This window comes from Alloacidobacterium dinghuense (assembly GCF_014274465.1).
Classification (GTDB): domain Bacteria; phylum Acidobacteriota; class Terriglobia; order Terriglobales; family Acidobacteriaceae; genus Alloacidobacterium; species Alloacidobacterium dinghuense.
Genome location: NZ_CP060394.1, coordinates 3572963 through 3628297, shown reverse-complemented (window position 1 = coordinate 3628297; position 55335 = coordinate 3572963). Strand labels below are relative to the sequence as shown.

General features: G+C 55.6%; 63 protein-coding genes, 3 tRNA genes and 5 pseudogenes (2 of these 71 only partly in view). 40 read left to right on the top strand and 31 right to left on the bottom strand.

Going from position 1 to position 55335, the window contains the following annotated elements; all coding sequences use genetic code 11:
• The 4 genes from H7849_RS15000 to H7849_RS14985 all read left to right on the top strand — a co-directional run.
• Positions 1-225, top strand: the 3' portion of a protein-coding gene (locus H7849_RS15000; protein WP_186740366.1) for an anti-sigma factor family protein. Its footprint begins 1107 nt before the window's first position; only the last 225 of its 1332 coding nucleotides appear in the window; its start codon lies beyond the left edge, outside the window; it ends in the stop codon at positions 223-225.
• A 17-nt stretch (positions 226-242) separates the two neighbouring features.
• Positions 243-1160 (top strand): ABC transporter ATP-binding protein, encoded by a 918-nt coding sequence (locus tag H7849_RS14995; RefSeq protein ID WP_186740364.1) that lies wholly within the window; start codon positions 243-245, stop codon positions 1158-1160.
• The gene (locus tag H7849_RS14990) at positions 1157-2116 is read left to right on the top strand and encodes an ABC transporter permease (protein ID WP_186740362.1); all 960 of its coding nucleotides are present in this window, start codon (positions 1157-1159) and stop codon (positions 2114-2116) included. The genes H7849_RS14995 and H7849_RS14990 overlap by 4 nt, the downstream gene beginning before the upstream one ends.
• Positions 2117-2351: 235 nt before the next feature.
• On the top strand, positions 2352-2816 hold the full coding sequence (locus H7849_RS14985; protein ID WP_186740360.1) for a hypothetical protein: 465 nt from the start codon (positions 2352-2354) through the stop codon (positions 2814-2816).
• A 996-nt stretch (positions 2817-3812) separates the two neighbouring features.
• Here H7849_RS14985 and H7849_RS14980 read toward each other — a convergent pair.
• On the bottom strand, positions 3813-4142 hold the full coding sequence (locus H7849_RS14980) for a hypothetical protein (protein ID WP_186740358.1): 330 nt from the start codon (positions 4140-4142) through the stop codon (positions 3813-3815).
• Positions 4143-4298: 156 nt separating this feature from the next.
• Positions 4299-4931 carry a hypothetical protein gene (locus H7849_RS14975; RefSeq protein ID WP_186740356.1) on the bottom strand — a complete coding sequence of 211 codons (633 nt, stop codon included), beginning with the start codon at positions 4929-4931 and terminating at the stop codon, positions 4299-4301.
• Positions 4932-5990: 1059 nt separating this feature from the next.
• On the opposite strand from H7849_RS14975, the gene H7849_RS14970 reads away from it, so the two are divergent.
• The 8 genes from H7849_RS14970 to H7849_RS14935 all read left to right on the top strand — a co-directional run bounded on the left by H7849_RS14970 (position 5991) and on the right by H7849_RS14935 (position 10855).
• Positions 5991-6701, top strand: a complete 711-nt coding sequence (locus H7849_RS14970) for a chitobiase/beta-hexosaminidase C-terminal domain-containing protein (RefSeq protein WP_186740354.1) — start codon at positions 5991-5993, stop codon at positions 6699-6701.
• Between the two features lie 168 nt (positions 6702-6869).
• Positions 6870-7439, top strand: a complete 570-nt coding sequence (locus H7849_RS14965; protein WP_186740353.1) for a hypothetical protein — start codon at positions 6870-6872, stop codon at positions 7437-7439.
• Positions 7440-8670: 1231 nt separating this feature from the next.
• A complete protein-coding gene (locus H7849_RS14960) occupies positions 8671-8961 on the top strand; it encodes an STAS domain-containing protein (RefSeq protein WP_186740351.1) in 291 nt (96 codons plus the stop codon).
• Complete coding sequence (locus tag H7849_RS14955) at positions 8958-9203, top strand: ABC transporter permease family protein (protein ID WP_186740349.1); 246 nt, start codon at positions 8958-8960, stop codon at positions 9201-9203. The genes H7849_RS14960 and H7849_RS14955 overlap by 4 nt, the downstream gene beginning before the upstream one ends.
• Positions 9200-9526 carry an MlaE family ABC transporter permease gene (locus H7849_RS14950; protein ID WP_186740347.1) on the top strand — a complete coding sequence of 109 codons (327 nt, stop codon included), beginning with the start codon at positions 9200-9202 and terminating at the stop codon, positions 9524-9526. Before H7849_RS14955 ends, H7849_RS14950 begins: the two co-directional genes overlap by 4 nt.
• 38 nt (positions 9527-9564) lie before the next feature.
• Positions 9565-9756, top strand: coding sequence for an ABC transporter permease (locus H7849_RS14945; protein ID WP_251106287.1), 192 nt, complete (start codon positions 9565-9567; stop codon positions 9754-9756).
• A gap of 2 nt (positions 9757-9758) precedes the next feature.
• Positions 9759-10568 carry an ABC transporter ATP-binding protein gene (locus H7849_RS14940; protein WP_186740343.1) on the top strand — a complete coding sequence of 270 codons (810 nt, stop codon included), beginning with the start codon at positions 9759-9761 and terminating at the stop codon, positions 10566-10568.
• A complete protein-coding gene (locus H7849_RS14935; RefSeq protein ID WP_186740341.1) occupies positions 10565-10855 on the top strand; it encodes an MlaD family protein in 291 nt (96 codons plus the stop codon). Before H7849_RS14940 ends, H7849_RS14935 begins: the two co-directional genes overlap by 4 nt.
• Positions 10856-11157: 302 nt before the next feature.
• On the opposite strand, the gene H7849_RS14930 is transcribed toward H7849_RS14935, so the two are convergent.
• Together H7849_RS14930 and H7849_RS14925 are read right to left on the bottom strand one after the other, a co-directional pair.
• The gene (locus tag H7849_RS14930; protein WP_186740340.1) at positions 11158-11625 is read right to left on the bottom strand and encodes a DUF1772 domain-containing protein; all 468 of its coding nucleotides are present in this window, start codon (positions 11623-11625) and stop codon (positions 11158-11160) included.
• 90 nt (positions 11626-11715) lie between these two features.
• Entirely contained in the window at positions 11716-12096 is a 381-nt protein-coding gene (locus H7849_RS14925) for a DUF4267 domain-containing protein (RefSeq protein ID WP_186740339.1), read from the bottom strand.
• A gap of 108 nt (positions 12097-12204) precedes the next feature.
• On the opposite strand from H7849_RS14925, the gene H7849_RS14920 reads away from it, so the two are divergent.
• The gene (locus H7849_RS14920) at positions 12205-12813 is read left to right on the top strand and encodes a TetR/AcrR family transcriptional regulator (RefSeq protein ID WP_186740338.1); all 609 of its coding nucleotides are present in this window, start codon (positions 12205-12207) and stop codon (positions 12811-12813) included.
• Between the two features lie 164 nt (positions 12814-12977).
• Here H7849_RS14920 and H7849_RS14915 read toward each other — a convergent pair whose 3' ends face one another.
• Positions 12978-13508 carry a TetR/AcrR family transcriptional regulator gene (locus tag H7849_RS14915; protein ID WP_186740337.1) on the bottom strand — a complete coding sequence of 177 codons (531 nt, stop codon included), beginning with the start codon at positions 13506-13508 and terminating at the stop codon, positions 12978-12980.
• Positions 13509-13595: 87 nt separating this feature from the next.
• Here H7849_RS14915 and H7849_RS14910 point away from each other — a divergent pair, with 87 nt between their 5' ends.
• The 3 genes from H7849_RS14910 to H7849_RS14900 all read left to right on the top strand — a co-directional run bounded on the left by H7849_RS14910 (position 13596) and on the right by H7849_RS14900 (position 15255).
• Entirely contained in the window at positions 13596-14378 is a 783-nt protein-coding gene (locus H7849_RS14910; protein WP_186740336.1) for an SDR family oxidoreductase, read from the top strand.
• Positions 14379-14439: 61 nt separating this feature from the next.
• Positions 14440-14907 carry a hypothetical protein gene (locus H7849_RS14905; protein ID WP_186740335.1) on the top strand — a complete coding sequence of 156 codons (468 nt, stop codon included), beginning with the start codon at positions 14440-14442 and terminating at the stop codon, positions 14905-14907.
• Positions 14908-14961: 54 nt separating this feature from the next.
• A complete protein-coding gene (locus tag H7849_RS14900; RefSeq protein ID WP_186740334.1) occupies positions 14962-15255 on the top strand; it encodes a DUF1330 domain-containing protein in 294 nt (97 codons plus the stop codon).
• Positions 15256-15623: 368 nt separating this feature from the next.
• On the opposite strand, the gene H7849_RS27480 is transcribed toward H7849_RS14900, so the two are convergent.
• The 9 genes and pseudogenes from H7849_RS27480 to H7849_RS14860 all read right to left on the bottom strand — a co-directional run bounded on the left by H7849_RS27480 (position 15624) and on the right by H7849_RS14860 (position 23149).
• The gene (locus H7849_RS27480) at positions 15624-15911 is read right to left on the bottom strand and encodes a helix-turn-helix domain-containing protein (protein WP_432756495.1); all 288 of its coding nucleotides are present in this window, start codon (positions 15909-15911) and stop codon (positions 15624-15626) included.
• A gap of 157 nt (positions 15912-16068) precedes the next feature.
• Positions 16069-16416: pseudogene (locus H7849_RS27475) on the bottom strand (AraC family ligand binding domain-containing protein); the annotation flags it as partial.
• Positions 16413-16862 carry an alpha/beta fold hydrolase gene (locus H7849_RS14885; protein ID WP_432756494.1) on the bottom strand — a complete coding sequence of 150 codons (450 nt, stop codon included), beginning with the start codon at positions 16860-16862 and terminating at the stop codon, positions 16413-16415. The pseudogene H7849_RS27475 and the gene H7849_RS14885, both read right to left, overlap by 4 nt.
• Positions 16862-16999, bottom strand: a complete 138-nt coding sequence (locus tag H7849_RS27470; protein ID WP_432756493.1) for an alpha/beta fold hydrolase — start codon at positions 16997-16999, stop codon at positions 16862-16864. Before H7849_RS27470 ends, H7849_RS14885 begins: the two co-directional genes overlap by 1 nt.
• A 277-nt stretch (positions 17000-17276) precedes the next feature.
• The gene (locus tag H7849_RS27465) at positions 17277-17618 is read right to left on the bottom strand and encodes a transposase (protein WP_432756550.1); all 342 of its coding nucleotides are present in this window, start codon (positions 17616-17618) and stop codon (positions 17277-17279) included.
• A gap of 175 nt (positions 17619-17793) precedes the next feature.
• Positions 17794-18591, bottom strand: coding sequence for a trehalose-phosphatase (gene otsB, locus H7849_RS14875; RefSeq protein ID WP_186740331.1), 798 nt, complete (start codon positions 18589-18591; stop codon positions 17794-17796).
• Complete coding sequence (locus tag H7849_RS14870; protein WP_251106286.1) at positions 18581-20869, bottom strand: alpha,alpha-trehalose-phosphate synthase (UDP-forming); 2289 nt, start codon at positions 20867-20869, stop codon at positions 18581-18583. The genes otsB and H7849_RS14870 overlap by 11 nt, the downstream gene beginning before the upstream one ends.
• Before the next feature lie 765 nt (positions 20870-21634).
• Positions 21635-21850, bottom strand: a complete 216-nt coding sequence (locus H7849_RS14865; RefSeq protein ID WP_186740329.1) for a hypothetical protein — start codon at positions 21848-21850, stop codon at positions 21635-21637.
• 684 nt (positions 21851-22534) lie between these two features.
• Positions 22535-23149: a hypothetical protein gene (locus tag H7849_RS14860; RefSeq protein ID WP_186740327.1), complete on the bottom strand. Its 615-nt coding sequence runs from the start codon at positions 23147-23149 to the stop codon at positions 22535-22537.
• Positions 23150-23285: 136 nt separating this feature from the next.
• On the opposite strand from H7849_RS14860, the gene H7849_RS14855 reads away from it, so the two are divergent.
• The gene (locus tag H7849_RS14855; RefSeq protein ID WP_186740326.1) at positions 23286-24443 is read left to right on the top strand and encodes a DUF362 domain-containing protein; all 1158 of its coding nucleotides are present in this window, start codon (positions 23286-23288) and stop codon (positions 24441-24443) included.
• Positions 24444-24853: 410 nt separating this feature from the next.
• Here H7849_RS14855 and H7849_RS14850 read toward each other — a convergent pair whose 3' ends face one another.
• Positions 24854-25132 (bottom strand): hypothetical protein, encoded by a 279-nt coding sequence (locus H7849_RS14850; RefSeq protein WP_186740324.1) that lies wholly within the window; start codon positions 25130-25132, stop codon positions 24854-24856.
• Positions 25133-25204: 72 nt separating this feature from the next.
• Here H7849_RS14850 and H7849_RS27460 point away from each other — a divergent pair.
• Positions 25205-25438 (top strand): annotated as a pseudogene (locus H7849_RS27460) (TMEM175 family protein); the annotation flags it as partial.
• A gap of 330 nt (positions 25439-25768) precedes the next feature.
• Here H7849_RS27460 and H7849_RS26885 read toward each other — a convergent pair.
• The 7 genes and pseudogenes from H7849_RS26885 to H7849_RS14825 form a co-directional block, all read right to left on the bottom strand.
• Complete coding sequence (locus tag H7849_RS26885; protein WP_251106840.1) at positions 25769-26176, bottom strand: 2Fe-2S iron-sulfur cluster-binding protein; 408 nt, start codon at positions 26174-26176, stop codon at positions 25769-25771.
• A 51-nt stretch (positions 26177-26227) separates the two neighbouring features.
• Positions 26228-26449, bottom strand: a pseudogene (locus H7849_RS26880) (sulfurase); the annotation flags it as partial.
• Positions 26450-26577: 128 nt separating this feature from the next.
• Positions 26578-27531, bottom strand: a pseudogene (locus tag H7849_RS26875) (MOSC domain-containing protein); the annotation flags it as partial.
• A 38-nt stretch (positions 27532-27569) separates the two neighbouring features.
• Positions 27570-28052 (bottom strand): DUF427 domain-containing protein, encoded by a 483-nt coding sequence (locus H7849_RS26485; protein ID WP_251106285.1) that lies wholly within the window; start codon positions 28050-28052, stop codon positions 27570-27572.
• A gap of 127 nt (positions 28053-28179) precedes the next feature.
• A pseudogene (locus H7849_RS27455) lies at positions 28180-28332 on the bottom strand (DUF427 domain-containing protein); the annotation flags it as partial.
• Positions 28333-28588: 256 nt separating this feature from the next.
• Positions 28589-29029, bottom strand: coding sequence for a VOC family protein (locus H7849_RS14830; protein WP_186740322.1), 441 nt, complete (start codon positions 29027-29029; stop codon positions 28589-28591).
• A 325-nt stretch (positions 29030-29354) separates the two neighbouring features.
• On the bottom strand, positions 29355-30269 hold the full coding sequence (locus H7849_RS14825) for a haloalkane dehalogenase (RefSeq protein WP_186740320.1): 915 nt from the start codon (positions 30267-30269) through the stop codon (positions 29355-29357).
• Between the two features lie 257 nt (positions 30270-30526).
• Between H7849_RS14825 and H7849_RS27450 the strand changes: the two genes are divergently transcribed.
• Positions 30527-30832 carry an ABATE domain-containing protein gene (locus H7849_RS27450; protein ID WP_432756492.1) on the top strand — a complete coding sequence of 102 codons (306 nt, stop codon included), beginning with the start codon at positions 30527-30529 and terminating at the stop codon, positions 30830-30832.
• A 195-nt stretch (positions 30833-31027) separates the two neighbouring features.
• Positions 31028-31333, top strand: a complete 306-nt coding sequence (locus H7849_RS14815) for a lyase family protein (RefSeq protein ID WP_222439655.1) — start codon at positions 31028-31030, stop codon at positions 31331-31333.
• 722 nt (positions 31334-32055) lie between these two features.
• Here H7849_RS14815 and H7849_RS14810 read toward each other — a convergent pair.
• Together H7849_RS14810 and H7849_RS14805 are read right to left on the bottom strand one after the other, a co-directional pair.
• Positions 32056-32132 (bottom strand) — tRNA-Pro (locus tag H7849_RS14810).
• A gap of 74 nt (positions 32133-32206) precedes the next feature.
• Positions 32207-32722 (bottom strand): DUF4112 domain-containing protein, encoded by a 516-nt coding sequence (locus H7849_RS14805; RefSeq protein ID WP_186740316.1) that lies wholly within the window; start codon positions 32720-32722, stop codon positions 32207-32209.
• 90 nt (positions 32723-32812) lie between these two features.
• Between H7849_RS14805 and H7849_RS14800 the strand changes: the two genes are divergently transcribed.
• The 8 genes from H7849_RS14800 to H7849_RS14765 all read left to right on the top strand — a co-directional run bounded on the left by H7849_RS14800 (position 32813) and on the right by H7849_RS14765 (position 37662).
• Positions 32813-32887, top strand: a tRNA-His gene (locus H7849_RS14800).
• Positions 32888-32894: 7 nt separating this feature from the next.
• On the top strand, positions 32895-33647 hold the full coding sequence (locus tag H7849_RS14795) for a DUF72 domain-containing protein (RefSeq protein ID WP_251106283.1): 753 nt from the start codon (positions 32895-32897) through the stop codon (positions 33645-33647).
• Positions 33644-34729, top strand: a complete 1086-nt coding sequence (locus H7849_RS14790) for a YheT family hydrolase (protein ID WP_186740314.1) — start codon at positions 33644-33646, stop codon at positions 34727-34729. Before H7849_RS14795 ends, H7849_RS14790 begins: the two co-directional genes overlap by 4 nt.
• Positions 34719-35279 (top strand): hypothetical protein, encoded by a 561-nt coding sequence (locus H7849_RS14785; protein ID WP_186740312.1) that lies wholly within the window; start codon positions 34719-34721, stop codon positions 35277-35279. The genes H7849_RS14790 and H7849_RS14785 overlap by 11 nt, the downstream gene beginning before the upstream one ends.
• Positions 35270-35346 (top strand) — tRNA-Arg (locus H7849_RS14780). Before H7849_RS14785 ends, H7849_RS14780 begins: the two co-directional genes overlap by 10 nt.
• An 819-nt stretch (positions 35347-36165) precedes the next feature.
• Entirely contained in the window at positions 36166-36747 is a 582-nt protein-coding gene (locus tag H7849_RS14775; RefSeq protein ID WP_186740310.1) for a hypothetical protein, read from the top strand.
• Between the two features lie 176 nt (positions 36748-36923).
• Positions 36924-37304: a hypothetical protein gene (locus H7849_RS14770; RefSeq protein ID WP_186740308.1), complete on the top strand. Its 381-nt coding sequence runs from the start codon at positions 36924-36926 to the stop codon at positions 37302-37304.
• 178 nt (positions 37305-37482) lie between these two features.
• On the top strand, positions 37483-37662 hold the full coding sequence (locus H7849_RS14765) for a hypothetical protein (RefSeq protein ID WP_186740306.1): 180 nt from the start codon (positions 37483-37485) through the stop codon (positions 37660-37662).
• Between the two features lie 3 nt (positions 37663-37665).
• Here H7849_RS14765 and H7849_RS14760 read toward each other — a convergent pair whose 3' ends face one another.
• Positions 37666-38421 carry a hypothetical protein gene (locus H7849_RS14760; protein WP_186740304.1) on the bottom strand — a complete coding sequence of 252 codons (756 nt, stop codon included), beginning with the start codon at positions 38419-38421 and terminating at the stop codon, positions 37666-37668.
• 74 nt (positions 38422-38495) lie between these two features.
• Positions 38496-38999, bottom strand: a complete 504-nt coding sequence (locus H7849_RS14755; RefSeq protein WP_186740303.1) for a hypothetical protein — start codon at positions 38997-38999, stop codon at positions 38496-38498.
• A gap of 95 nt (positions 39000-39094) precedes the next feature.
• Between H7849_RS14755 and H7849_RS14750 the strand changes: the two genes are divergently transcribed.
• From H7849_RS14750 to ku, 6 genes are all read left to right on the top strand, one after another.
• Positions 39095-39544: a GNAT family N-acetyltransferase gene (locus H7849_RS14750; RefSeq protein WP_186740301.1), complete on the top strand. Its 450-nt coding sequence runs from the start codon at positions 39095-39097 to the stop codon at positions 39542-39544.
• Positions 39545-39554: 10 nt separating this feature from the next.
• Positions 39555-40118, top strand: a complete 564-nt coding sequence (locus H7849_RS14745; protein ID WP_186740299.1) for an anthranilate synthase component II — start codon at positions 39555-39557, stop codon at positions 40116-40118.
• A 5-nt stretch (positions 40119-40123) separates the two neighbouring features.
• Positions 40124-41098 carry a nuclease gene (locus tag H7849_RS14740; protein WP_186740298.1) on the top strand — a complete coding sequence of 325 codons (975 nt, stop codon included), beginning with the start codon at positions 40124-40126 and terminating at the stop codon, positions 41096-41098.
• A 649-nt stretch (positions 41099-41747) separates the two neighbouring features.
• The gene (locus tag H7849_RS14735; protein WP_186740297.1) at positions 41748-42839 is read left to right on the top strand and encodes an alpha/beta hydrolase-fold protein; all 1092 of its coding nucleotides are present in this window, start codon (positions 41748-41750) and stop codon (positions 42837-42839) included.
• Positions 42836-43480 carry a hypothetical protein gene (locus H7849_RS14730; protein ID WP_186740295.1) on the top strand — a complete coding sequence of 215 codons (645 nt, stop codon included), beginning with the start codon at positions 42836-42838 and terminating at the stop codon, positions 43478-43480. The genes H7849_RS14735 and H7849_RS14730 overlap by 4 nt, the downstream gene beginning before the upstream one ends.
• A gap of 135 nt (positions 43481-43615) precedes the next feature.
• Positions 43616-44461, top strand: coding sequence for a non-homologous end joining protein Ku (gene ku, locus H7849_RS14725; RefSeq protein ID WP_186740293.1), 846 nt, complete (start codon positions 43616-43618; stop codon positions 44459-44461).
• A 211-nt stretch (positions 44462-44672) separates the two neighbouring features.
• Here ku and H7849_RS14720 read toward each other — a convergent pair whose 3' ends face one another.
• The 5 genes from H7849_RS14720 to ygfZ all read right to left on the bottom strand — a co-directional run bounded on the left by H7849_RS14720 (position 44673) and on the right by ygfZ (position 49156).
• Positions 44673-45407, bottom strand: a complete 735-nt coding sequence (locus tag H7849_RS14720; protein ID WP_222439654.1) for an outer membrane beta-barrel protein — start codon at positions 45405-45407, stop codon at positions 44673-44675.
• Positions 45408-45555: 148 nt separating this feature from the next.
• Positions 45556-46533 (bottom strand): riboflavin biosynthesis protein RibF, encoded by a 978-nt coding sequence (ribF, locus tag H7849_RS14715; RefSeq protein ID WP_186740291.1) that lies wholly within the window; start codon positions 46531-46533, stop codon positions 45556-45558.
• 2 nt (positions 46534-46535) lie between these two features.
• A complete protein-coding gene (locus H7849_RS14710; protein WP_349627428.1) occupies positions 46536-47360 on the bottom strand; it encodes an MBL fold metallo-hydrolase in 825 nt (274 codons plus the stop codon).
• Between the two features lie 116 nt (positions 47361-47476).
• Entirely contained in the window at positions 47477-48061 is a 585-nt protein-coding gene (locus H7849_RS14705; RefSeq protein ID WP_186740290.1) for a DUF1844 domain-containing protein, read from the bottom strand.
• Between the two features lie 15 nt (positions 48062-48076).
• Positions 48077-49156, bottom strand: coding sequence for a CAF17-like 4Fe-4S cluster assembly/insertion protein YgfZ (gene ygfZ / locus H7849_RS14700; RefSeq protein WP_186740288.1), 1080 nt, complete (start codon positions 49154-49156; stop codon positions 48077-48079).
• A 62-nt stretch (positions 49157-49218) separates the two neighbouring features.
• Between ygfZ and H7849_RS14695 the strand changes: the two genes are divergently transcribed.
• From H7849_RS14695 to dapF, 6 genes are all read left to right on the top strand, one after another.
• Complete coding sequence (locus H7849_RS14695; RefSeq protein ID WP_186740287.1) at positions 49219-50742, top strand: hypothetical protein; 1524 nt, start codon at positions 49219-49221, stop codon at positions 50740-50742.
• A gap of 78 nt (positions 50743-50820) precedes the next feature.
• Positions 50821-51687 (top strand): S-methyl-5'-thioadenosine phosphorylase, encoded by an 867-nt coding sequence (mtnP, locus tag H7849_RS14690; RefSeq protein ID WP_186740286.1) that lies wholly within the window; start codon positions 50821-50823, stop codon positions 51685-51687.
• A 15-nt stretch (positions 51688-51702) separates the two neighbouring features.
• A complete protein-coding gene (locus H7849_RS14685) occupies positions 51703-52638 on the top strand; it encodes a PfkB family carbohydrate kinase (RefSeq protein WP_186740285.1) in 936 nt (311 codons plus the stop codon).
• Complete coding sequence (locus H7849_RS14680; RefSeq protein ID WP_186740284.1) at positions 52631-54238, top strand: glycosyltransferase family 39 protein; 1608 nt, start codon at positions 52631-52633, stop codon at positions 54236-54238. Before H7849_RS14685 ends, H7849_RS14680 begins: the two co-directional genes overlap by 8 nt.
• A gap of 20 nt (positions 54239-54258) precedes the next feature.
• Positions 54259-54987, top strand: coding sequence for an MgtC/SapB family protein (locus tag H7849_RS14675; RefSeq protein ID WP_186740283.1), 729 nt, complete (start codon positions 54259-54261; stop codon positions 54985-54987).
• On the top strand, positions 54984-55335 hold the 5' portion of the coding sequence (dapF, locus tag H7849_RS14670; protein ID WP_186740282.1) for a diaminopimelate epimerase. It continues 461 nt past the right edge of the window; 352 of the gene's 813 nt are visible here — the first part of the coding sequence; the start codon lies at positions 54984-54986; its stop codon lies off the right edge, out of view. Before H7849_RS14675 ends, dapF begins: the two co-directional genes overlap by 4 nt.

Below are 55335 nucleotides of genomic sequence, written 5' to 3'. Positions count from 1 at the left end.
CAGACCGTCGACTGGACCTCGACGCTCGTTCTCCCCGTGGTCCGCGGTGAGTCGAAGTATGAGCAGGTGCACGTCAACGGCAATGAAGGCGCATTGTTGCGCGCGGCAAATCAGAACCAGTCTGGCCACTTCTCTCTCATGTGGATCGACAATGGAATCGTCTTCGCTCTGAACGGAACGGGAGACGATACTACGGCAATCAACTTGGCCTCGCAGTTACAGTAGAGAGAGCCGGAACGTGCATGGCAACTCTTACCATCGATGCGTCGCAGCTTAGGAAGACCTACGGAACTCGTACTGCCGTCCGCGACCTGACCCTCCAGGTCGGTCGCGGAGAGGCATTCGGATTTCTGGGTCCGAATGGTGCTGGCAAAAGCACTTCGATCAAGATGCTGCTGGGCCTGGTAAAGCCAACCGGTGGCAGCGCTCTACTACTTGGTCAACCGGTGGGCACACGCGCGGTGCGAACTCGCGTTGGCTTTCTACCCGAACATTTCCGCTTCTATGATTGGCTCTCAGCTTCAGAGCTGATCGCATTTCATGGGAGGCTATGCGGTCTGGCAGAAGACAAGTTGCGTCGGAAGATCCCGCAGTTGCTTGAGCGTGTCGGCCTCGGCGCGCAACACAACAAGCCCATTCGTAGTTTCTCCAAGGGAATGATGCAGCGCGTCGGCTTGGCACAGGCAATCGTCAATGACCCCGAAATCTTATTCCTGGACGAGCCCACTTCCGGCCTCGATCCAGCCGGACGTAAGCTTGTGCGTGACGTTATCGCGGAGCAGTGTAGTCGCGGTGCTACAGTCTTTCTTAACTCGCATTTACTCGGCGAAGTTGAGCAAAGCTGCGACCGCGTAGCCTTCATTCAGGATGGCCGAATCATTGGCATGTATGAGATGGGCGCGTGGCAATCAGCTCAGACGGAAGTTGAAATCAGAGTCGCGCGTGTTAACTCCGCCGCGATAGAGGAGCTCAAAGGATTCACTCAGGATCTTCGCCTGGAGGGGCAGGTTCTGCGACTGCGCGTAGTAAAAGTAGATCATCTTCCAGAGGTTGTTCGCTGTCTGGTCGAGGCCGGCGCGGACGTTTTCTCCGTCGTCCCGCAGCGAGTAAGCCTGGAAGACTTGTTTTTGCAGATGATGGGACCGGACCCCGGCCTATGAAAGAGAACGCAATCGACGTGCGCCTGCCCGCAGGTACTCCCGAACCGCCGGCAAACGAGCAACCACTCATCGATTGCGCCATAGCTGAGCCATCCGCTTTCGGTCTTTCACGCGGACCGGGCGCATGGCGTACAACTTTGTTAATGGCGCGAGTCACCTTCCGGGAGGCGGCACGGCGCAAGATTCTTTGGATCGCGATGCTGGCAGGCGTCGCATTTCTAGGGTTTTTCTGGACGGCGCTTCATTTCGTTTTGAAACACAAGACGCGGCAGACTTCGACTGTCGATTTTCGTGAAGGCATTGTCATGATGACCATGATGGTGCTCTATGCCGGAAGTATGATGACTTCTCTGATGGCAGTGCTGACTTCCTGCGACACACTCTCCGGAGAGATCGCGTCAGGCACAATTCACGCCATAGCCACCAAGCCGGTGGAACGCTGGTGCCTTGTGCTTGGCAAGTGGATGGGCTTTGTAGGGATGCTGACGCTCTATGTGTTGCTTATCGAGGGTGGCTCGATCCTGATCAGCTGGCTCGAAAGTGGATACCGCCCTCCACACGGCCTCGCCGTGCTCAGTCTGATCTGGTTGCAAGCCCTGGTTCTGCTCGGGGTTACTATGGCAGCGAGTACGCGTTTCTCATCGCTGACCAGCGGCGCCTTCTCGCTCGGGCTGTATGGCGTGGCCTTCGTTGGCGGATGGATCGAGCAGTTCGGATCATTGCAACACGTGAAAGCTTGCATCAATCTGGGAATTCTCTCAAGTCTCATCATGCCTAGCGATGCCCTGTGGCGGCGCGCCGCCTTCAAATTCCAGCCACCGCTGCTTGGAACCGTTGGGGTCACTCCCTTCAGTGGTACATTGGTGCCTAGTAATGCCATGGTGGTTTACGCCGCCTTCTATGCACTTCTAGTTATTTTGTTGGCGCAGGTTCTCTTCTCACGCCGCGATCTTTAAGCGCAGCTTTCCTCTCTCTAGGATGCTGCCGGTTCCCGATAGTTCGTTCAGGCACAACGGAAGTATTCAAGTGGCCAATTAACGTCAGTACTCTATCGGAACTGCTCCGCGGATCGTCCCTTCCGACGGGCCCGACCGACAGGATCCTCAGTCCGTGGCGGTGCTCAGATACAAGCTCTGGCAACGGCACTATCGTTTGGCGCAGACACAAACAACTTCACGCTGAGACTGTCATATGCGTATATGCGTGTTCACGCTCGTCGGAGGGTGCCTGTTTCTGTTTTTTTGTGTCTCTGCACACGGTCAGACTTCTTCTAAGGCGTCCTCTGGCCGTTCGCAAAAGGCCAACGAGGACAAAGATCCGGTAGCCATCCTTGAGCTTGGCGCAGCAACAAGCTGGAATCTCAGTGGAGGCGCAGCGACGTTCGCGCCGAATCTTGCAGCGGAGGTGACACCTATAGAGAACTGGCTGGAACTTGAGGCAGGCATGTCACCCTTTTACACGCGTAATTCTACGGAATGGGACACCGACCTGCTCTTCAAGAAGCCGTGGACGATATCGCGGAAGGCAGAGTTCATGCTGGGCATCGGTCCCGAATGGATTTACCTTAAGCAGAATGGGAAAACGGCCGACTCCATAGCTGGTGAGCTGGCAGGAGACTTCATGTTCTGGCCAACCGGCAAACACCGATTCGGCTAGTTCCTTGAACCGGCTTACGACTACAGCTTTGCAAGAGGGCACCAGCAATCCATCGGTATGAGCGGTGGTCTGCTGATTGGAATTCCGCGATAGTTACCGAGCATGTAAACGCGCGTTAATCACCAGCCACCAGCCCGTAAGCCAATTCTCACCTGACCGCATGGCCAAGTCACTTATCGAACTGTTCGATCGATTTGCGTCTTTGGCACGGTCGATCACGTGTATTGCGTCTTTTCTTGTGCCTTCCGCGTCGTCGTGGAGCGTCAGAAGCCAAAGGTGTCTGAGAGGGGCGTTTGGCGCCCCCAGACGAGAGCCTAGAACGAGAAGGTGATCTGACCCGTGATGGTACGCGGGGTTACATAGTGCGTGCCGCTAAAGGTTGAGAGGAAGTTGTAGAGCGCGTACTTATCAGTAAAGTTCACAGCTGTAACGCGAGCAACCCATTTATATCTGTCGCCGTTAAAGATGTTATCTTCACAAGCGAGGCGTCGAAGAGATTGCGCGGCTGAATGCGAATGGCGGATTCTTGTCGTCGTTCTCAGTACCCGGAGCAGGCACCTTCACGAGGTTGGAAGTCAGTCCGTTCGCATCGCAGTTCGTAAACCCCGATGTCGGAGTGGCGCGCACCCCATCGCAGGCGAGACCAGCTTGTGCCTGTTGATCCGCTGTAAAGCCGCTCAGGTCGATTCCCGGCTATCCGTTTTGGGTAGGGTAATCGATGTTGCACCGTACCTGCTGTTCGGATCCGTCACGTTATAGCAGGGCACAGAGCCAGCAACAAGACCGCTATCATACCGCCAGTTAAGCGCTAACCATGGACCGCGATGAATCGGCACCTGATATTGCAGATGGGTCGTCTCGTTCTACCGTTCGTCGTGGTTAATGCGGAATGGAAATCCGCTCTGGCCTACAGTCGCTCTTGCCCCGGAGCTCTGCGGTGGGAAGAACCGCGCGGCAACCGAGGACATAACAACGAAGGCCGAAAAGTTGTGCTAGTTAGGTATATCTGCGCGCAGCACAAAACCCGGAATTTTGGAATTGTGCCAGTCGATGGGGAAGGTGATGGGAGTATTCCCTAGGACGCTGAAGTCGAAGGCATTGTGTGTACTTCCAGATGTAATCCCCGCTGACCACCACGTTCTTGCCGAAGGCCTGCTGGAAGCCCGCATGGAACTCGTTGCGGTATCCCGGCTGAAGTGTTCCCGAGACACCGGGCGTGCAGAGAAGCAACGGTGACAGCACGTCATTTCCGTATCCCTGGCTGGACAACACGAGGTTCTCGTTGAATGGCGTTTCCAGCGTGCGTGCATAAGAAATGCGGAGCACGGTGTTGCTTGGCTTGTGCAGTAGGTAATACCCACGCGAGGTTCCGCCTGACGAGCCACGGTCAGGCCATTATACAAATCGCCGCGTATGCCCAGATTGAAAAGCCAATTACCTGCCTTGATCTGGTCCTCGACATATAATGCCAGCTCCTTCATATCAGTATGACCAAAAATAGCTATAAAGGCTGCCGCTGCGAGTCAGGTCATATGGCAGCAGAACGGGGTTGAACGGTGTCGATGTAGCATTTGGATTCGAGCCATCGTTGGGAAACAGTCCTGCTGCAACGCATTGCGACGGATCGGTAAACCCGCTTACAGGATTCAGATTGACGTCAAGGCAGGGCGAATTGAAGGTTGAAGCAACGATTCCGAGGTTGTCATTCTCCCTGAGGAAGGTCTGCTCATACACGGCTCCTGCCTTGATGTTGTGGATTCCCTTTACGTACGAGTAATCCGAATGGACCCCGGCGTTTGTCAGTGTTCGGTATTGGCTAATGGTCTGGTTCTGCAAATTTGGTGGCCCAAGATCTGCAAATGGGTCGCCGCTTGGGTAATAGTTATAAAAATATCTGCGGACATATGGAGCGAAGTTGAAAACCGAGGTGGAGCCGATCACGTGCGTGTAGGTGGGCGCCATATCGAATGTCTGAATCTTGGAGCGCTGATCGGTATTGCCGACATCGCCGAAGACGGGGTTGCTCTCGTTGCCCCCGCTGATCACATTCATTACGTTCAGATTGTCATAGGCGTTCGGAGTCTGGAACCATGAACGGCTGTAGTTCAGGTTCATGTGGATGAAATCAACTGGCGTAAATCATAATCCAGGCGATCGAAGAGCTTTTCCTCGTTGCCCTTATCGTGAAATACCACGATCGAGAAAGCGCCCGGTTGAGGTGCTCAGCTTGATGTGGGAGGACCTCGACCCTACAACCAGAACTCTTTCGATCAGACGGTTGGCACTCGACGGTGTAGTCGCTGATGCGAAAAGCCAAGCATCGCGAGATGTCATTCCTCTGAGCGAAGATTTCCTTGGTTTTTGTTTGATGGCAGCAGGCGGTGCCATATTCAGAGGAGGATGGATGTTTCCAAGCGTTGTTAAGGGTCGGCCGATCACGCGGGAATTTTGATGCGCCGGTACCTAAAACCCCTTGCTTCAAAACTGGATGTCTCGCGTCTTTGGGTGGCATACCTTCGCCAGACGTTTTTCGGAACAAGGTTTCGATGAATTCTCCGCCGACGAAGCGATTGCTTCCGGATCGTCGACCACTGGGGGCCCGCAATCGGGGCAATAGATGATGCCGATGAAGGGGAGACCAGAGACAATTGGGACTCCACAGATCGCGGCCTTTTCTAAAGGCTCTAGAATCAATAACTAAATGGTTGCGGGGGTGGACTTGAGCCACCGACCTTCCCTCCGCTGATGTAATCGAAATCAATAGCGAAATCGAGGTTTTTCAACCCCTTTGGCTGGCCTAGGCGGGATCCGAAAATTCCCGCACCTTTGGGTTTGCTTGTGTGTGTGAGTCACCTTCGCCCAGCTCAGGCGAATCTTGTAGGCCGTTGCCAGTGTCATCCGTGTGCTGGCCAACCTGATTGGTAGATTGCGTGATTGTGTGATTACATGATTTCTGATTAAGAGATTTCTGATTGATGGATTCAGGATTGGGGGCGGCTGCGATGTTTCGGTTCGACAGAGACAATTTCCGTCACAACTGAATAAACCTCTGCGTCTGCCTTCTCCTCTTCAACTGAGTTTCGGAGGCTATCTTTCGGTCATGCATTAAGTTTTCTTCCATCAGACGGCATCGTAGAGATTGTTGGGGCTGAACAGACGCCGAATGCAAGCCTTGTGATTCCAAAAGACCACTACTCTCGAACTACTCGATACGCCACTTTCACGTTCTTCACCGGATTGCTCAGCGTCATCCTCGGATGTGGCGACGGGGTAGTCACTATTCCCACGGCCGTGCCCTTGTTCTCGCCAGATGGGGGAAGCTTCAGTTCGGCCCAGGTTGTAACAATCACTGCGAATCCGGGCGCAGAGATCTACTACACCGTGGATGGAAAGACCCCGACCACGTCATCCACTCTTTACACTCAACCAGTCAAAATAGCCACTTCAGCGACACTCGAAGCCATTGCGGTTGGATCAGACGGGAGATCAAGTACTGTCGCGACGGCAACCTATGTCATATCAAGTTCATCCGGCAGTAGCGGGATGCTTCCCTTCAATATTGTGTGCTGGGGAGATTCGATGACAGCGGGCGGCGCAGGCGTTGTGGACGTTGGGGAGTATCCGCCGCTTTTGCAGGCATATACGACGGGAAAGGTGGTCGATGAAGGTATAGGCGGACAGACCTCCACCCAAATCGGAGTGCGGCAAGGAGGAGTTCCGACCTCGGCTACTGTGACTGGTTCCCAAATCCCGGCCTATGGTGCTGACGACGTTACAATATCCTTTCCACTTGGGTATGAGCCCCTCACAAGTGTCACAGGAGCGACTTACGGATCTATCGCTGGCGTTGTCGGCAAAGTCACTTTGTCGGCTCCGCTCCCCTGAGGCACCTTCACCTTTAGCAGACTATCACCCGGCAATTCTCCGGTGAGTGCTTCAGGCCCTCAACCCTATACGCCATACAACTTGTTTAGGGGCTACACTGCCATACTCTGGGAAGGTCGGAATAACATTTTTAAGACTCCCTACGGACCTTGGGGAATTTCTCAGATTTTGTCTGACATTGCAGCCCAGGTTGGTACGCTCCCCTCCGGAATGAATTACTTGGTGTTGTCGGTAGCCAATGAGGCTACCCCAACGGAAATGCCCGGACAAGCACACTATTCGCAGTTGCTCGAGTTGAACAATGACTTGGCGGTCGCCTACGGGATTCACTACCTGGACGTTCGCTCCATCCTCGTGAATTCGTATGATCCTTCATCGCCGATTGATGTCTCCGATTTTCGGTACGATATCATTCCTTCCTCGCTCCGATCGATCGAAGGGATTGGAACGCTCTCGGGCGATATCGGACCTGCCGACCAATTGTTCACGGTCAATATGGCAGCCGGAACGTTGCAGAAAGGTTTCGTACTCACGGTGGAGAACGAGAGCATCTATGTCAGCCGCGTAAGTGGGTCGACCGTAACTGAGTGCATTCGCGGTTTCGGTGGCATCGTTTCCGGCCATTCGGCTGGCAGTTCAGTGACGGAGCTCAGCCCCACGCATCTCAACAAGCACGGCGATGCCGTGGTGGCAAACGCGGTTTCAATAAAACTGCACAACATTTCCGGCATTCCCTAGAATTGGCCAGATGAAGTCGCGTTGAGCAAACATCCAGTGCCGTGTTCAACGCGTCCATACCAGGCGATGAGAGGCGTTCAAGCTCTTGCTCTAAAAATTCACGCGACCAAGCAGAGAAGGGATGATTTGGCACACTGGGGAGGGGTGTGTCTCCACTACCGCTGCGAAGAGACTCCAACGTGTCGATGCGAAGCCGTAGAGCTTGCACCTGTGATGCCGTCACTGACAAAAATAAGTGACCTCGACAGGGTGCGATGATCGCAGGTTTAACCGAACGGGCAACCTCGGAGCGCCAAGGCCTTGACAATGCATTCCCAAGCAATCCAAATCATTACTCGCACGCGGGTATTGGTGCGAAAATTCAGTCGAGTTAGAGTGGGGGTTGTTCGCAGGAGGCCCAGTTTCCTCAATTGCCATTTCCGCGCGCTACGTTCACCCCAGCGAAGATGCTGTAATGAACGTATTTCTAGCGGATCCCGAAAATCTTACCTGAGACCGAACAGGACAACGACATTTTCCAGACATTTAACGCCCAAGTCGTTAGCAATCGCGACGACATCGACGGGAGCGGAGGTTTGGTGCTTCGCTCCGAACCCGCGACCTCCTGGCTATTTGTTGATCGAAACCGAGTTGCCCGCCTTCAAGGCCTGAATAGCGACTGCCGATCCTTCCAGTTCAAATGATTCCAATCGTCACAAGGTCCCCTCTTCTCTGCTTTTGTGGCCCATACCTAACCCACAGTCCCGTGCTGCCGGCGCGTTTCGGATCGAGCCACTGAATCTCCCAAGCGAGCGCGTAATGTGTCTGTCTGTGTATCGGTTATCTCTTTCTCAGTGCTGGAATAAGCCTCAACTGCTGCGCGAGCGAGAATAGGTTGCAACTCCCCAGTGATCGCTGATCTTGCCTTCAGTCCAGGCCGGAAAGCCACGCTCAACCCAGCATGTGCGCCGGGCCTGAATGATTTGTCTGTGGTTTGCCGACAGGTCCTTGACTTCATTGCATACGTCAGCTGGCGGGGATTTCTTCGGGACCAAATGTCAAATTGTGAGTAATTGCCAGCCAGCTAGCATCGGTAGCCGAGCTCGGGCACCGAGTGCTTTCGATTTACTGTGCCGATCTCGCTGGGCTTGCTCCGACAACAGCATTGGCCACTGGCTTGCACGATTCCATGCAAACGCAGGCTTCGAATTTGTTTGCCATTACGAAATGAGACAGGACAGGAGAGAGGGACATGGGTGAGATCGTTTCGATTTCAGGACGGGTTGCAATCGACACATCCAGCAGGATGCGGGACAGGCTCGCCGACGCACTGCGCTCAAAGCCGGACGCCCTCACCATTGATCTTACTCAGGTCGACTACATGGACACGTCCGGGCTTGCGACCCTTATAGAAGCGATGAGGCTGGCTCGCCAGCAGAATACTGAACTCCTCCTGCGAGGCGTTCAGGAGCAGCCACGATATCTGTTGAGGGTCAGTGATCTCGATCGCGTGTTCCCGATTGAGGAGGACGCGAAGCCATGAAGGCGCTTAAGGCCATCGGCGCAGGAACGATCCAGCAGTTGGCTTATATCGGCGGATTGACGGCCCAGTTCTGGTCGGGTATCAGCGTGCTGCCGCGCATACTACCGATATTCGGGAAGCGGGGACGCTGGCGCGCTGCGCTCAGGCAGATGTATGCGATTGGTGTGGAAGCCCTGCCAATGGTGGCCATCGTCTCAGCCTGCGAGGATTCATCCTTGCGATTCAGAGCGCCTCCGAGTTGAAGCGTTACGGAGCGGTACAACTGGTCGTCGATATCGTCGTGGTCGCGTTCACGCGCGAACTTGGCCCTCTACTCACGGCAATTGTAGTCAGCGGCCGCTCGGGATCTGCCTTCTCTGCCGAGATCGGCACGATGGTGGTAACTGAGGAGATCGACGCGCTGCGCACAATGGCCATCGATCCAGTGGAATTGGTGCTGGCTCCGAAGTATCTCGGTGCGATGATCGCGGTGCCTTGCCTGACAGTCATGAGCAGCGCCTTTGCCATGCTGGCTGGAGCCGGTTTCATGTTCCTCAGCCAGAACATCACGCTCCCGATCTTTTGAGATATGCGGCGGAAGCGATTCTCCTTCACGACGTCTTCATGGGGATGATGAAGAGCCTGGTCTTCGCCACCATCATCGTGCATGTGGGATGCCTGGAGGGTTTCCGCGTGAAGGGCGGACCGGAAGCAGTCGGCCGGGCGGCGACTTTGGCCGTCGTTCGGTCTACCTTCCTGGTGATCTTCGCCGACCTATTTATCACTACGCTGTTCTACATGCTGGATCGGAGTTAGAGATGACCACTCCGATTATCTCTGTGCGTGGCCTAACCGTCTCTTATGGAGATCATCGCGTGTTGAACGGAGTGGACCTTGACATCCAGCGTGGCGAGGTCCTCGCGTTGCTTGGCGGCAGCGGCTCAGGGAAGAGTACGATGCTTCGGCACATCATTGGGCTCGAGCATCCACAGTCGGGCACGATTCTTGTTCGGGGTATGGATATCAACCGCTGCTCGCCCGCAGAGTTGAAAGCCATCCGACGAGGGATGGGGGTAGCTTTTCAGGGCTCCGCGTTGTTCAGTTCAATGTCGGTCGCGGAAAACGTGGAATTACCCCTACGTGAGCTGACCACGCTGGCTGATCCAGTGATCGAGATCATGACCTACATCAAACTCGCTTCTGTAGGACTGGGCGAGGCGTGCAAGCTGCTGCCACAGGAATTGTCCGGCGGAATGAAGAAGCGGGCGGCCGTGGCGCGGGCGACGGCGCTCGACCCGGAGATCGTCGTTTTTGACGAGCCGTCGGCCGGGCTCGATCCGATCGTCGCAGCGGAACTCGATGAACTGATCCTTTTTCTGAATCGGGCATTCCACATGACGATTCTGATCGTGACGCACGAGATGGCGAGCGCGCTCCGGATTGCTGATCGGCTGGCCATGCTCTACAAGGGCTCTCTGATCGCGGTCGAGAGCAAAGAGTCTTTTACGGCCAGTACCGACCCGCGAATCCGGCAGTTCCTGGACCGGGTACCCGATCGCATCGCGGATAGCGAATCGGTGCAACGCCGCTTTCGCGAACTTGCGGGAATCGAGGATGAACAACAATGAAGGACATCGAAATCAAAGTCGGGGCATTCGTCGTGCTCTGCGCTGCGGTTTTGTGCGGGACCATCTACTACGTGAGCTACGCGAAATTCAACGGCGCCCATGTTCACTACAGGACCTACTTGCGAAATGCTCCCGGAATGGAGCCGGGTGCCCCTGTTCTCTTCGGAGGAATCACGGTGGGCAAGGTCACCTCTGTGCAACCGGACAGCGCCGATCCAACCAGAATTGAGATTGCGTTCGAGGTCTGGTATCGCCAGTTGAAATCCTTCATCGTTATGAATCGGTAAACAAGCGCCGACTCATCGGGACGAATTCGCACCTGGGAGGCAGAATAAGCTGAACGCTCACCTATTCGGCGAGGAGAGCGTTGATGCCGTCTTCGAAGAGTAATGGATCGCCATCTCCAGCATGGCTGATCGTGATCGGGTCCTCACGGTCGACAAGATCGGTCAGAGGCATTTCTCTCAAATGGCATAGACCAACAAGAGGCCGAATGACAAAAGAGGCCGAATGACAAGCACGATATGGAAGCCTCCGTCCAAGCCTCGGATGGCTCCTGACTCTTCAAAGGGGAGCGCACCAGCCACATTTACGCCGAAGCGACTAGCAACACGAGGCACTGGGCAAGCAGGGACACAATGAGCAGCGGAACACGGATCAATAACACCCTATCCCACGACGCCTGTAGCTCTCGACCGTTGTCGAGTCTTCCCCCGGTTTTTGCTGCTTCGGTTTGAATCCGATTGATTGGTTTTGACAAGAGATTGTAGAGAATGACGAATAGAATCAGCATGAGGAGCGATGCGAGATAGAACCAGCGCTGCCAACTCCTGCTGAATACGACCAGCAAGAGGTTGGACAAGATCGCCAAGACGCCCCAGATCGGCATCCGCGCGTCGGCGAACATGTGGAAGAAACCCATGATTTCGGTTCCGGCAGATGGTGAAGCCAATCTGAGAGCGGGACGGCCGATCGTCAAAAAGAACATGTCCGTGCCAAACACAACTGCTGTGCTTAGAATCCCAACCAGAGACACCAGCCACATCCAATGGCTCATAGTTCCTCCACCTTTCTAAGGCGCAGCCGCGCGCCGATTTGCTGGAAAACTTCCAGCAGATTAAGTTGTACTAGTGCTCGATCAGCTCTCTCAAATGGCATGGATCAACAAGAGGCCGACGAAGAGCATCACCGCGCAGGTCACGCCATGAACGGAGAACGCTGTTGCCTTTCGCCCGCCAGACGCCAAAATGTTGGACATGTCGCCAAAAGGGATGATGGCGAAAACTAGAAGAACTATGCCTGCCGTCCGGCTGTCCGTAGTCAGCATCATGGTCAACACGGCCAACCCAGCTACGATGTCCCGGATTCCTTTCAGACGTAGCCAGGCAAGAGTGTCAGCATCGGCTGCAGGCGGTTTTAGCCCAAACGATCCTAAGACTCGTTTGGGAGATGCGATGTAGAAACAACCGATAACCATGATCCCGACAGCGATGAGAGTCGCCAGGATGAGCGGAATAACATTGTGCATAAGACATCTCCTTGTTATAAAATCTAGCAACGCTATATATGATTCGGGGCATTTGAAAAAGTTTCAACGGTCCGCGCAAAAAATCTAGCGGCGCTATACTTTCTATCAATGGCAACGAACCGAATTGCAGAACGAAAACAGCGTGATAGGCAGGCCCGCCGGGCACAGATTATCAGTGCCGCCCGACGAATCGCGGAGCTTGAAGGGTGGCCCAACGTAACCGTTCGGCGGCTATCCGACGAAGTTTCCTACAGCCAACCCGTTTTGTATGCTCATTTTGGAAGCCGCGAAGGGATTCTCGCCGCGGTTGCTATTGAGGGTTTCCAGGAGATAGGCCTGGCTTTGGAGAAGGCACGGAAGCGGGTTAAGCGTGGAAATACGGTCGAATCGGTCGCGGCTGCGTATCTGGAGTTCGCCGCGTCTTCACCCGCACTGTATGAAGTGATGTTTTCGCTCAGCCTGAGCGTACCCTTCGATGATCCGGCTACTCCTCCGAAGCTGCGTTTCGCGTTTTCCCAGCTCCTGGAGTTGTTTCAGGGGCAGAGCTCGAAGCCAGAGGTTCTATCGGAACTGTTTTGGGCGAGCCTCCATGGTATCGCTGAGCTAACAAGAACCAAGCGATTCCCGCCCAGCCGTCAGAAAGAGCGCGTAAGGGCGCTCGTCGAGCTCTTCAATTTCCCAAGAGATGTAACGGCACAGGTGGTGAAAGCGCGATGACTGTAATAGGCGCTCTCGTCTTTTCGCAAACGAGGATGAGTCCTCACAAACGCGCTTATGTTTACTAAAGCTCAATCTCAATGAGTGCATAATCGCCAACTCGTTTTTCGAGCGAGCGCGGTTCTGGAAACATGCTAAGCCGTGTTGTCGTCAATTGACAATCGTCAGCTGACCTTCTGTCGCACACTCTGAAGAATCTCATCCGAAAGCCGCGGATCCTGGACGGCGCGAGCCAGTACGACGCCGCCGATCAACGCGGCTGCCTGAAAGATGGCTTCCTTACGGTCGCCCCCGGCGGCGGAGAGAATGTCCTCGAATCCCCGCTCAAAGGCTGCTTTGAGTTCGGGCGCTGAGCGGGCCACTTCCTGCGCCAGTGCGGCCATGGTGCAGCCGTCGCCTGGATTATCGCGATGCCGAGGGCTCAGATAGCGATCCGCATACGCTTTCCGGCCCTTTTTCGTCGCGCCGTAGCTCCGTTCGCGCCCAGCCGAAACATTCTGTCCGTAGGCAACGGCATCCTTCTCGAGTTCTTGTTTCGACGCGAAATGGGCATAGAAGGCGCCATGAGTAAGGCCAGCGGCCTTCATTACTTCGCCCACGGTCACGTTCTCAAATCCCCGTTCTCGAAAGAGGCGCGATGCCTCCTTCACAATCCGGTCATGTTTTGCGGCGGTCTCTTTGGCGGGGTACCGCATTTCCTGCATCCTCCATCTATGATGCTCATCATATCATATGTATGACGGCCATCATAGTTGAGAGGCCCCCGTCGTCAAGAAGGAATCATGAAGCTTGCAGGCAAAAAAGCCCTCATTACCGGAGGAAACAGCGGCATTGGTCTGGCCACAGCCCGGCTCTTCGTCGCAGAAGGCGCCGAAGTAGCCATCACCGGTCGCGACCAGGAGACATTGAAGGGCGCAATCACCGAACTCCGACCAAACGCTCGTGGCTATCGCGCCGACGTTACGGCAGCAGAGGATCGCAAGCAACTCTTCTCGGCCCTTGCAAAGGAATTCGGCAATCTCGATATCGTCTTTGCCAACGCCGGGATCTCCGGCAGAACAGTTACTGGCGCGACTGACGAGGCCATTTTCGAGAACATCATCTATACCAACCTGAATGGCGCTTTCTTTACGGTCAATTCAGCGGTCCCGCTGCTGAACGACAATGGCAGCATTATCTTCAACGGATCGGTGCACAACCATCTCGGCCAATCTGGCATGGCCGCATATGCAGCCACGAAGGGCGGCCTCGTCTCCATGGCGCGTGCCATCGCAGCCGACCTTGCACCACGCAACATTCGTGTGAATGTCGTCGCACCCGGAGCCACGAAGACTCCGATCTGGAAGCGTGGGTCCCGCGCTAACGACACTGCAGAGCAATCTGCCAAGCTCGCTGACTTCGTTTCCTCATCGATCGCGCTGGGCCGTTGGGGCGAACCGGAAGAACTGGCCAAAGCCGTACTTTTCCTCGCCTCTGCCGACTCATCGTACATCAATGCGATCGAGTTGGTGGTTGATGGAGGAATGACGGGTGCGCCTTTCGGAGCCCCCATTCTTCGCGGCTAATCGCGTAGGCGGTCCGTTTCGTGCGTCCGACAAATAATGTTCAACGCAAAAGGAGAGACACATGCCCAGAATCCACTTCCACCACATAACCAGGCTGACACCTGAGCAGTACGTCGCCGGGCTCACCGATTTCGGACCCGACCGTTCGAAACTCTTCAGCAACAGCGCCGACGAGTACCTCAAGGTGCATCAGCGGAGCCGCACGCAGGCCGACGTCACCGAAGGCTCTAGAGGCATATGGGAGCGCCTGCACTATGACTGGTCCGATCCCAACCACGTCGTCCTCACGACCACTGACTCGAACATCTGGGGAGGCGCTTCAGGCCACATCTACACCTTTACACGCCAGCTCGACGGCACCACAGACATTGACGTGGTCGTCATACGCGAGGGCAAGAATCTCAAGGGTCGCCTCCTGGGCCTTGTGCTCGGTACCATCGCTGGTAGCCTTTTAGAAAGGGCGTTTACAGAGAGCGTCGAAGCCATGGAAGTCCGGAACGGCGTCGCGACGGGGAGTTATGCAGCGTGAGGCAAGCAGGCTTTCACAGTACCTGACACTGCATTTGCACTGAAAGGCGACACAATGAAAAAGGGTTATTGGATAGTTTCATATCGATCGATCTCGGATCAATCGGCGGTGAAGGCCTATGGCGCACTAGCAGGGCCAGCCATTGAGTCTCTCGGCGGGCGTCTTTTGACCAGGTCCGCGAGCCAGGTTCAAGCCCACGAAGCCGGATTGCAGCAGCGGACGGTCGTTGTCGAATTCGACAGCTTTGACACCGCTGTCGCAGCGCACGAAAGCGAGGCTTACCAAAAGGCGCTTCAGGCACTCGGTTCCGGCGCGGAACGCGACTTTCGTATCATCGAGGGAGCATAAGCTTTCCTTGAAACGGGCCATTTCTCGTCAACCAACGCTATGGCCTATCGCCTTAATCCTTCAGCGATATGAGCAGGGCGGCCATAACTCGCAGCATATGTGTGATTTTTGGCCGCTCTACGCCCCTTGTTCAAACGGGTTTCATATCGAAAGTAGTTTTCCCTGGGCCATTGAGTGTGTAATCGCCGAATCGCTCATGAATGACAACTCAAGGAGCGCCTTGCCCTGATTCCATCAACGGAGGCGAGACGGGAGTCTGCTGGGTAACTGCGTTCAGGAGAGGTGCAGAAAGCAAATTTGCTAACACCTGAGGTCTGGATATGTGTGGACAGTGATCCCTATCGATAACCGTGGTGTTGTCACCACAGTCATTCGTGAAACGTACAGGCGATATTGCCCGCGCGTATTGGACGAAATTGATCCGCGTAGCGCCGTGGCGTAGTTCCGGTGTGTGCCCGAAAAACCCGCGTGAAGTGACTTTGATCGCCAAATCCGCATTCGAACGCTACACGGGAAGGAGAGAATGACCGTAGCAGACGCTTGGCCCGCAATGCACGCTGCTGAAGCTGGTAGGCATGTAGCGGAAGACCGAAGCGATTGCGAAAGGCTCTGAGAAGATGGAACTTTCGTAAGGCCCGTTTCCGTTCCAAGATCATCCAGACTAACATCCTCAGAAATGCGGTCGTGAAGGTACTCACGTGCACGGTCAAGGTTACTCGGTGCCGCGGATCTATCGATGACGCCTGACCAAGAACTAAAACGGCGAATCACCTCCGCCATGATGTTGAGCAGCATTCCCTGTTTTGCGAGAAGGCTAGCAGCTGAATCCAGAGTATGAAGCGCCTTCGACAAATCGTGAGACACAGATGGATCACTCAAGACTGTTTGAGAGAAGTGGAGACTACCGGGCAGCTTCGCTCGTTGTGAGACTACCTCACGAAAGCTGCTTTCCGGGATATGCACCACACGGAAGCACAGACTGGGGGCACCGAAACTATCTGCGCTATGTACTTCGCCAGCGTTGACGATTATCACTTTACCGGTAGCGAGATGTTCTATTTTGCCATCGTGATTAAGCTGCATAACGCCGGAATCAATCAGCCCGACGGCGAATTTCCTCCTGCCAATGAGGTTCAAAACAAACCCTTCAATGATGCTCATCCTTTGATGAACGCGAGTAGATCTGCGTTGATCGTGTTCGCATTCGTAGTCGGCATACCTTGCGGGAATGCTGGATAGAACTTCGTCTCAGAGTTTTTGAGCAGTTTCGCTGACAGGGGACCGGCATCGGCGAATGGCACAATCTGATCGTCTTCGCCATGCATCACCAACAAGGGCGCAGCGACTTTCTTGAGATCCTCTGTAAAATCGGTCTGTGAAAACGCGACGATACCATCGTAATGTGCCTTCGCGCCGTCCATCCTGCCTTGGCGCCACCAGTTCTGGATGACCGCCTCGGAGGATTTCACGCCGGGCCGGTTGTAGCCATAGAATGGGCCTGCCGCGACATCGCGATAGAACTGCGAACGATTGGCCGCGAGCTGCGCCTGCAATCCGTCGAAAAGCTCCTTGGGAAGGCCGCCCGGATTAGCCGTCGTCTTGACCATCAGCGGGGGGGACCGCGCTGATGATCGCAGCCTTCATAGGCCGAAAGCGGCCAGCCATGGCTGAACACGATGGGCTGCCCAGTTCCCCAGTCCTTGAAGTAAATTGACGTTCCGTCTTTGGTTTTAACCTCGCTCATTTGAGCTATTGCTTGATTCATGCGAAGCGCGGGCCGCGCAGGTTGTGATGAAATGATCTTTGGAAAAGGCGGAACTCTACAACTTCGATACGAGAACTACTCGGGGAAGAGTCCTGTCTCGACTCCTTTGAAGGAGAACAGACTACCTTCGCGCGAACTTGACGCGATTTCCCGATCAAGCATTCCCATGAAAGAGACTTTCTTCTGGTGGCGATTTGCGTGCATCTGAAGGCGCTTTTCGGGGTGCATCTTCTGAGATTTGGGGCCGATCTCAGTCTCATCGATTTCGATAGGTCCATTGCCGCCCATCTTCAGGAAAGAGCCTCCGCATCGCTTCCCGAATGCGGTGGAGCATGTGCCACGCGGACTTTTGGGTGATGCCAAGGATTCGCGCCAGTTCGTAGCTAGAGATGCCATTTTTGCAGCTAACCAGCATCCAAACTGCCGTCATCCACTTGTCCAATCCCAGCGGCGAATCCTCAAAGATCGTGCCGACTTTGAGGGTGAATTGCTTCTTGCATCCATTGCAGAACCAAATCCGACGAGTCTTCAGGAAAGAGTGAGACTCAGAGCCGCAGCGGGGACAATTGATGCGGCCATCGGGCCAGCGAAGCTCAATGGCATAGCGAAAAGATCTATCAAGGTCAGAGAAGTAAACTATTGCCTGCTGGAGGGTTACAGGTCTTTGAGTGTGTTCGACATAGGGCGTTCCTTCGAATTAAGAAAATCTTGCGCCTTATGTTCTTGTGTGTCAAGTATGTTATTGCCCTTAGTAAGGCTTGACCAACTTACGATCATCGAGTGCCCATTCCGGCGATGTCTGACCACGTTGCCAAGAAGTCGATCAATTCTTGCGGAGGCTGGAGCCATGCGTCAGCAATCGTCTTCCGGTATTCGTGCCGCACCAAGACCGAAAGCCCGCGTCCATTCAAGACACGGAAGGCATCTTCGTCCGTGAAGTCGTCTCCGAGGAAAGCAACGGGCGTCGCTGCATCTGTCGTTTTCAGAATCGCATCAATTACATCTCCTTTGTCCGGACGAGCAGCCCGGAGCTCGATACCACCATCGAAAGCTAGGAGCTTGATTCCTTGTACTCCCTCGAATTTATTCCAGCCTTCCTGGATGCGGCTCTGAACGTGTTCCACTTCTGATGCGGATAGCCCGCGCCAATGAACGGCAATGCCACCTGGTTTGATTTCAGTGATGGGTAGTAGCCCCGCCTGCAACAGCCAATCTTCAGCCTGTCGAATGATTGCCAGGGTATTTGGCTCGATCTCTGTGCGTCGGTAGAATCCATCTGCCGACAGATGCTCCAACCCATGGGCGCCCCATATCTCAAAATCAGTTAACTGGCTGAGCAAATTCTGTATCTCGATAACCGGTCTACCGGATACGATAGCGAGCTTAGTTCTGCCAGATCCAATGATCCGCTCCAGAATCGGCACGATACCCGGATAAGGGTAAGCCTGGTGACGATCTGTCTGAAATGGCGCCAGAGTGCCATCATAGTCCAACAAGAGCAGTGCAGTCGTCGTGCGATTGAACTGCTGAAAAAAATCGATGACTACTGACTTTCGATCATCAATTTGCACGCCGGGTCTCGTTTGGGGTTGTTTTGGATACCATGTCCCTGCCGAGGCGAAGGTCACATAGATCTCCGATCAAACTGCCTGCCCACCAGTAGATGTTGTGTTCCTTCACCGATCTCCGCATGCGCTGCATGCGATCAACGACCTCACTAATATCCATTTCCAGTGCCTGTGCGATGGCTTCGCCGGTCGCTTCCGTGTCATATGGATTAACGATGATGGCGTCTCGCAAATCCCGCGCAGCACCGGTGAACAAGCTCAGAATCAATACGCCTCGCTCATCCTCGCGCGCGGCAACATACTCCTTTGCTACCAGGTTCATTCCATCGTGCAAAGAAGTGACCATGCATAGGTGCGCGACACGATAGTAACGCCGCACTTCTTCGTGGCTGTGCTGACGATTCAAGAGAACAATCGGCCTCCACTTGCCGCGTCTGAACCGTTCATTGATGCGATTGGCTTCATTCTCCACCTCCTTTTGGAAGTCGGCGTACCTTGGAATACGGCTGCGCGTAGGCGCGCCGATCTGGACGAAAGTAAATTTTCCTTGATAACGCGGATGCCGTTCCAGAAAGGACTCTACTGCCAGAAAGCGTTCTATGATGCCCTTGGTATAGTCCATACGATCGACGCCTACACCCAGGAAGGTCGTTCCTATCCCGAGTTCTGCAATTAGCGCGCTTCGTTCGTCTGCCGTATCGTTGTCAGGAGAAATATTTTCGGCCTCTAAAAAGTCGACACTGATCGGGAACGGCAAAACAGCGGACCAGTGATTCCTGCGTCTGACCGCAAAATGCTCCCAGTCCACCCTGGCCTCAAGCACGCGGTCTACCGTGCTGAGAAAATTATTGCAATGCGCCTGCACATGAAACCCAATGATGTCTGCTCCGAGCAGCCCGTCCAATAATTCCTGTTGCCATGGGCAGATGCTGAATGCTTCCGGGTTAGGCCACGGAATGTGCCAGAAAATCGCAACCCTGGCATGAGGGATACGATCCTTCACCATGCGCGGCAGTAGAGCGAAGTGATAATCCTGAATCAGAACAACAGGATGCTCTTCTTCCGCGATTTCTTCCGCAAGCGCGTCAGCAAATCGCGCATTTACCGTATTGTAGTCCTCCCAGTCGGATGCTCGAAAGATGGGACGCGTGTGCGCCATGTGGCAGAGCGGCCACAGCCCTTCATTAGCAAAGCCGTAGTAATAACCCTCTTCTTCTTTTTCGCTGAGCCAGACGCGGCGTAATGTGTATTTGGGATTGTCTGGAGGAACCTGCAAGCGGTCGCGACTGTCTACAGTTTCTCTGTCTGCACTGCCGCTTCCCTGGGCGATCCATGTTCCTTCGCAGGCACAGAGAATCGGCTCAATTGCTGTAACCAGTCCGCTCGCAGGAACGGTCACCGTGATCTCGTTGCCCTGACGATTGTGGATATAAGGTTCGCGATTCGAGACCACGAAAAGATTGCTGCCGTCGAGCTTCGTCCGGACGTGGTCGGCTAATCGTTGTGCGGTCCACAGAGATTCGTTTGTATTCCGGAGCCGTGCTTCGATCTCTGCTGCTGCGCGTGCTTGCCGCATGCTTTCTGCGAGAGGTGCCACCTCTCTTGCCAGCGGCTGGAGAAAGTCGAGATCTTTTGCTGTTGGCGGAGCTGCGTGCCGATCCGTACGCAGAGTTTTCATCCACTGCGCAGCCCGCGCGATGGGCCCAGCCAGGCTCCAACGGACAATCAACAAAGTGATCGCGACAATTACGAGTACCTGCCCGGCGATATGGACAAATGCCTGGCCCCAAACACGGAAGATCTGTGCGCGGATATAGCCGGTATCGTAAACAACAATCATTCCGCCAGCTACGCCGTTGTTGATGGCATGCAGCGGTGCGGCGAGTATATACAGTCGCTTAAAATGCACCCGTGTGTAAATGGTTTCGGGACGATTGTGTAAGATCGCCTCTTTTAGCGCCTGCGGAATCGCAGGCACAACCGTACTAAGATCGGGACTGACGGCAAGAGGAAAGAATTCGGTATCGTATATACCGATACCAACCAAGTGGTCGCGGTTGCTGAAGCGCTCGATCATGGATTCGAGGCCGGGCTTGTCTCCGTTTTGCAGGTAGGATTCGGCGTTTGCAGCCAGGCTCTCACCGAAAGTCTCAGCTTTTCGCTCAAGGTCGAAGCGCAGTGCGTCTTTCTCGGTTCGCACCTGATACCAGGACGAGACCACGGATACCATGGTGACTCCAATGATCAACGCAATAATCAATCGTAAACTCAGAATCCGCATTTGCCCTCGTCTGACTCACGTTTGATGCGGTTGATTGTAAGGAATTGCCGACGACTCAATTTCGTAAAGAAAAGAAGGTGTTATTTAGTCACTCTTATCGAGGACCGGCCTTCTTATACCTCGCATGAAAGATGAAGACTACTCCGTGAAAACCACAATCAGCCCGGGACCACCATGCGCATTCCGATGACCGCGGCCTGGAATGCTCGAAGCCATAGTGCCAGTCGAAAGCCGTAAGAAGCAGTTCAGATGAAGCACAGAGCCGCCAGCGTCTGATACGTGATGAGATCTCACTCTCACCCTTATACGAGCAGCCTTTAAATTCACGGATAGATGCTCCAAACCCCTGATCATCGTAGATTCGGCAACGAAGACGCGGCCTGGCTGCAACCTGTTCTTTTTGGTAAGCCTCCGCCACTGAGAGATTCTCGAACACGGTGCAGAAAGGCGCGGCTCCGGAAGTGCCACCGAAATTTGGGTAACGCACTGCATGTTTTCCAGCCCTCATCCGCTCGTTCAATGAAGGCGGGTGCACACGTCCATCAAATAGTGACAATGTACCTGGATCACACACAATTCAAGTTTAACAATCCAGGAGACAGAAGGCTGGTCGCTTTGCCAGAAAGCCTGGCCTAACGGACAAGTGGCTTGCTCGCAGTTGTCTTGAAGCGTGAAGGTTGAATTTATTACGACTGAACACTGAGAATGTGCGTTCGCTCCGAGTTGTACATTCGGGCCATCACGTTGCGTCGCGCAAACCCGTCTTTAGGCGTAGAAGTGCCTAAATCGTCGCACTTCGGTCACCACGGAATAGCCGTGCTGCACGATCTCCGCAGCGCGGGCGCGATATATGCTGGGCTCTTCCGGAGCCCACGTGCCCAGACCATCCACATAGCCATTGCACATGCAAAAGACAGCGGCGATAAGAACTGTGTCGTGAATCTCTCTGTCAATAGCGCCATGCCCGCGAGCGGCAGTCACATCTTCTTCCGTTGCTCGTTCTCCGCCGTGCTGTACTTTGCCTGCGATGTTTAGCAGGGCCTTCAGCTTGGGAGAAATCGACGTTCGCCCAATCTGTCTTCACAGTCTGCACCAGCTTTTCATCGCGACCGAGCTGGGCTGCGGCGACCGCGCCGTGAATGGCCTGGCAAAAAGCAGCAGTCGTTCCGCCACGACACATGCGCCGCGATCATTTCGCGCTCGCCTCGAGCTAACGTGCTTTACCACGTAAGGACTATGTTGACGAGTTTATTGCGGGGAGGTAGGTCATCAAGCCAACGATATCAATGAGGCCATGCAAATTAGCTCCTAAACTGTTGTTGTAACACTGGTTAATAAGTAAATGACTCACTGCCATTCCATTCCGCATAGTGGATGCTACGCCAAGGCGCGCTCGAGGCGCCTCAACCGAAAGCATGGGACACAGTCCACCTCAGCCTTGACAAATTCAACCAACGCGGCAGACGTTTGTCCTGAGAACGGTCTCGTTCGTGGCGGTTTGCCATCTCGGGTGCTGGTTGGTTTCGCTACCGTATTCATCTACAGCTTCAGCCTGATGGTGAATGTTTCACGATTCGCCTGATTGCAGCCGATGGATGTGATGACGCTGCGCATGTATCCATCCTTGCGACTCTGACCAACGCACCCGTGAGACCGGGCGAGTCTCTAGCCGCGGGAATGTCTCCGAATTGCCAGAATCGACGTCCAGGCGCTTCCCGAAGGAACACACGATCCGATGCTCCTGCGTGGTGCCAGTGTCAGGAATCGAGTAGCAATCCGACGTTGGGGCCACATTCCTTGGTGAACGCGAGCATATCGTTCATGCGCCAAATGAATTCGTATTTGTGCGCTTTGCGGAATTCGAGCGGACCTAGAAACTCGAGGCCGAGGCGACGTTGTGACGCGCCAAAATGCGGGCACTTTCTGTAAACCGCTGCTTATAGGTTGGCGCAGTTCATCTTTTGGCGTATCGCTCGACGGCATGATGTACGTGATCATGCGCGGGCAGCGGATAGCGGCAGCGAACTGGGCGGCTGCGTCGATCCGCGTGAGCGAGGCATTGAAGGTTGCGTCGTCTTTCCGGAATTCGACCGGAAAATCGATGACAGCTGGCTTGATCTTAAGGCCGCAAAGCAGGTCGTTGGTCGCGGTGACGCCGGCTTGCATAGCCGGGCTCAGCATGATGTCCGTGCCGGGAAAGCCAATTTTCGCTGCCAGGCGCGCAAAGTCAGGCCACGGAACACGACCTTGCAACAGTACGCTGTTCAAGGAGAGGAACATGTTGCGCTCGTCGGCGAAAGCCCTGGAGGAGAGCGCTGCTACGGCGAACAACTTGCCAAACGATCTTCGGGATATCAAATAAGACACGCGCAATCGATCATACGCGAGTAGCATAGCGCTGAGGAGGCGGGAAGACATGAACAGACGGGAGATGCTGGCCACCACCGGTGCTGCAACGCTTGCAGCACTTTGCATGCCGAAGCTGATGAAGGCCGAGGCTCCAGCGAGCCGGGTTGCGATCGTGCGTTGCCATGATTACGCGCAGTATGCGCAGGCACTCTCTCTTGCGTTCGATCAAATCGGCGGGATCGAAAAGTTGGTGCGCGGAAAGACCGTTGCGCTCAAGCTAAATCTCACGGGAAATCCGAAGAACTTTCCGCTGACGCCTGAGCTTCCTTATCGGACGAATCCGCAGTCGGTGGCGGCGACAGTGTATCTGTTTGCCAAGGCAGGTGCGCGGCGCGTTCGCATGATTGAAAGCTTCTTCCCGGCCGATCAGGATCTCTCGTTGTGGGCACGCTACGGCTTGGACGTAAACGCGATTAACAACATGGGCGTGCAGGTGGTTTGGGAAAACGTGCAGAACCTGGGCAACTACAAGCAATATGTGCGCATGAAGGTGCCCTGGGGCGGGTACGCCTATCCGGCATACCACCTCAACCCGGCGTTCTATCAGTGCGACGTGTACGCTTCGATGGCGAAGCTGAAGAACCATTGGATTGCAGGCGTGACCATGACGATGAAGAACAACTTCGGTAACACGCCCTGCTCGCTCTATGGTGGGGACTGCGGACCTAGTGGGAACGAGCGGCCGACGAAAGAGCGCGGAGCTGTGCTGCACGATGGAACGACGCCTGCACCCTCGGGAGTAGATGCCGAGTTGCATCCTGATTCGCCGCGCGATCCGGGCTATCGGGTTCCGCGCATTCTGGTTGACCAGAACGGTATTCGGCCAGTTGATATCGCCATCGTGGATGGCGTCGAGACAGTGCGGGGAGGGGAAGGTCCATGGCTTCCTGGCCTGGAAAAGATGACACCGGGCGTGATCATTGCCGGGCGCAACGCCGTCTGTGTGGACGCTGTCGGGATGGCAGTGATGGGCTACGATCCGTATGCGGAGCGCGGCACGTCTCCGTTCATCCGAGGTGACAACTCGCTGCGTCTCGCAGAAGATGCCGGAATCGGAACACGAGACCTGAAGCGTATCGAAGTAGTCGGATTATCGATTAAGGACGCTCATATCAATTTCGGACCCGGCGCGGTAGGTAAGAGGCTGAGCGAATTGAACTCGTAATTCGCTCCCGGTGAAGCGGGTTGGGAGCGCTTGCTTACGCGCGCGCGTCCGTGAGTGGTACGCGTCCATTGAGGGCGTAGGTGTGTGGACGGCTGCCGATATATATTCAAGAACATGTTTGGCGGCATTGAAGCAGATGGAACCAAGTTTGTTTGCGGCATCGATACCGGACCTGACGATCTCAAGACAGCGCAATTCCCAACGTCTACTCCCGAATAACGGTCGCGAGTGTTATCGATTTTTCAAAACCAGCGGGACGCAATTCGATGCCATTGGCATCGGATAGTTCGGAGGCCTGTCGATCTCGATCCGAAGAAGTCGACGCTGGCGGGAATGGTGAGCACATCGATCGGTTTCCTTGCCACAGAAGCATCGTGGGGCCCGTTGACCAGGTGAGAGCCGCGAGCTTTTCAAAGCTGCGGTTCTGTTGCCGCAAGCATCGAATTCGCGATAGGTGTTGAAGTATGCGCCTGAGTCGCGATGGGCGACGTCTTCTGCCACGACAAGCGTTCAGGATGCCGGTAAGGGAGTGGGCGCAAGAGTACCGCTTTGACGATGCTGAAGATAGCAAAGTTTGCGCTGATGCCGAAGGCCAGGGTAAGGATGGCCATCGAGGCAAATTCGCGCGACCTGATTAATTGGCGCATGGCGCGGTACAGGTCACGTGCAAAGTTCTCTAGTGGGTACATGGGCGGCTCCGAGGGCCGGCGTGGCCGCGACTGCTAATTGACGCTGGGATTTGATTCCCGGAGCTCAAAGCACCGGATCAGCCGGCGTTCTCGGATCTTCTGCCTCTATGGCCAACGGCCATCACCTACGTGGCGAGTAATCTCTTCATCGCCATTATTTGGATAAACCACCATTACCTTATGCGGTTCGCAGTTGCTCCATCGCTGAAATTGATACGGATCAACTTCGTCCATCTTTTCATGGTATCGCTCCTGCCCTTTGCGACCGCGTGGATTGCGCGTACCCAGCTCGCGTCGTCCCCGTAGTGTTTTACGCAGGACTATTCGTGTGCATCGACATTGCATACAATGCCTTCGAGCACGAAATTTTAGCCCGCGCACGCGACGCAGGTGTCCGAGGATACGCGGCGCTTGGCAAGGCGCCGATCACTCGGTGTCCTTCTGAGCTTAACGACCGCTATGCTGGTTGCCTTCGTCGCGCCGCGCGTCGGGTTCGGTCTGATATGCGCCGCCCTGATCTTCCATTTGCGGCCAGACGCCGCCCCTGGCGGTGACTGGTGCGCTCCCTCCTGGACTCCATGCGAGCTATTGTGAAGGATCGAGTCAACCGCCTGAGAAATCGATCTCGGTCGCGCTTCACAAATCGATGACGACGTCGCTTATCGGTTGGGAGCAGCAAACGAGAACGTTGCCATCAGCGGGCTTGTCGAGTGGCTCCGGTCCGTAGACGACCGCCCCCGAAGCCAAACCGCTCTCACAGTTGTGACAAACACCGGTACGGCACGACCAACGGACCGGTACGTCGCACGCCTCCGCCAGTTCCAAAATGCTCTGGTAGACCGAGGCATTCCAGTGTGCAGCGATGCCGCTGCGCGCGAACGACACCAGCGGACCGGTGTCGGCCTCGCCCTTGGGAAGATGCGGAGCTCGCGTTGTTGTACCGACGACACCAGGTGTCATCGCCTCGCTGCCGTTAAAAATTTCGACGTGAATCCGCTCCGGCGCCACGCCAAAGGTTGTGAGCGCCGCTTTCATCTCAGCCATGAAGCCAGTCGGTCCGCAGATGTAGACATCCGCCTCCCGTGGTACACCGACCTCGTCGAAGACCGATTGCGACAGGTGACCGGCAGCGTCGAAATCCTCGCCCTTCTTGTCGCTCGAGCCCGGCTTGCTGTAACAAACATAACTGCGGCCGTGCGTGAGCGTGAGCATGAGGCGGCGGACTTCGGCCCCGAATGGATGATGCTGTTGATTGCGGGCCGCGTGCACCCACAAAACCTGTCGCGTCGAGCGGGCTCCCGCCAGCGCGTACAGCATCGCCAGAACAGGCGTCGACCCGATTCCGCGCTGAGCAGCACCACCGGCCGCTCTCCCGACTGCAGAATGAAACTTCCGCGCGGAGAACTGACATCGAGAACATCGCCCACCCGGACATGCTCCCGCAGGTAAGGTCCAGCCGCCCCATTCGGCTCGATCTTCACGCTGATTCGATAGCGCCCCGTCGAGACGGGTCCGGAAAGGGAGTAGCTGCGAAAAAGTGGCGGTCCGCCTGTGGCGCGCGGAAGACGCAAGACCACGTACTGCCCTGGCAGAGCCGTTGGCAGGGGCTGACCGTCCGCGCTCTGCATCGTCAGCGAGATGACGTCTGCGGACTCCTGATCGATCGCCATCACCGCGAGCAGCCGAAATCCTGGTGCGACCGGATGGGACGCGGCTGCCGGTGCGAGCCCCGCGTTCCCACTCTCCGCTCCCATCATTTGGTTCTGCAATAACGCCTCGAACGATGACCGCCATCCCGGCGAAAGCGCTTTGATTCGTAAAGCGCGATCGAGTCGTTCGCGTGGATGATTCGGCGAATAAAGAAGGGCGTTGATCTCTGCGACCGTCATTCGCGCATCCGCCTCTCCTGCCTTCACCATTTCGTCGCCGGCGCCCACCTCACCTTCGCGCAGAACGCGGAAATAGAACCCGGGCCGTCCGCTGGATGTCAGCAATGCCGGCATCCGCGGCTCGCTCATCCGAATGCCGACGCGATAACAGGTAACGCGAGGTTGAGTGACCTCGAACAGTGCGCTGCCGATCTGATAACGATCACCTATGCACACGGCATCGTCTGTCAATCCTTCGATCGTGAAGTTCTCGCCGAACTGCCCGTAAACGAAATCGGCTCTGTTCAGCTGCTGCTGCCAGTAGCGATAGGATTCGATCTGGTAGACGAAGACCGCTCGCTGCTCACCCCCATGCCCGGCAAGATCACCTTGACCGTCTCCCTCCAGGTTCAACCGGCCGACGCGACAGCGGCCATGCACCGGGTCCTTCCATATCCCCGTGTGCACAGTCCGGCCTTTCCATTCAATGTCGCGCGGAAGTCCGACGTTCACCGATAGTAGTCGAGCCATGCCGCTCCGTTTGGTGGGGGCCGATTACCACCCCGTCTTCAATTTTCGTGTTGTCGGCGTTCGGATGCCTCGTCAACGGTGAGCTCGCGATCGGGGCCGTGCGGAATCACAGTCTGACCCGGCTCCAAATGGAGCTGCTTGCCATCGAGCTGCACCGAGACGATATCAGGCTCGAACGACACAAGGTTGGAAATGCGGCCGACTTCAGGATAGGCATCAGGATACGACCACGCTGCAAGCCTTGCGTCGTCGATGTTGTAGTAGCTGCAGAGCCCTTTATACGGGCAGAAGGTTCGATGTTCTACAGCTGTCAGCGCGGACTCATCGATGTCGGCACGCGGAACGTACCAGCGTGGCGCAAAGCCGGATTCATACAGGACCATCGGCCGCTTGGTGTCGGCGACCACGCGGTCGTGATGGCGAACAACGAGGTTGCGTGAAGATTGGCGGATGTCGATGCGGTGATAGCTGTCGGCGGCATGACCCATGATCCGTTCGTCCTCTTCGTAGAAGGCGTCCATGGCCGGCCACGCGAACGCGACCCGTCCCTGCAACTCGCTCGCGTAGCTGGGCAGCTTCGCGTGTTTCCACGCCGCTCGGGGTGCGTTTTTTTCCCGCGCGGACGGTGTACCAGGACGTAGGCCCGAGGTCGCGGTGTCGAGTGGAATGCTCGGTCAGCTCGATGGTACTTGGAACAATATCGGTCTCTGGGAAATAGGCCACCGGATAGCGGTCGGGCTCGAAGAGCACAAGGACCTGCTCGCTATCGGCAATCCAAGTTCCGGCGAAACGGACGCGCATGCGGCGACGTAGCCGTTCGACATACAGGAGCCTCTCAGGCAGCGGTTCCGGAACGAGGAACCGGCCGATTGCTCCGGGCGAAAGCGGACCTTGTTGCCAAGACAATCCCATTGCTCATCTCCTATGGTTTAACTAAACAAGCTAAATGCTACACTTCGGGCACGAACAGCCAACCTTAGCGTCCCATCCGCGAAATTGCGGGGCGCAAACAGAGTGACTGCACTTTTGCGATGTTATTCACTTCGAGCCTCCAAGACTACGTTCGACGATATCCTCGTTCCTGTAGCATCCAGCCATTGCCGTCTGGGTCGGAAAACCTGGCAAAGCTGGCGTAATCTCCTCGCGCGGGATCAAGGCCCGGTGCGAACCCTCCATCCCAGGCTCCGGACGGTGTCTTGTGCCGGATCTCACCGACCTCAACTCCCCGTTCGAGCAGAAATCTCCGTGCAGCGTCGATACCTGTCACGACAAGATAAAGCCCGCGGAGTGAACCTATGGGGGCATCATTCAGGCCGATCCCAATCTGAATGGAGCAGCTAGAGCCAGGAGGCGTAAGCTGCACAACTCGAAATGTGTTGTTCGGCGAATAATCGACGTCCAGGGCGAAGCCGACTTGATCGACGTAGAACCGCAGAGCGCGGTCGACATTGCTCACTGGCAATGTAATGACTTCAACTGATAACGTTGCTGTTTCCATGGAAACTCTCCATTGCCGTTTTGGGTCCGGGATATTCTGTGCCCGGCTTTTGCAACACCATTAATAACTGTGCCCCAACTGGACCCGTCGGCCCAAGCGCCATGAACAAAAACCACGGTTGCATTTTTTTGAAATCCCACGGTTAATCCTTTCATTCGGTTGTGTTCAAGTGAGAAACTCTTCTCATACCTTGAAAAAATTGGGCAAGAAACTGATTCATCTTTTTCCGAATGAAGTCGAGATCCTCTTCCAGCGCGAAATGTCCGGTGTCGAGTATTTGAAGCGAATCTGCCAATCGCATTGCGGACTGACAGATTCGCTGCTGTCAGCCCAAGGACCGCATCCACTCAGCGACCGCTTGTCCGATCTCGTTCGGCGAATCTTCCTGAACGAAATGCACACCCTTGACCGTAACCTCAGTCTGCGACGGCCATGAGCGGGCAGTAGCGAGATTCGCACCGACGGCCAGGAGTGCGCCGGGTTCCGCCTTAATGAAAAGTTTGGGCACATTGCTTTTCGCCAACCAAGCCCCATAAGCGGACACGATTTCGGCCACGTCCGCGGGCTCACCTTCGATGGGGATCTCTCGGGGAAATGTCAGCGTGGGCCGTCTCCCTTCGCCCGGTTCGACGAACGGACGACGGTATTCGGTCATCTCCTCGGGGGACAGGGTACGCAGGATGGCCCCGGGAAGAATCTTTTCGATGAAGAAGTTCTCTTGCAAAACCATCTTTTCCCCGGCGTCGGAACGAAGCGCTTGCAAGAGCGGGCGCATGTTCATGTTGTCCCAATGATCCCAGCCTTGCGGCCCTACGATCGCCTCCATATATGCGATACCCCGCACAGCATCGCGGTGGCGATTGGCCCAATCGAAGCCAAGTCCCGAGCCCCAGTCATGGATGACGAGAGTCACCCGCTTGCGCACATCCAGAGCATCGAGCAAAGCATCAAGATAGCGGCGCTGTTCGACGAAACGATATGAGCCGGGGCCACTGTTAGGCAGCTTGTCAGAGTCGCCCATGCCGATCAGATCGGGAGCGATACAGCGGCCGAATGGTTCCAAGTGCGGTATCACGTTGCGCCAGAGAAACGACGATGTGGGATTGCCATGCAAGAAAACGATGGGGTCACCCTGTCCCACTTCCACGTACGCCATCTCGCGGTCGAGGGCTTTCCGCTTCTGCTTTGGGTACCTGGGTGTCGGAGAGATTGTGTTGACGTCTCCTGTTTTCTCATTCATGTTGGTTTCTCCTGTTTTATTAAGGGTAAGTTTTTGTTAGCGATTGACCTTCAAAGGCCCGATAACGTCTTTCGGCCTTTGGGTAGTTTTCTGTCAGAAAACTGCCAAAGAGTTCCCAGATTGTGGGACCAAACCCAGTTGCTTCCGAGTGCAAAAAGTAAATCGCAACACCATTAGTTGTCATCAATTTCTGGTGTTGAATTATGTCCGACACCGGCTTCTATCACTCATAGAGGTTTACCCTGTCAAGAAAAGCTATGCTTGAATTGATGTCTAAGAATTCGAGGTCAGTGGAGAAGAGGGGAGTATTCCTCGCAAGCAATTCGGCTCTGGACTTTTTGAACACGGAATGGCCGACTCCTTCCGGCAAAGAAGATTTCTTCGAGACAGATCAAGACGTCTTCAGCTGGCTGCGCCAAGCGGGACTGGCCTCTAAAGGTGTTGAAGAAGTACGCCCTACCGGAGCCCTGCTCAGGGCTGCGCGAGCACTCCGCTTCAGCTTCGCTAAACGCTGCGAATATTTGCGTGTGGGAATGCACATTGTGACGATCCAATGCGCTTGACCTTACATACGCGACTGGATTTTCAGGGAGCGCAACCCCGATGAGCAGGACTAGGTGGGTTGAGGATGTGAATTGCAATCGCTGCAGGGCCGATTGGCGTCATTACAGGCGATCACGGAGCATGTGGAGGTTTTAAACCTCTGTTAAAAAACTGAATTGTTGTGCTGAAAGAGAAGTTTCCAAAGGGAGAAAACGATGGATGCAATCAGTACGTCGAAGGAGCAATACAGTCGGAAGGAAACCGATAGCATTGGCGCAGTTGAAGTGCCGAGCACTGCATTGTGGGGCGCCCAGATGCAACGCTCGCTTGACCACTTCTGCATCGGACAAGATCTGATCCCGCGCGAGATGATCGCCGCATACGCCACTCTAAAAAAGGCCGCAGCTAATGCTAATCACGCCGGAAAACGTCTTGACGACCAGCCCCACAAGTTAATCGTCCAAGTCTGCGATGAAATCCTTGCGGGCAATCTTCAGGACGTGTTCCCCCCACACGTCTAGATGACTGGAAGCGGCACGCAATTCAACATGAACGATGAACGTAAATGAGGTGATTTCCACCGATGCTGCCAACTTGCGGGCACACTGCTGGGGAGTAAGGCGCCAGCAGCAGACGGAGCGCTCTTCGCGATGACAATTACGATTGGAGAACTATCAGCAGCCGCGCACTGGTCTGCTGAAAAAAGTCGCGCCGCCGGTGCGACAACTGCCAATGACACGACAAATCGCTCTTGATAGTGCAACGATCCAGAGATGAAAGCTCATCTGTGGTCGTCGTCATTCATAAGGTCCGCAGCGATAGGTGGCATACGGAACTACGCGCCGAGCGACCGACATCTCAGAAGTGAATCCTCTCGTTCTGCTTCTGCCTAGCAAGGTCGAGACAAGATATTCATTCGGGAATAATCACTCGGCCTTGCAGTCGTTCTAGCTCGAGGTGGGGTGGAGGGCAAATGCGTTCAGCCTGAAGACCGCATCCTGCATAGCATTTAGAGGGCCCCGCCAGACTGACCTCAATCAGATCAACTTGCTTATATCTGTACCTTATGGAGCGCGCCTAGTCTTACCCACCGTTGACACTAAAACGAACAGGGGTGATATTGCTTCCCTCCAATGGTCTCAAGAATACTCATCGAGTTCGCTTTAACTTCGCTTCGACTAATGCAAACCGGTATCCGCTATGGTATCCACATCTCAAAAATTACTGAAACTAAACGTCTTATTGGTCGGGGCGGAGGGATTCGAACCCCCGACCCTCTGCTCCCAAAGCAGATGCGCTACCAGACTGCGCTACGCCCCGACTCTGATCATTGTATCGTATGCGCAGTTCATATCAGTCTGTGACCGTGTATGTTTAGCTTTCTTCCCGATGCACTAGATGCGGTGCGCCAGCCATTCTGCGAACCAGATCAGCAGAATGGCTGGCACCAGGAAAATAACGGCAACGCATAACCCCATCGCCAGGAGAAAGACCCAGTCTTTCCACGTATGCCGGTGAGGTTGCTGCAGATGGCGCGTCATTAATGCGTAGTTACGCCGATTCGCCTTCCACGCGATGTCGAACATATCTCCAAACAACGGAATCGAGCCGACTACGACGTCGATCCCAAGGTTGATGACCATGCGCGTCAGCGTGACATAAGGTACGCCCCGAAACCACGCGGCAATGATCAGGATGCAGGACGCGAGTCCGGCGATCACATCGCCCAGCCAGGGGACAAGACCAATGATGCCATCCAGTCCAAAGCGAATCGAAGTGCCGGGAATACGGAACCAGTCATCGAGTAAATGGGCCAGCAAGTCGAGATTTTCATCCGCAAAGAGATGGCCGCCAACCCGCGAGCGCGGAGGCAGGCTCTTGCTGAGCGGCGGAAGAATATGTGGTTTCATGCTTCGACTATTTGTTAGATGCGCACGCCTTTGATACCTAAGTGGAGACACGACAGCGCGCCGCAAAATGCTACAATGAGTTACTGCATGGCGGCTATAGTTCAGCGGCAGAACGCCTGACTGTGGCTCAGGATGTCGTGGGTTCGATCCCCACTAGCCGCCCCAAATAAGCTTGATTCTAGACCCGCAAATCAACCAGAAGTCTCAGCCCGTAGGGATCTTTGTAGGCTGCTCCGGCTGGGCCTATCCTACCTGGAAACCGGATTTCTACCCACCAAAGATTCCCGCTAAGAAATTTCTCGAGTATTACGCAACACAACTGAATTCTGTCGAGGTGAACTACACCTTTCGCAGTCTTCCCAGCGCTAACACGACCGCTTCATGGCTTGCAGCTACGGGACCTGATTTCCGATTCTCCTTTAAGGCACCTCAACGCATCACGCATATTTCACGACTTAAGAATTGTGGGGCGGCGCTGACGGCCTTTGCGGAATCGATTCGGCCGATAGTCGACGCGAATCGTTTTGGCGTCGTGTTGTTTCAGTTACCGCCGAACTTCAAGGCGGACGCCGCCCCGTTGGCCGCCTTTCTGGAGGAAGCCGCATCGATCTCATTGAGGATGGCTTTTGAGTTTCGTCACGAGTCATGGTTTGTCGGCGAGATTTATTCCATTCTCGAGAAACACGGCATGGCATTGTGCGTCGCAGAGAGTGATGAGCTAACGACTCCGGATGTGCGAACGGCTGATTTTGCCTGTTATCGTCTTCGCAAGAGTGACTATTCAACGACGGAACTCCATTCCGAATGCGACCGTCTCCGCAAGGCGGCTCGCTCGGGCGATGTCCTCGCTTATTTCAAGCATGAAGATGAGCCTACCGGTGCTCTCCGTGCTGCCGCCGTTATGAAGGAACTGCGCGGTATATGACGGCGAAGACATACACCAAGCTTGCAGCTGCGATCTCCAACGGTTGGCACAGCGATTTCACTCCGCGTCGTTTCCTCAACAATGGCCACGTGATGACCCTTGCTGGAAATTTTCTGCCGCGGCATTGGTCATTGCCGGAACCGGAAGAACTGCTGGTCGAAGTGGAAGAGCCGGTCAAAGGTTACGAGGCATACGGGCCAACATCCATTCTTTGCCACTGTCACTGGCAACCTCTCGATGTTCGCAGGGAACGGCTGACCGTTGTGCTCGTGCATGGCCTTGAAGGCTCATCGGATTCGCAATATGTGCTCGGTAATTCCACACGCGCCTGGGCTGCGGGCTGCAATGTTGTCCGCATGAACATGCGAAGCTGTGGCGGCACCGATAGGTTTTCGCCTACCATTTATCACTCCGGTCGTTCAAACGATGTCGCGCGGGTTGTTGAAGAGATTCTTTCGCGGCAAGGTCTCCAGGCAGTTGCAATGATCGGGTATTCCATGGGCGGCAATCTGGTGCTGAAGTATGCGGGTGAGTATGGCGTCGACGCACCTTCCGCCCTCAAGGCGGTTGTTGGAATCTCTCCGCTGATGGATCTGGCTGTTTCGTCTGCAGCGCTGCATGAGCGGCAAAACCGCTTCTATGAAAAGCATTTTCTGCGCTCGATGATTGATCGCGTGCGGCGCAAGGCAGAACTCTTTCCTGAGATGTATCTGCCCTACTATGCCAGTGGCAAGTTGCGGCGGCTGCACAGCATGCGTGATTTCGATGAACAGGTGGTCGCCCGCTTTGGCGGATTCGCAAACGCCGACGATTACTACTATTCCGTTGCAAGTTCACGCTGTGCGTCGCAGTTTAGCGTGCCGACGCTCATCGTGCACTCGCTCGATGATCCTTTTATTCGTATGTTGCCGGAAACGCGACAGGTGCTGATCGAGAATCCCCACGTCAACTTTATTGAAACCCATCACGGTGGTCATTGCGCCTTTCTCGCCCCATCAGCAGGGTACGATGGCTACTGGGCAGAGAAGATATTGCTCGGCTTCCTCCTCGCGACGGTGCCCAATCAGGTGCATGGAAGCTGACTGGTCGGTCGAGGTCGGCGCTGATCTTCCCATGATCGCGGTGCCATGGGAAGGTTTTGTTGATTTGCGCCGAGGTTTCTCGTCGATCAGCGAGATTCATGAGGCATTTGCTACTCCTGAACTGGCCCAGGCGTTGATCAGGTTGAATCGCGAATCCTCAGGAGTCTTTACTTCCAAGTGCGACGTGTGGGCGCTTACGGCCGACGAGATTGATCCGCTGGAGTTCGATGCGGAGAAAAAGAATGCGGAGCAAGGCATTGCTTGTTACATCGACATGATTCTGCGTGATCAGGTGATCGGTGCGTCGTTCAAAGCACACGAACAGTGGGTGCGCTCAGCAAGCACTGAGTTGCGCCGTACCGAACTGCCGCAGGCGCGCGTCGAATTGGTGGTTCGGCCTGCCAATGTGGACGCGAATTCGGGTTTTGGGATCACACTCTATGTGGCTGCATGCGGCGCAGATGCCGTTGCTGCGACGAGCATTTTTCAAACCGCGCTCGATACTTCCGTAGCGATTACAATGAAGCAAGCAGCCGCAACGGGCGAGTAGCTCAATTGGATAGAGCACCGGCCTTCTAAGCCGGGGGTTACAGGTTCAATCCCTGTCTCGCCTACCAAAACGACTCGTTGATTTCGCCTGAAATCATACCTCAATCGTGGTACGGACCAGACGTCCTGATCGGTAGGCTCAAAAGCACTCTAATTCGGGATGCATATCTTTTGTGGATCCTCCATAGTGTTCATCAGTAACAGCAAGGCGACCGCGTACCTCCCGCCAAGCAAACCTCCAGCGAATCTTCCGGGTGCGCTCGCCTACTGTTACTCGATTTTTTTCCGATGTCGACAGTGAAAGCGCCTCTCAGGTGAGAGCGTCAGGTTCATCGGTTTCGGACTGAAAAGATGTCAGAAGGATACGGCCGCTGCGGCCCGAAAGAGGTAATGGATGAGCACCAACATCTATCCCGTCGGTTCAGTACATCGCAACCACGATCTCTGGGAAGAACTACCAAGTGAAGATTGCACGTCAATGTTTGAATCTTGGCGGGCCGCAGCGAAGGCCCTCTTCGTTCCTCTAGTTCTCAACGGTGCCCTGAGTTTTATTGGTTGGCTGCTATGGACGTTTAGCCGATGAATTTAATCAGGGTCGATGCAATCCTGTTGTGCACATAATCCACACTCGTCACCTGCGACTACTTCAAAGAACGAACCCGATTCCCAGGGGAAGTTTGCTGAGGTTTCATTCATTCGGTCCCATTTCTCTCCGCATACATGTTCCCGCCGCGTTCACGCCTCGGAAATTGGCCGAAAGATAGGCGATTTATAGCGAATCTACCCGCTGATTAATCCGAGTGGGTAGTTGTGAGCTGTTGTACAGAGATTCATCTTGGACGAAAGCGCCACTCCTTGCTTCAGGCAGCGCTTAGGAGAACCCAAGTATGCAAATCTCTCGTTGGAAATTCCTATCCTTGGCTCTAGTACTCGTTGGCCTCGTTATAGTGGGTGCTGGCGTTGCCTCGGCTCAGGACGTCTACAAAGTCAACTACTTTGCTAACAACGTGGCAGGTGCTCCGGATTCCACTGTCCGGATCGATAACCCCGGTGTGACGTACGGAAACCTCTGCGCCATGATCTATGTGTTTGCCGCTGACCAGCAGCTCACAGAGTGCTGCGGTTGCGTGGAAACGCACAACGGTCTGCGCACGCTTTCCGTCAAGACCAACCTCACGAGCAATCCGCTGACCGGCGTGGTTCCGCCAAATGGTGTCATTAAGGTCGTAGCTGCGGCAGACAACAACTCGCCATGCGATCCGACCTCGAACGTAACCCCCAAGGCAAACCTGCGCGCCTGGGTAACTCACATCCAGAACCCCGTGGGCACGGCCTATCCAATTACTGAAACGGAGTCGTCTGACTCCACGCTGGGCGCGACCGAACTTGCCAACCTGCAGGCCCAGTGCGCATTCGTAAACATCCTGGGCAGCGGACAAGGCATTTGCAGTTGCGGTACCGGTGACTAGTTAACTAAATCGTCTCGGCACCGCGGGGATGCATGAGACTACCGGGACCGGCGCGCGCCACTCCCGTTCTCAGTTTGAGGCGCAGCAAGCGAAAGATTCGGTCCGTGCATTGGAAGGACCTATCTTGCTTTACACTCTGGCAAATTCTCACCTGACAACGGTATGATCCTCAAATCATGCCAATCAATTTCGGTAAGACCTGCGGAAGCTGGTGCGTCCGCATTCCTTGTGTCGGTTGCTTGATCTTGCTTGTCTCGGGGTGTGGCACGCGTCCATCCTCGATAACAGTAAGTGCGAGCCATGCAGTTCGTCATAAAGTTGATCTCGCCTGGGAGGCACCCGCCAGTTCTCCAATCGAGGTAGTCGACTATCACGTCTACCGCGCGCCTGCGGGCACCTCTACCTACCAGCTGCTGAATGCATCTGTGGTTACTGAGACGGTTTACCTGGACAGCACCGTCCAGAGCGGCTTTTCATACGATTACATGGTAAACAGTGTCGATAGTTCCGGAGTCGAAAGTGCTCCGTCGAACCAAGTAGATGTGACCGTTCCCTAACTACTGGTTACCAAAGTGCGGTGGCGACTCGTAAAAATGTTTTGCCGATCGGTCCGCCTCATGTACGGTATGAGGACACACGAAACTACAACACATTGATTCAGAACTCCTGTTGAAGTCCTTTTCTGCTTGTCTCAAAGTTCTCTGACTTTCATTCACTAAATTTCGGGGGAAAACCATGAAGAATCGCTCGTCTCGATTGAGAACATTTCTGCTCCTTGGCGGAGTTCTATATCTATGCGGCCTTTCATTTATTGTTGGGCGCAGTTCAGCGGAAATTGGTAAGCCAACCGTGCATATGACACACCAGATGAATGAACTCGATCGGCTGCAGCAGGAAACGGCGAAGCAGAAGTAGCCTTTATTTGGTGCCTAATACTGCCTGGCGTTTTTCTTTGAGTGTATTTTCGAGTGATTCCGAGGCGAAGGGCTCGATCGTTGGTCGCAGCAAAGCTCCCATGCCGAAGGGAATGGATCTTGCGAGCGTAACCACTTCGCATTCGATATAGACGCCACCGTCGCGTTGTTCGACTCGCCAGTACGAGTTCATCGCCCACAGGAATCCGAACCCCTCGCCTTGCGGCAGCACCTCTTCGTCCGACTGACCGGCATTGCGCACTTCGCGGACACTCGCAGAGCGAGACCGCAAGCTATATCGACCATTGCCGAGCGGGATGAAGTCGATATCGTGGACCGTGTCGAGCACAACTGTCACGATCTTGTGCTTCTTCATCCGGTAAAAGACCTCGAAGTGATTGCCATGGTGTGAAATCAGCTGCACCTGCACTAATTCCGGCCCGTAGTACCTGGTGTAGTTTGTATAGTCCTGGTCGATTTTAAGAACCTGATCAAGCGTTGCGTTCGGCAGGAACTCGCCGCCGATCCAATCCTCGATTGTTCCTCTGTCTATTTGGGGGGCGTGAACTTCCTGGACCTGAATCTCTCCTTTGCGGACCGCTTCGCGACGCTGAGGGTTCTGGTCGATCCAGAGGTATCCTTCAACGGACTGATTCTGCGCGTCAAAGCGCGCCTCCAGGGCAGTGATATAGCTTTCGAATGCGGTTTTTGCCTGCGCCGGTTCTTCGGAGAAGACGGGAACAGCAGAGGCGATCAACACGGCGAATGCAATAGTCCGGAAACTTGTCAGCCTTGGTCTCACCGATCCGTCAGGAAGTATCTCGTCACGCCTTTCTATTTCGCGCTTCCAATCTGTTCGGTGGATCTTTGACTGAGATAACGGCAATTCTTGTTTGTACCCGGTGTCCAAGTGTCGCCGTCCGTATAGGTCACCTGCTCCAGTGTGACGGGTCCCACTGCGTAGGTGATGAGGTTCAACGGCAGAACCTGGCTAGAGTCCTCAGTGAGAGTCATGTAACGCGTGATCGTGGTTGCGTCGAGGTCGTAGATGTTCCGTTTCACTGTCAGTTCGACCCGAACCAAGATGGACTCAACTTTCTTGCCGCTCTTGTTTTTGTATTCGAACGCCAGACTATTGTCCGGGCCTGCTTCATATTGCACGGGCATGTATCGTGCTTGTGTTTTGAGCGCTACCTCGGTGAAAGCTACAGGGCACCCAATCTGGAGATTCGAAATCTCTGGATTCCGCTGGTTCAGGTCCGCCTTCTGAGTTGTGTTGTTTTGGGCTGCTGCGGCGATTGCAGATAGACCGATGAGAGCAAGAGTTACGAACTTCATTGAACGCCTCCATTCGGCGACGATCTCTCACTGTTGGACGCTAGCCTAGCATAAATGGAATGCTATCGTCGCCGCGAATGCCTTAACCTGCTGACATGAGGGTTCATCGCGCGACGGCGGCGGAAATTGACGATGCATATCGCATCGTTTCTGAGTACTACGAGGCTGTCGGCGTGCTTGTGCGCGACGATCGGACTGCGTTCGAGCAGGAATATTTCGTTGATGGAGCGGGTCTCTGGCTGGCGACTGTCCAGCATGAAATTGTCGGCTGCATCGGGCTGCATCGGCTGAAGCAGTTGCCGAACGGCGCTGAAATCAAGCGGCTGTATGTACGCATTGAGCATAGGGGGCTAGGGGTTGCGGAGTCTTTGCTCGATGCTCTTGAAGGGTATGCAGTCGAGCAGGGGTATACCGCGCTCTATCTTGATTCGAAGAAGGATCTGATGCCCGCGATCCGGTTTTATCGGCGCCATGGCTACCAGCCTTGCGAGCGGTATAACGACAATCCGCAGGCGACGATCTTTATGCGTAAAGAGTTACACTGAAGTCAATCCCATGGTCTTTGTTCTTGATAATTACGACTCGTTTACCTACAACCTGGTGCAATATATGGGTGAGCTGGGTGCGGAGATGACGGTTCGCCGTAACGACGAGTTGTCCGTCGACGAAGTGGAAGCGCTTGCCCCGGAGCGAATTCTCCTCTCGCCTGGGCCTTGCACGCCGCAGGAGGCAGGTATTTCGATCGATCTGGTGCGCAGGTTTACCGGCAAGGTGCCGATCCTGGGTGTTTGTCTCGGGCATCAGGCCATTGGCGCGGCTTTCGGCGGAAAGGTGGTGCGCGCGCCACAGTTGATGCACGGCAAGACGAGCGCGGTGACCCATGACGGCAAGACGATTTTCAGCGGCCTGCAGAATCCGATGACCTGCACCCGCTACCATTCGCTGATCGTCTCCGAGAAGGGATTGCCGGATGAACTTGAGGTGACGGCGCGTACTGCCGATGGCACCATCATGGGATTGCGGCATCGGGAATATGCGGTTGAGGGTGTACAGTTTCATCCTGAGAGTGTGCTGACGCAGGACGGCAAGCGTCTGATCAAGAATTTTCTGGAGCTTTAGCCTGCATGGTTGTGAAGTACTGCCTGGTTGCTGGTGCCGCTTGTTTCTCCACAATGGTGGCGTTCTGCCAGGATCAGCCGATTGCCTACGTCAAGACGGATGGCGTTACCATTTCCGGCTCGCTTCAGGTAGTGAACGGCAGGGCAACGATCGGCAACGACGGCAGCATCACGGCGGGCGATAAGACCGCGAATGTGGTGCTTGTACGAGGCGGAGATCTGCGGCTCTGCGCCTCAACGACAGTTCATATCACACGCGACCGCTCCGTGACTCCAGCTACCGGTGAGGATTCGACGGCACTGATGCTCGCGCTCGACAGAGGGGCGCTTGAAGCCAGCTATAAGACCGGACCGTATTCCGATGTTCTGCTGACTCCTGATCTGCGCATCCTTGTCTCAGGTCCCGGCGATGCCGATCTGAAAATGCGCGTGAATCAGAAGGGTGATACCTGTTTTGACAATCACGGCGACAGCGCTCCTTACGTTACGGTTACCAGTCAGTTTGAGGGTGGCGTTTACCGCATAAAGCCGAACCAGCGGGTGCTGTTTGAGCACGGAAGCCTGGAACAGGTTGTCGATAATGAGACGGAGCCCTGTGGTTGTCCACCTTCGATTCCGATCAATGTAGCCAGCAATGACAACAAGCCGGTCGGCGGGCCTTCTTCTACTCCCGCGGACACTGCGTTTCCGTTGGCGGTTAGTGAGGGATTGAAACCGCCTCCGCCACCTCCGTCGCAGCCGGTGGTTCCTGCGGGAACGCCACATGCCCAGGTCGAGGTTCCCTTAACTTATAACGGAGCGGCACCGACCCAGCCATCGGAAGCGCCTCCGGTTACGCCGCCAGAGCCTGAGGTTGCTGCCTCTCAGGCACCGACGCCTCCTGCGCCGCCTACGGCTACCCCGGCCCAGAAACCGGCGAAGTCAGGAGGATTGTTCCATCATATCGGGCACTTCTTTGCGAAGCTCTTTGGTGCGGGATAGGACCCCCCAAAAAGGCTAAATTCTAGAAAAGAATGGGGCTTATCTTATTTTCTTGCTCATCATCCCCGACAGAGGAAGCATCGAAAAGCCCAGGGCTAAAGCCCCCTTTGTTGAGGGTCCTAACGCGGGGCTGAAGCCCCGCTCTTTTACCGCCGTCCTGCGTCCGCAGGACAAACGATCCACCTCTATTCCTCCGTCAAAGGGATCACCACTATTATTTCCGCTAAATTATTGACTCTACGATGATTATTGGCGGGGCCTGTCTTTCAGCCCTGCCGCCGCAGAAATCGACCACGCCAGTTATTGCTTCATCACATCGGCATTTTTTTGCGAAGTCCTTTTGGAGCGGGATAGGGCCCACAAAAAAAGCTAAATTCTTGAAAAGAATGGAACTTAGCTCATTTATCCATCTAAATTATTGATTTTACAGGGATTATGGGTAGGTCTGTTTTCCAATTCGCTTTCCGGGCGTCTAAATAACGCCCCTATATCTAGTTTAGCGAATCAGGGCATAATAGGACGCCAAGTGAAGGCGTCTTTATTTCATTCAAAATCAATCGTTTAAGAAAAATTTTTAAGGTAAGGGGCTTGACAACGTTGCAGGGCCGATCACGGGGCAGTGTATCTCAATGAGGAGAGTGCAGCGGAGATGATCTCTATACCTATTCGGGCAGTCGTTCTTCTTTTTCTTACAGCTTTTACCCCGCCGCTTTTGGCGTCTGCGGCAGACAGTCAGGTGGTGAACCGGGAATGGCGATCCGCTTGTCTGGCGCAGAACAAGATTGGCACCGATCCGGTTCGGAAGATGGCGGTGTATCTTCCTGCCGGATACGACAGTCCGGGCTCGGCCGAGCGTTATCCGGTGATCTATTACTTTCCGATGGCTTCTGACGACTATCGTTTGCTCTTCGACAAACAGAGCGCTCAGCCGCTCTTTGATCGGGCCATAGCGCGAGGCGTGATCGGGAAGTTCATTCTGGTGTCGGTCGGCATGAACACGCCGCTTGGGCCTTCGTGGTACACGAACTCCTCGGTGACAGGAACTTGGGAAGACTTCATGGTCCGGGAACTGGTGCCATATATGGACGCGAATTTCCGGACGATTGCGAACCGTGATTCTCGTGGGCTGGTGGGTGACCGGATCGGAGGGTATGGAGCGATTCGTGTCGGGATGCGCCATCCGGAGGTTTTCGGATCGGTGTATGCGTTGCATCCGGTTGGAACCGGATCGGGCATCCAGATCATGCATGCACGACCGAATTGGGACATTCTGTGGAGCGCGAAGTCGATCGATGACGTGAGAAAAGACGGCTTTTCAACACTGTTCCTGACTATCTTTCAGGCGCATTTGCCCGATCCGGACAAGCCGCCACTGTTTACCGATCTGCCCGCGCACAAGGCTGGAGACCAGCTGGTGATCGATACCAAGTTGACGGATCGATTGCGCGACAGCTTTCTTCTGGAGACGATGATTCCGCAATATGCGGAGAATCTGAAATCGCTGCGCGGCTTCAAATTTGACTGGGGGCGCAGCGACGGGAATCAGGACCACGTGTATTCGAATCAGGCATTTGCTCACAAGCTGAACGAGTTTGGCATTCCCAATGAAGCGGAGGAATATAACGGCTCATTTGGCGAGCGGAACTGGGGAGAGGACGGGCGCGTTTACACCGACGTTCTTCCGTTCTTTCAGACGCATCTGATCTTTGCAGATACGGCAGTTAGTATCTTGAAACCATGAATAGAATGCGCCTAAGCCGGAGTGGCAAGTGGGCAATCTGCTGGCTAGCCGCGTCGATTCTCTGCTCCGGCGGTGGCTTGTCACCGGCGCAGACCACCGGGTCCGGAGATGCTTCTCTCGGGGTGCTGCAACGCGAGCACCAGGCTCTTCAAGAGGCACAGGATGCGCATGACAAGGCGCTCCATGCCTACCTGCTTAACAGCGCAGCGGAGACCTATGCAAGTGCGCTCGATGATGAGATTCAGCGGAAGGACAGAGCTGCAACGGCGCCGCTCGATATGCAGACGGAGATGGGGCCAGTCGTCAACGAGGCCAATCAGTATGGGGCTGGAGTCGTCTGGTGTGAGGTGAATGGGGAGTGGACTGTCTCACCCGATGGATATCTGGCTTATTTGGCGGAATGGCCGGACGGCCCTGACGCTGAGGAAGCATGGTGGCGCGGAAAGCTGGGCCATCTTGCAACCGCTTGCTTTGATGCGGCAGGGACGGAAGAGGAAACGGCGGGATTTGTGGCTGATTACACGGAGTTCCTGGCACGTTTCCCACATGGAAAACACGAGGAAGAGGCTCGCGCATTGCTCCGAGAATTTCAAGCTGATCTGGATAGCTACCGGCAGGAAAAGGAGCATAAGGAGCCCTGAAAATCAGGAATTGGGCCGAGAAAGGATGCTGCCCATGGCACATGCACCTTATTTCGTGCAATTTTTACTAGGCAGAGTGAGCTTCTTTCTGCGAGAATTTCTTCCCATGTCTTTATAGCGGTGAGGTTTGTCTCTATGGCGTCTACGGTTTGGAAAGGCTATGTTTCGTTTGGGCTGATTTCGGTGCCGATTCGTTTATTTGTGGCGGCGCGTGAGGAGCATGTGAGCTTCAACCAGATTCACAAGGAATGCGGGACGCGGGTGAAGCAACAGCTTTATTGTCCGACCGACCAGCGCGTGGTGGAGCGGAGCGAACTGGCCAAGGGCTATCAGGTGGACAAGGATACCTATGTGCTGGTGACAGAGGAAGAGCTGAAGACGCTCGAAGCAGAGTCATCGGAATCGATGGAGATTCAGCAGTTTGTGCAGCTGGACGATGTCGATCCTGTCTACTACCAGACTTCGTATTACACCGTTCCGGAAGATCCGGGCCGCAAAGCTTACGCGCTGATTTTGCAGGGCATGGAGCAGCTGAAGCTGGGTGCGATTGCGAAGATCACGCTGCATCAGCGGGAGCAGATTGTGATGATTCGTCCGTATCACAATGGGTTGGTGCTGCACACACTTTTCTATCCGGCTGAGGTTCGGGAGCTTGCCGAATACGGACAGGATCATGATCTGAAACTGCAGAAGGCGGAGATCGATCTGGCGGAGCAGTTCATGAAACAGCTGACGGCGAAGTTTGATCCTGACCAGTTCAAGGATGAATACCAGACACGCGTGGAAGAGTTGATTGAGCAGAAGGAAGCCGGTATGGTGCAGAAGTCTGAGAAGCCGAAGAAGCATCTGGCTCCGGTGATCAACTTGATGGATGCCTTGCGGAAGAGCATGGAGCAGCAGGAAGAGGCGGCTGGGAAGAAGGAGCCGCAGCGTGAGACTGTTGCTGCCAAGTCTACGGGGCGGAAGAAGAAGGCGGTTTAGGTTCGTCAGGTCTGTTTAGGATCGTGCTTTCCCACCCTTTGCTGCGCAAAGGATGGGGCACCCGTTTTCGTGCCGGTGCTGGTGAAACCAGGTCCCTTCGGCAAGCTCAGGGCAGGCTCTTTGACTGCGGACCTTCGGCGCTTCGCTCAGGATGACAACGTTAATGATGAGAGTGAAAATCCCGTCCTCGTGAGGACGGGATTTTTTGTTTCTACTTCTTTTTGGCTTCGAGGATATTGCCGCCGAAGCGGAAAGTTGGGCCGATGGAGAGGCGGGTGGTCCAGCGGCTGTCCTTCAGCAGATCGTTGAAGAGGTGATTGTAGACCTCGTCGAACTGGAAGCGCAGGGCCAAATGCTTTGAGGCGTTCCAGTCGACGCCTTCGCCGAAGCCGTAGAAGCTGGCCCAGCTGGTTTTTGTGCCGGAAGGTGCGAGCCCCTGAACGATGAGCGCAGAGATGGGATCGGCGGGGTGCGGGCGGGCTACTTCGCGGATGGCTCCGATATCGGGACGGATGAAGATGGTTACTCGGCGGAAGTCGCGGAAGGTGAGTTCCGGGCCGGCGGCAAAGGTCTGCGTGGAGGCGCCGGTAGGAACGGCCAGCTGATAGCCGGGGGGCAGGAGACCCTGAAGCGCGAGATCATGCAGAGCGGTCTGGACGACCAACTGGTCCGACATGGTGAGCAGGTTGGGGGTAAGGGAGTTGTGTCCAGTCGCGTTGGAGTAATCGAAGCCGACGGCCATCATGCGGCTCACGTTGTACCCGGCCTGAAAGTGGAAACCGTGTTCGTCCAAGTTGAGATTGGGCGTCATGAAATACGTGAAGCCGCCGTACAGGTCGAAGCGCTCGACATCTGTTTGCTGCGCTGAGGCGTGGGTGGAAAGAATGAAAGCCGTGAAGGCAAGCGTAAGAGGGACGAGACAACGAGAGAGCGTTCTTTTGAGCATGCAAACTCCTTGAACCGGCAACCAGCAGGCGGAAAAGTCTTACCAAAATATCGAAGCTTAATAACGAATAGGAAGAGTTGGCAAGTGCTTGCCGGGGTTCCGTTTGTGAAAACGCTCTATGTCTCTCGCACTTACGGGGGGAAGGGTATCAGCTTTTTGCGTTCTTCGCAGTGGAAAGGACTTGCATAAGGTGGAAGTAACGCATCGCGTAGGCCACGTCGCGGAGAATCTGGGCCTTGAGCGCTCCGGGTGAAGGGAAGCGCTTTTCCTCGCGTATGCGCTTGAGGAAAGTGAGTTCGAGGGGCGTTTCTTCAGTGAGGGGCACGGGGTGGAAATCGAGCAGATGGGATTCGACAGCGAAGGAATCTGCGCCGAAGGTGGGACGGTTGCCGGCATTGGTGACTGAGTTGAATGTGAGCGCGGCGGGACCTTCACCGATTTTCATGCGCGTGATGTAGACGCCGATGGCGGGAAGTAGTTCCCTGTAGGGCGCGAGGTTGATGGTGGGTACGGTCTGTTCGGCGCCGATGCCTCGTCCACGCGCCGGCTTGGAGAGGATGGAGAATGGGCGGCCGAGCAGCGCACGTGCGGCGGTCATGTCTCCTGCGGCAACGCGCTGTCGAATCTGGCTGCTGGAAACGGGGAATCCGCGCACGGTGCGCAGGTGATGCGCGGCGACGGTGAACCCGTACTCATGGCCCAGAGCGATGAGTTCATGGATTCCGGCCTGGGCCTGATAGCCGAAACGGAAGGAGTCTCCTTCGTGGACTTCGACGGCGTGAAGGCCCTGGCGGAGCACGTCGCGCGCGAAGACTTCGGCGGGCAGGTGCGAAAATTCTTCGGTGAAGGGCAGGACGACGGTTGCGTCGAGACCTGTTTCGGCGAGCAGGCGCAGGCGCTCGGGCATGGTGGTAATGAGCCGCGGCGCGACGTCCGGACGCAGAACGCGGACGGGGTGCGGATCAAAGGTGACAGCGATGCACTTTGCGTTGAGATCGCGGGCGCGGCTGCGCGCGTGTTCGATGATCCAGCGATGGCCGCAGTGGACTCCATCAAAATTGCCGATGGCGATGACGGTGGGACCGTAGCCGGCGGGTAGCTGATCGAGCGAACGGAAGACGCGCATGGCTATAACTCCACCGGGATGCGCAGGCCGTCGTAGGCTAGGCGGATGTGCGGCGGCAGTTCGTTGTCGGTGTCGGCGTGATGGAGATCGTGCGACATGTGCGTGAACCAGGCGCGGCGCGGTCTGAGACGGTCGATCCACATCATGGCCTGTTGGATCGTCGCGTGGCTAGGATGCGGGGTTTTGCGCAGGGCATCGATGATAACGACGTCGAGATTTTCGAGAAAGGGAAGGCTGGCGTCGGGAATGGCATTCATGTCAGTGAGATAGGCGGCATTGCCGAAGCGGAAGCCGGCGACTTCCTGTTCGCCGTGGATCAGCGGAATGCGCTGGAAGGTGGCTCCATGAATGACGATGGACTGGTGGCCCTGGATGCGATGCATCTTTACGCGTGCACGCGTTGGGTATTTGGATTCGGCAGAGAAAGTGTAGTCGAAGACTTTTTCGATGATGCGCGCGCTGGGCTCATCGGCATAGAGCGGCATATGGCCGTTGGGATGATGAAAGGTGAGCGGGCGCAGATCGTCGAGGCCGAGAATGTGATCGGCATGCGCGTGTGTGTACAGGACGGCATCGATGTGACGGATTTTTTCGCGCAGTGCCTGTTCACGGAAGTCAGGCCCGGTGTCGATGAGGATGCAGTGATCTGCCCATTGGACGGCGATGGCTGCACGCGTGCGGCGGTCGCGCGGGTCGGGCGAGGTGCAGACGCGGCATCCGCATCCGAGCGTGGGGATGCCCATGGAGGTGCCGCTGCCGAGGATGGTGAGAGTGGCTTGCATCGCTATATTCAGGATGAATGCTGGTTCAGTATTTGTGGTTCCCACCCTGACTTCGTCGGGATGGGGCACCCGTTTTCGTGCTGATGCTCAGAAAAGCAGATCCTTTCCCTTCACTACGTTCAGGGTCAGGATGACAAACTTGGAAGGCAATTCGCTTGTAGTCACTTTTTCTTTGGTGGTGGCTGCTGCGCCGATTTTGCGATAGCGTTGGTGATTTCAACGAACATCATACGCAGGTCGAAGAGCGCATTTTGTAACAGCCGCTGTTCCTTTTCGTTCAGGTTGCCTTTGGTCTTGTCCTGCAGGATGGCGAGCATGTCAATGCTTTGACGCGCGCCGACGATATCGATGCGCGGCTGCTGCCCTTGTTCTGTACCCGCACCCATCGCCATAATGGCAGAGAGATAGATGGATTGGATGACGTGCTCGAAAGTCGTATCCTGTGCGGCTTCCGCACCGGCATTGGACTGGCGGAGCAGATTGTCGACTTCGCGCGAGGACTGCTCATAGGCCGCGTGCTGCTCGGCGGATTCCTGCGCGGATGGGCCAGTGGGCTCTTCTTCCTGTGCCGCTTCTTGGGCGGGTTTCGGTTCTTCCGGCTTGGGGAAATTGATGACGCGAGCAGTTGTGTCGGCGCGTTCCGCCGATTCCTGTTCAGTGGGGGTTGCGGCTTCGTCACGTGGATCGCCTTCGAGTGTGAACTTGCGGCGGTCGGTGACAGTGAATGATGGTGGTTTCTCTTCCATAGATCCTTTTCCCGTTCAGGGTAATACGGGAGGCTCATCGAGCGGTGTAGCACGGCCTCCGGAATATGTGATGACAGCTTTACGTTCCAGTGCTTCGACGCGAATCATGCCCAGTGCGAAGGTCCGTGGCAAGCCGGGTAGCGCATAACGTGCGGCACTCGTGATTTCCCCGATAGGTTTGTCATCCCCTTCGGCAAAAATCTCCGTTCCGAGCGGGGGCGGCGCGCCGTGAAGTTCAAACTGGCGCAGGGTGCGGTGGACGGTGGCGCGCGAACGGATACGCTCAACGATTTCCTGGCCGAGATAGCAGCCTTTGTTGAAGTTGAGGGCGCGGCTCTGGTTGGTTTCCTGCGGGAGGTAGCGATCCGTCATGTCAACGCCATAGCGGGGTACGCCTTCAAGGATTCGGAGCGATTCGAGCGCGGCAAAGCCGGCTGGGGCAGCTCCGGCTTCAGTGAAGATGCGCCATACTTCTGCGAGATGCTCGGCTGACAGCCAGAGCTCGAATCGAGGGATGCGCACACTGTAGGCGCTGACGATGGTAATTGCGATGCCTTGCAGTGTTGCCGGGACGAAGGCAAGTGTATGAGGGACGGGCAGGCCGAGGGCCTTCAGGATGGACGGCGCCTGCGGGCCGGTTAAACCAAGAGTCGTGCTTGCTGCGTCTAACTCGTGTAGCTCCACGTCGTCCATGATGATGAAATGGTCGAGGTGGGGCAGAAGGCGAGACGATTGAACTCGATCCGTTTCAAGCAGAAGATGGTCGGTAGCGCGGAAGACATACCCATCACCCTGGATGCGGCCCTGTGCATTCAAAATGAGGGTATAGTTTCCGTAGCCCTGGGGCAGCGATTGCACCGTATTGGTGACCATGCCGTTTAGCCAGCGGACGCTGTCGTCTCCAGTGATGCGAACGCGGGTGAGGTAACCAAGATCGTAGATTGCCGCAGAATGGATGAGCGAGGCCAGCCCAGACTCAATGCCGGCAAAGACGCGAGGCGTAATCCGGCCGAGGTGCATCTGAAGCTCAACGGCCGGGAACAGGGCGGCCAGCGGAGTGAGTCCCGTCTCGGCGATTTGCAGCGGTTCGCTCATAATCAAATTATAGCCTTCGAGGCGAGGCCAAGTTGAGTCCGGGAAGGATGCGCGAAATGAAGATGGCAAAGCACTTAGTTCTGGTACTAGCGGCCGCCGTAGGGGTGTGTCCCGGTCAGACGCCAACCAGCGCGACGGTTCCAAAAGCCACACCGCAGGATGCGCACATTTCTCCAGCGCAGGCGAAAGAGCTGTTTAACTCCGTCGGCGTGATCCTGAAATTTGCATCCGATGACAGCAAACTGGCGATCAAGCATGACGTGAAGCGCAAGCTGACGACGCGCGAGGCGGTGGAAAAATACCTTGTCGAAAAAATGAACGACGACAAGGATGCCAAGCGGATGGAGCGGTCCGAGATTGTCCTCAAAAAGTTTGGGCTGCTGGACCGCGATTTTCAGCTGCGTCCATTTCTGCTGCAACTTCTGAAGGAGCAGATTGAAGCCTATTACGACAGCAAAACGAAGACGGTGAACCTGCTGGACTGGGCGACTCCGGATACGCAAAAGCCGGTGCTGGCGCACGAGCTGACGCATGCATTGCAGGACCAGCATGTTGATCTGGACAAATGGGAAGAAGGAACGAGCGACGACCTGTCACGCAACGTGAAGCAGGACAACGAGCATATCCAGACGGATGAAAGGGATACGGCGCGCGAGGCGGTGCTTGAGGGGCAGGCTATGGCTGTCTATCTGGACTATGCGCTGGCCCCCTCTGGAAAGAGCCTGCTGACTGCGCCGGATGTAGTGGATAATCTGGCGGACAGCAGCGATACATCGGATTCGCCGGTGCTGGCGCGCGCGCCGCTGGTGCTCAAGGAGTCGCTGCTGTTTCCGTATCAGGATGGCTTGAAGTTTGAGCAAATCGTGCTGAAGGATGAGGGGCAGGCGGGTGCGTTTGCCGGGGTGCTGGATCGTCCACCGGACTCGAGCTACGAGATCATGAATCCACGGGCCTACATGCGGAAGCGCCAGGTTCCGGTGCTGCAGATGCCGGATGTGCATCCGCTGCTGGACGCGGACTATGAACCTTACGATGTTGGTGTAATGGGTCAGCTGGATGTGCGCATGCTGACGGAGTTGTTTGGCGGCCAGGAGATGTCTTCCGCGCTGACGCCGGCGTGGGATGGCGGCATCTATTACGCGGTGCAAAGCAAGAAGGCGAAGACAGACGCTGAGAAGGATTCCACCACATCGGTAGCTCTCTTTTATCTTTCGCAGTGGAAGACGCCGCAGGCTGCGCAGGCCTTTACGAAGATGTACGCCGATGAGTTGGGAAAGAAATATTCCAACGTGACGCGGGATACCAACGATGAGGCGGACAAAACGGAACAAATCTATAACACGAGCGAAGGGCCTGTGGTGCTGACCACCCAGGACCGCATGGTTTTTGTGAGCGAAAGTTTTGACCTTACAACGGCGCGCAAGCTGGCCTTTCTGGTTACGGGCGCACAACAGAATGACGAGGCGAATCAGGCGGCCAGGTTTCGAGTTCGTCCATTGAAGGGCGATCACAGTGCTGAGCTGAATGCCGGCATGGTGCACTTCTTTTCTACTTGTGGCGTGATGCGGGCTGCGCTGCCGCATTGAGTCGCAGCATTTATACTGAATTCTTCGCACTATCTCATTTCAGCTTCTTCCGCAGGGAAGAGTGCGACGGAGTTCGGTTTGCAACAAGCAGAAATTGGAATCATCGGGGGCAGCGGGCTTTACTCCATGCCCGGTCTGACCAACACGCGCGAGGAGCGCGTTGAGACGCCGTTCGGCGAGCCAAGCGATGCTTTTATTCTTGGCGATCTGGAAGGGCGCAAGGTTGTTTTTCTGGCACGGCACGGGCGCGGTCACAAGCTGCTGCCCTCGGAGCTGAATTTTCGCGCAAACATCTACGCGATGAAGAAGCTGGGCGTGGAGCGGATTCTTTCAGTTTCTGCTGTTGGCTCGCTCAAGGAAGAGCATAAGCCGACGGACTTCGTTGTGCCTAATCAATTCATCGATCGCACGTTTCATCGGGAATCGACTTTTTTCGGGAACGGCATTGTTGGGCATGTAGCCTTTGGCGATCCGGTCTGCGCCACGGTGGCAAAGACAATCGTGGATGCGTGCGCGGCGGCGGATGTGGTGGGCAAAGGCGGCGGAACGTATGTCTGCATGGAAGGCCCGCAGTTCTCGACGAGAGCGGAGTCGAACCTGTATCGCAGCTGGGGCGCGGATGTGATTGGCATGACCAATCTGCAGGAAGCGAAGCTGGCTCGTGAGGCCGAGATTTGCTACGCAACGATGGCCATGGTGACTGACTACGATTGCTGGCGCGAAGGCCATGACGATGTGTCGGTTGAACAAATTGTGGCGGTGCTGAACCAGAATGCGGCGAACGCCGCCAACGTAGTACGAGCGGCAGTGGCTGCGATGCCCAAGGAGCGCACCTGCGCCTGTGCGACGGCGCTGCAGTATGCGATTCTTACCAATCCGGCTGCTATTCCGGCCGAGACGCGCGAGCGGCTCGATCTGCTGGTGGGCAAATATCTCAATAAATAACGACAGGAAGAATTGATGGCGATTCTTGTAGTGGGAAGTGTTGCATTTGACAGCATTGAAACTCCTTCAGGCCATGCTGAGCGCTGTCTGGGCGGTGCGGCCACGTATTTTTCATTGGCCGCGAGCTACTTTACCGATGTGCGTGTGATTGCGGTGGTTGGCGAGGACTTTACTGCCGCCGAAGAAGATGTGTTGAAGCGGCGCGGCGTGGATACGCGCGGGATTGAGCACGTCGCGGGCAAAAGCTTCTTCTGGCGCGGGTCGTACTTGAAGAACCTGAACGAGGCACAGACGCACGAAACGCATCTGAATGTATTTGAGACATTTTCTCCAAGTGTTCCGGCAGAGTATGCCGACTCCGAGTTTCTTTTCCTGGCGAACATCGATCCTATGCTGCAGGCGAATGTTCGCAAGCAAATGCCGCGTGTGCGCATGGTGTGCGGCGACACGATGAATTATTGGATCAACGATCATCGGGAAAACCTGGAGAAAGTGTTGACGGGTCTCGACGGCTTGCTCATCAATGACGGTGAAGCGAAGCTGCTGGCAAAGGATGCGAACCTGGTACGTGCGGCGGAAAAGATTCTGGCGTCGGGGCCGAAGAGCCTTATCGTCAAGCACGGCGAATACGGCGCAACCGCATTTTTCGGCGATAAATTGTTTCCGGGCGAGACTAACCACGTGGCTCTTCCGTTCCGCGCGCCTGCATTGCCGCTGAGCGAAGTTGTCGATCCGACGGGAGCCGGTGATTCGTTCGCGGGCGGATTCTTCGGGTATCTCGCATCACACCAGGAAATTACTCCGGCTACGTTCAAGCGCGCTATGTTCTACGGCGGCGTGATGGGCTCCTTTGCCGTAGAGCGCTTCGGGACGGAGCGGTTGCAGGCATTAACGCGCGAAGAAATCGACCGGCGCTTTGCGCTCTTTCGCGAGTTGTCTCATCTTGACTGAGTCCAAAGCTGTACAGGAAGCCGATCATCTCTCGCTTCGGCAGGAGGCGTGGTTGGTAGGCTCGATCGCCATGGGGCTATCGCTCATGGCTCTAAGGTACTGCATGCAGGGCGGCATGCTGCTGCTGTATGGCGACGCTGTCGCTCATCTGCATATTGCGCGTCGTATCTTCGATTCACTGAATCCCGGTTTCCGGCAGCTAGGCTCGGTCTGGCTGCCGCTGCCGCACCTGTTGCTGTTGCCCTTTGTGCAGAAGATGGAATGGTGGCAGACAGGGCTGGCGGGGGCGTGGCCCTCGATGGCGTGCTACGTTCTCGGCTGTGCCGGTATCTATAGGCTGGCGAGACTGTGGCTACCTAGTTCGACTGCAGGGATTGCGGGCTTGTTCTATGCGCTGAACCCGGGGCTGCTCTACATGCAGACTACGGCGATGACGGAGCCGCTCTTTCTCGCTGAAATGATCTGGAGCGCGCTGCTGATCGCTGAGCATGGTCGTGCGATGAAAGCCGGCGACCAGAAGCGGGCGTCGCGACAGCTGGTTGCAGCAGGGCTCGTGCTGGTGGCAGCGATGTTCACGCGTTACGACGGGTGGATCTATGCGGCGTTTGCGTGGCTGGTGGTGGCGTGGGGAGTGCGGCGGCATCTACGTGAGCGCGTGGGCGGGGCCTTTATTTTGTTTACCGGGCTGCTGCTGGCCGCTCCGGCGTTATGGCTTTTGTATAACGCGAAACAGTTTGGCGATCCGCTGGATTTTCTGCGCGGACCCTATTCAGCAAAGGCGATTGATGCGCGTACTTCAATGCCGGGAGCGCCGCACTATCCCGGCTGGCACAGCATGCGCGTAGCCTCGTTGTATTTTCTGAAGGCTGCCGAAATGGGTGCCGTCCCGTTGCGCTGGGGCAATCTCTTGCTGTGGCTGTCGCTCGCGGGCACCGCAATCGCGGCATGGAGATGGCGGTTACGGGGAATTGCTGCTGCGCTGCTCCTGGGGATACCGCTGCCGTTTTATGCGTATTCGATTGCTTATGGCTCGGTGCCGATTTTCATTCCGTTGTGGTGGCCGCACTCCTGGTACAACGTGCGCTACGGAATGGAAATGCTTCCGGTATTCGCGCTGTTTCTGGCAATTTTTGTGCATGAAGTCGCCGCGTTCACGGCCAGGCGCCGGCCGCGATCCTATGCCTGGGTTGTCATTGCGGTTGCGGTTCTCGTGATGGCGAACAGCGTTGTGTTGCTGCGTGGGCGTCCGCTGGTGTTGCAGGAAGCGGTGGCCAATTCGCGGACGCGGATACCGTATGAGAAAGCACTGGCAAACGCGTTGGCGACGATGCCGGAGCAAGGGATGATCCTGATGTACACGTCGGAGCATCCGGGAGCGCTGCAGCGCGCGGGGATTCCGCTGAAGCGGACGATCAACGAAGGAGATTACTATCAATGGCCGCCGGCGCTGGAGCATCCGGCGCAGTCCGCGGCGATTGTTGTGGCTACCGAGGGCGACGCAGTGGCGCGCGCGGTAGAAGCGCATCCGGAGGGACTGACGCTGGTTAACGTAGTGTGTTCCACGGGTCAACCGTGCGCGCGCATCTATCTTGCGAAGTGATAGCATCACGCTCAAACAGCATGGCACACCTCCTTTTGGCGCTCGAAGAACCCGGCCACATGTTGACCTTCAATGGTCTGGAAGAAGCGGTTCTTACCGGTGGCGCGATTGGTCGTTTGCTGTTAGCGGCCTTTCTCGGGGGTGTGATTGGCATCGACCGCGAGTATCACCATAAGCCATCAGGTGTGCGAACGAACCTGCTGATTTGTTTTGGTGCGTCACTATTTACATTTCTCTCGTCCGTGGTGGCGGGCGCGGGGAGCGCCAATAAGGGACAGATCGCTTCCAACATTGTGCAGGGCATCGGATTTCTGGGGGCCGGACTCATCATTCGCAATCGTGACCGTGTGAGCGGCCTGACGAGCGCGGCGACTGTCTGGGCGGTGGCGTCGGTTGGGATGGCTTGCGGCGCGGGCCTGTACTTTCCCGCGGTGTTTTCTGCCGCGCTCATACTGATCGCGCTTGAGGGCGTGGGTTTTCTTGAGAAGCATGCAAACCTCAAACTGTATTCTGTGATCTACGAGGTGCGCGGCGCCGACGCCGACAAGATCTCTCTCTCAATTCTGAATGCGATGGATCGCGAAAAACGCAGGCTTGTTGTGTTGGACCAGCAGAGCATTGGAGAATTGAATCGGCTGTCATTTTCCGTAGCTGCTTCACGCAGGGGTCATGACAAACTGCTGGCAACTTTAAACGCGGCACCCGCCATTGATGAAGTGTTGACATTCCACGATCCGGAGGACGATTGATTCGGTTTGTGAAAGGCCACGCGTGTGGGAATGATTTTCTGATCGTGGATGCGGTGGAAGTAAGTGCAGAGCGGCAACGCGACTGCGCGGTGAAGTTGTGTGCCCGCAATACTGGAATCGGCGCAGATGGTGTTGAGTATCTGCAGTGGACTGGAGAGCGTTCGGGCCGGATTCGGCTCTTTAACGCGGATGGTTCGGTTGCCGAGATTTCCGGCAATGGTACGCGCTGCGTGGCTGCGTGGATGGCTCACGAACGAAAGCTCGGCGCGGGTGATAGCGTCTCGCTCGAGACGGATGCGGGTCCGCGTGAGTGCACCGTTGTGAAGGCGGGGGGCGACCGTTTTCAGA

Coding starts and splice junctions, on each gene's coding strand:
- H7849_RS14855 (WP_186740326.1), top strand. CDS start 23,286: ATGAACAGACGGGAGATGCTGGCCACCACCGGTGCTGCAACGCTTGCA.
- H7849_RS27470 (WP_432756493.1), bottom strand. CDS start 16,999: ATGAGCGAGGTTAAAACCAAAGACGGAACGTCAATTTACTTCAAGGAC.
- H7849_RS14790 (WP_186740314.1), top strand. CDS start 33,644: ATGACGGCGAAGACATACACCAAGCTTGCAGCTGCGATCTCCAACGGT.
- H7849_RS14750 (WP_186740301.1), top strand. CDS start 39,095: ATGAGGGTTCATCGCGCGACGGCGGCGGAAATTGACGATGCATATCGC.
- H7849_RS14915 (WP_186740337.1), bottom strand. CDS start 13,508: ATGCGGTACCCCGCCAAAGAGACCGCCGCAAAACATGACCGGATTGTG.
- H7849_RS14885 (WP_432756494.1), bottom strand. CDS start 16,862: ATGGTCAAGACGACGGCTAATCCGGGCGGCCTTCCCAAGGAGCTTTTC.
- H7849_RS26885 (WP_251106840.1), bottom strand. CDS start 26,176: ATGGCTGAGATGAAAGCGGCGCTCACAACCTTTGGCGTGGCGCCGGAG.
- H7849_RS14990 (WP_186740362.1), top strand. CDS start 1,157: ATGAAAGAGAACGCAATCGACGTGCGCCTGCCCGCAGGTACTCCCGAA.
- H7849_RS14770 (WP_186740308.1), top strand. CDS start 36,924: ATGCCAATCAATTTCGGTAAGACCTGCGGAAGCTGGTGCGTCCGCATT.
- H7849_RS14920 (WP_186740338.1), top strand. CDS start 12,205: ATGGCAACGAACCGAATTGCAGAACGAAAACAGCGTGATAGGCAGGCC.
- H7849_RS14740 (WP_186740298.1), top strand. CDS start 40,124: ATGGTTGTGAAGTACTGCCTGGTTGCTGGTGCCGCTTGTTTCTCCACA.
- H7849_RS14695 (WP_186740287.1), top strand. CDS start 49,219: ATGGCAAAGCACTTAGTTCTGGTACTAGCGGCCGCCGTAGGGGTGTGT.
- H7849_RS14730 (WP_186740295.1), top strand. CDS start 42,836: ATGAATAGAATGCGCCTAAGCCGGAGTGGCAAGTGGGCAATCTGCTGG.
- H7849_RS14705 (WP_186740290.1), bottom strand. CDS start 48,061: ATGGAAGAGAAACCACCATCATTCACTGTCACCGACCGCCGCAAGTTC.
- H7849_RS14935 (WP_186740341.1), top strand. CDS start 10,565: ATGAAGGACATCGAAATCAAAGTCGGGGCATTCGTCGTGCTCTGCGCT.
- H7849_RS14745 (WP_186740299.1), top strand. CDS start 39,555: ATGGTCTTTGTTCTTGATAATTACGACTCGTTTACCTACAACCTGGTG.
- H7849_RS14975 (WP_186740356.1), bottom strand. CDS start 4,931: ATGAACCTGAACTACAGCCGTTCATGGTTCCAGACTCCGAACGCCTAT.
- H7849_RS14805 (WP_186740316.1), bottom strand. CDS start 32,722: ATGAAACCACATATTCTTCCGCCGCTCAGCAAGAGCCTGCCTCCGCGC.
- H7849_RS14870 (WP_251106286.1), bottom strand. CDS start 20,869: ATGCGGATTCTGAGTTTACGATTGATTATTGCGTTGATCATTGGAGTC.
- H7849_RS27450 (WP_432756492.1), top strand. CDS start 30,527: ATGCTTGAATTGATGTCTAAGAATTCGAGGTCAGTGGAGAAGAGGGGA.
- H7849_RS14955 (WP_186740349.1), top strand. CDS start 8,958: ATGAAGGCGCTTAAGGCCATCGGCGCAGGAACGATCCAGCAGTTGGCT.
- H7849_RS14940 (WP_186740343.1), top strand. CDS start 9,759: ATGACCACTCCGATTATCTCTGTGCGTGGCCTAACCGTCTCTTATGGA.
- H7849_RS14765 (WP_186740306.1), top strand. CDS start 37,483: ATGAAGAATCGCTCGTCTCGATTGAGAACATTTCTGCTCCTTGGCGGA.
- H7849_RS14945 (WP_251106287.1), top strand. CDS start 9,565: ATGGGGATGATGAAGAGCCTGGTCTTCGCCACCATCATCGTGCATGTG.
- H7849_RS26485 (WP_251106285.1), bottom strand. CDS start 28,052: ATGGACGCCTTCTACGAAGAGGACGAACGGATCATGGGTCATGCCGCC.
- H7849_RS14720 (WP_222439654.1), bottom strand. CDS start 45,407: ATGCTCAAAAGAACGCTCTCTCGTTGTCTCGTCCCTCTTACGCTTGCC.
- H7849_RS14755 (WP_186740303.1), bottom strand. CDS start 38,999: ATGAAGTTCGTAACTCTTGCTCTCATCGGTCTATCTGCAATCGCCGCA.
- H7849_RS14900 (WP_186740334.1), top strand. CDS start 14,962: ATGAAAAAGGGTTATTGGATAGTTTCATATCGATCGATCTCGGATCAA.
- H7849_RS14685 (WP_186740285.1), top strand. CDS start 51,703: ATGGCGATTCTTGTAGTGGGAAGTGTTGCATTTGACAGCATTGAAACT.
- H7849_RS14675 (WP_186740283.1), top strand. CDS start 54,259: ATGGCACACCTCCTTTTGGCGCTCGAAGAACCCGGCCACATGTTGACC.
- H7849_RS14985 (WP_186740360.1), top strand. CDS start 2,352: ATGCGTATATGCGTGTTCACGCTCGTCGGAGGGTGCCTGTTTCTGTTT.
- H7849_RS14995 (WP_186740364.1), top strand. CDS start 243: ATGGCAACTCTTACCATCGATGCGTCGCAGCTTAGGAAGACCTACGGA.
- H7849_RS14735 (WP_186740297.1), top strand. CDS start 41,748: ATGATCTCTATACCTATTCGGGCAGTCGTTCTTCTTTTTCTTACAGCT.
- ygfZ (WP_186740288.1), bottom strand. CDS start 49,156: ATGAGCGAACCGCTGCAAATCGCCGAGACGGGACTCACTCCGCTGGCC.
- H7849_RS14925 (WP_186740339.1), bottom strand. CDS start 12,096: ATGCACAATGTTATTCCGCTCATCCTGGCGACTCTCATCGCTGTCGGG.
- H7849_RS14930 (WP_186740340.1), bottom strand. CDS start 11,625: ATGAGCCATTGGATGTGGCTGGTGTCTCTGGTTGGGATTCTAAGCACA.
- H7849_RS14960 (WP_186740351.1), top strand. CDS start 8,671: ATGGGTGAGATCGTTTCGATTTCAGGACGGGTTGCAATCGACACATCC.
- ribF (WP_186740291.1), bottom strand. CDS start 46,533: ATGCGCGTCTTCCGTTCGCTCGATCAGCTACCCGCCGGCTACGGTCCC.
- H7849_RS14860 (WP_186740327.1), bottom strand. CDS start 23,149: ATGTTCCTCTCCTTGAACAGCGTACTGTTGCAAGGTCGTGTTCCGTGG.
- H7849_RS14825 (WP_186740320.1), bottom strand. CDS start 30,269: ATGAATGAGAAAACAGGAGACGTCAACACAATCTCTCCGACACCCAGG.
- H7849_RS27480 (WP_432756495.1), bottom strand. CDS start 15,911: ATGATCTTGGAACGGAAACGGGCCTTACGAAAGTTCCATCTTCTCAGA.
- H7849_RS14910 (WP_186740336.1), top strand. CDS start 13,596: ATGAAGCTTGCAGGCAAAAAAGCCCTCATTACCGGAGGAAACAGCGGC.
- H7849_RS14830 (WP_186740322.1), bottom strand. CDS start 29,029: ATGGAAACAGCAACGTTATCAGTTGAAGTCATTACATTGCCAGTGAGC.
- H7849_RS14785 (WP_186740312.1), top strand. CDS start 34,719: ATGGAAGCTGACTGGTCGGTCGAGGTCGGCGCTGATCTTCCCATGATC.
- ku (WP_186740293.1), top strand. CDS start 43,616: ATGGCGTCTACGGTTTGGAAAGGCTATGTTTCGTTTGGGCTGATTTCG.
- H7849_RS14905 (WP_186740335.1), top strand. CDS start 14,440: ATGCCCAGAATCCACTTCCACCACATAACCAGGCTGACACCTGAGCAG.
- H7849_RS14775 (WP_186740310.1), top strand. CDS start 36,166: ATGCAAATCTCTCGTTGGAAATTCCTATCCTTGGCTCTAGTACTCGTT.
- H7849_RS14850 (WP_186740324.1), bottom strand. CDS start 25,132: ATGTACCCACTAGAGAACTTTGCACGTGACCTGTACCGCGCCATGCGC.
- H7849_RS14815 (WP_222439655.1), top strand. CDS start 31,028: ATGGATGCAATCAGTACGTCGAAGGAGCAATACAGTCGGAAGGAAACC.